59 protein-coding genes (1 of these 59 cut by a window edge) are annotated in these 55968 nt (G+C 68.9%); 20 read left to right on the forward strand and 39 right to left on the reverse strand.

The window, feature by feature from the left end:
* Positions 1–66 precede the first annotated feature (66 nt).
* Together ABT061_RS12325 and thpR are read left to right on the forward strand one after the other, a co-directional pair.
* Positions 67–1371: an MFS transporter gene (locus ABT061_RS12325; RefSeq protein ID WP_350915650.1), complete on the forward strand. Its 1305-nt coding sequence runs from the start codon at positions 67–69 to the stop codon at positions 1369–1371.
* The gene (gene thpR / locus ABT061_RS12330) at positions 1328–1900 is read left to right on the forward strand and encodes an RNA 2',3'-cyclic phosphodiesterase (protein WP_350915652.1); all 573 of its coding nucleotides are present in this window, start codon (positions 1328–1330) and stop codon (positions 1898–1900) included. The genes ABT061_RS12325 and thpR overlap by 44 nt, the downstream gene beginning before the upstream one ends.
* A gap of 258 nt (positions 1901–2158) precedes the next feature.
* Here the strand turns inward: thpR and ABT061_RS12335 are convergent, their stop codons facing one another.
* Entirely contained in the window at positions 2159–3127 is a 969-nt protein-coding gene (locus ABT061_RS12335; RefSeq protein WP_350915654.1) for an aldo/keto reductase, read from the reverse strand.
* 120 nt (positions 3128–3247) lie between these two features.
* On the opposite strand from ABT061_RS12335, the gene ABT061_RS12340 reads away from it, so the two are divergent.
* A complete protein-coding gene (locus ABT061_RS12340; RefSeq protein WP_350915656.1) occupies positions 3248–4381 on the forward strand; it encodes a hypothetical protein in 1134 nt (377 codons plus the stop codon).
* A gap of 119 nt (positions 4382–4500) precedes the next feature.
* Here ABT061_RS12340 and ABT061_RS12345 read toward each other — a convergent pair whose 3' ends face one another.
* Positions 4501–4878, reverse strand: a complete 378-nt coding sequence (locus tag ABT061_RS12345) for an STAS domain-containing protein (protein ID WP_350915658.1) — start codon at positions 4876–4878, stop codon at positions 4501–4503.
* 327 nt (positions 4879–5205) lie between these two features.
* Here ABT061_RS12345 and ABT061_RS12350 point away from each other — a divergent pair, with 327 nt between their 5' ends.
* The 4 genes from ABT061_RS12350 (at position 5206) to ABT061_RS12365 (ending at position 9773) form a co-directional block, all read left to right on the forward strand.
* Positions 5206–6231: an NAD-dependent epimerase/dehydratase family protein gene (locus tag ABT061_RS12350; RefSeq protein WP_350915660.1), complete on the forward strand. Its 1026-nt coding sequence runs from the start codon at positions 5206–5208 to the stop codon at positions 6229–6231.
* A gap of 227 nt (positions 6232–6458) precedes the next feature.
* Positions 6459–7649 (forward strand): L-2-hydroxyglutarate dehydrogenase, encoded by a 1191-nt coding sequence (gene lhgD / locus ABT061_RS12355; protein ID WP_350915662.1) that lies wholly within the window; start codon positions 6459–6461, stop codon positions 7647–7649.
* Positions 7650–7659: 10 nt separating this feature from the next.
* On the forward strand, positions 7660–8391 hold the full coding sequence (locus ABT061_RS12360; protein ID WP_350915664.1) for a response regulator transcription factor: 732 nt from the start codon (positions 7660–7662) through the stop codon (positions 8389–8391).
* Entirely contained in the window at positions 8391–9773 is a 1383-nt protein-coding gene (locus ABT061_RS12365; protein WP_350916149.1) for a sensor histidine kinase, read from the forward strand. The genes ABT061_RS12360 and ABT061_RS12365 overlap by 1 nt, the downstream gene beginning before the upstream one ends.
* A 91-nt stretch (positions 9774–9864) precedes the next feature.
* Here ABT061_RS12365 and ABT061_RS12370 read toward each other — a convergent pair whose 3' ends face one another.
* Positions 9865–11751: an efflux RND transporter periplasmic adaptor subunit gene (locus ABT061_RS12370; RefSeq protein WP_350915665.1), complete on the reverse strand. Its 1887-nt coding sequence runs from the start codon at positions 11749–11751 to the stop codon at positions 9865–9867.
* A gap of 148 nt (positions 11752–11899) precedes the next feature.
* On the opposite strand from ABT061_RS12370, the gene ABT061_RS12375 reads away from it, so the two are divergent.
* The 7 genes from ABT061_RS12375 to ABT061_RS12405 all read left to right on the forward strand — a co-directional run bounded on the left by ABT061_RS12375 (position 11900) and on the right by ABT061_RS12405 (position 20627).
* A complete protein-coding gene (locus tag ABT061_RS12375; RefSeq protein WP_350915667.1) occupies positions 11900–13072 on the forward strand; it encodes an efflux RND transporter periplasmic adaptor subunit in 1173 nt (390 codons plus the stop codon).
* A complete protein-coding gene (locus ABT061_RS12380) occupies positions 13069–13800 on the forward strand; it encodes an ABC transporter ATP-binding protein (protein WP_350915669.1) in 732 nt (243 codons plus the stop codon). Before ABT061_RS12375 ends, ABT061_RS12380 begins: the two co-directional genes overlap by 4 nt.
* On the forward strand, positions 13797–15068 hold the full coding sequence (locus ABT061_RS12385) for an ABC transporter permease (protein ID WP_350915671.1): 1272 nt from the start codon (positions 13797–13799) through the stop codon (positions 15066–15068). Before ABT061_RS12380 ends, ABT061_RS12385 begins: the two co-directional genes overlap by 4 nt.
* 28 nt (positions 15069–15096) lie before the next feature.
* Positions 15097–15651, forward strand: coding sequence for a hypothetical protein (locus ABT061_RS12390; RefSeq protein ID WP_350915673.1), 555 nt, complete (start codon positions 15097–15099; stop codon positions 15649–15651).
* Between the two features lie 49 nt (positions 15652–15700).
* Positions 15701–16417: a response regulator transcription factor gene (locus ABT061_RS12395; protein WP_350915675.1), complete on the forward strand. Its 717-nt coding sequence runs from the start codon at positions 15701–15703 to the stop codon at positions 16415–16417.
* A gap of 326 nt (positions 16418–16743) precedes the next feature.
* Complete coding sequence (locus ABT061_RS12400; protein ID WP_350915677.1) at positions 16744–18804, forward strand: ABC transporter; 2061 nt, start codon at positions 16744–16746, stop codon at positions 18802–18804.
* Positions 18801–20627, forward strand: coding sequence for a GTPase (locus ABT061_RS12405; protein ID WP_350915679.1), 1827 nt, complete (start codon positions 18801–18803; stop codon positions 20625–20627). Before ABT061_RS12400 ends, ABT061_RS12405 begins: the two co-directional genes overlap by 4 nt.
* A gap of 180 nt (positions 20628–20807) precedes the next feature.
* Here ABT061_RS12405 and ABT061_RS12410 read toward each other — a convergent pair whose 3' ends face one another.
* The 3 genes from ABT061_RS12410 to ABT061_RS12420 form a co-directional block, all read right to left on the reverse strand.
* On the reverse strand, positions 20808–21152 hold the full coding sequence (locus ABT061_RS12410) for a DUF1036 domain-containing protein (RefSeq protein ID WP_343974979.1): 345 nt from the start codon (positions 21150–21152) through the stop codon (positions 20808–20810).
* Positions 21153–21154: 2 nt separating this feature from the next.
* Positions 21155–21364 carry a hypothetical protein gene (locus tag ABT061_RS12415; protein WP_343974976.1) on the reverse strand — a complete coding sequence of 70 codons (210 nt, stop codon included), beginning with the start codon at positions 21362–21364 and terminating at the stop codon, positions 21155–21157.
* Between the two features lie 260 nt (positions 21365–21624).
* Entirely contained in the window at positions 21625–22554 is a 930-nt protein-coding gene (locus tag ABT061_RS12420; protein ID WP_350915681.1) for a zinc-binding dehydrogenase, read from the reverse strand.
* Positions 22555–22652: 98 nt separating this feature from the next.
* On the opposite strand from ABT061_RS12420, the gene ABT061_RS12425 reads away from it, so the two are divergent.
* Positions 22653–23330: a TetR family transcriptional regulator gene (locus tag ABT061_RS12425; protein WP_350915683.1), complete on the forward strand. Its 678-nt coding sequence runs from the start codon at positions 22653–22655 to the stop codon at positions 23328–23330.
* 700 nt (positions 23331–24030) lie between these two features.
* Here ABT061_RS12425 and ABT061_RS12430 read toward each other — a convergent pair.
* The 3 genes from ABT061_RS12430 to ABT061_RS12440 all read right to left on the reverse strand — a co-directional run bounded on the left by ABT061_RS12430 (position 24031) and on the right by ABT061_RS12440 (position 26429).
* Entirely contained in the window at positions 24031–24837 is an 807-nt protein-coding gene (locus ABT061_RS12430; RefSeq protein WP_350915685.1) for an MBL fold metallo-hydrolase, read from the reverse strand.
* A gap of 539 nt (positions 24838–25376) precedes the next feature.
* Positions 25377–25559 (reverse strand): hypothetical protein, encoded by a 183-nt coding sequence (locus tag ABT061_RS12435; protein WP_350915687.1) that lies wholly within the window; start codon positions 25557–25559, stop codon positions 25377–25379.
* A 219-nt stretch (positions 25560–25778) separates the two neighbouring features.
* The gene (locus ABT061_RS12440; protein ID WP_350915689.1) at positions 25779–26429 is read right to left on the reverse strand and encodes a maleylpyruvate isomerase N-terminal domain-containing protein; all 651 of its coding nucleotides are present in this window, start codon (positions 26427–26429) and stop codon (positions 25779–25781) included.
* 101 nt (positions 26430–26530) lie between these two features.
* Between ABT061_RS12440 and ABT061_RS12445 the strand changes: the two genes are divergently transcribed.
* The gene (locus ABT061_RS12445; RefSeq protein WP_350915691.1) at positions 26531–27385 is read left to right on the forward strand and encodes a MerR family DNA-binding transcriptional regulator; all 855 of its coding nucleotides are present in this window, start codon (positions 26531–26533) and stop codon (positions 27383–27385) included.
* 28 nt (positions 27386–27413) lie between these two features.
* Here ABT061_RS12445 and ABT061_RS12450 read toward each other — a convergent pair whose 3' ends face one another.
* Positions 27414–28172 (reverse strand): hypothetical protein, encoded by a 759-nt coding sequence (locus tag ABT061_RS12450; protein ID WP_350915693.1) that lies wholly within the window; start codon positions 28170–28172, stop codon positions 27414–27416.
* A 273-nt stretch (positions 28173–28445) separates the two neighbouring features.
* Here ABT061_RS12450 and ABT061_RS12455 point away from each other — a divergent pair, with 273 nt between their 5' ends.
* Positions 28446–28976, forward strand: a complete 531-nt coding sequence (locus ABT061_RS12455) for a pyridoxamine 5'-phosphate oxidase family protein (protein WP_350915695.1) — start codon at positions 28446–28448, stop codon at positions 28974–28976.
* A gap of 89 nt (positions 28977–29065) precedes the next feature.
* Here the strand turns inward: ABT061_RS12455 and ABT061_RS12460 are convergent, their stop codons facing one another.
* Positions 29066–29215, reverse strand: a complete 150-nt coding sequence (locus ABT061_RS12460) for a DUF397 domain-containing protein (protein ID WP_350915697.1) — start codon at positions 29213–29215, stop codon at positions 29066–29068.
* A 90-nt stretch (positions 29216–29305) separates the two neighbouring features.
* Positions 29306–30409, reverse strand: coding sequence for a GDSL-type esterase/lipase family protein (locus ABT061_RS12465; RefSeq protein ID WP_350915698.1), 1104 nt, complete (start codon positions 30407–30409; stop codon positions 29306–29308).
* Between the two features lie 153 nt (positions 30410–30562).
* Here ABT061_RS12465 and ABT061_RS12470 point away from each other — a divergent pair, with 153 nt between their 5' ends.
* Positions 30563–31006 (forward strand): winged helix-turn-helix transcriptional regulator, encoded by a 444-nt coding sequence (locus ABT061_RS12470; RefSeq protein ID WP_350915700.1) that lies wholly within the window; start codon positions 30563–30565, stop codon positions 31004–31006.
* A 232-nt stretch (positions 31007–31238) separates the two neighbouring features.
* On the opposite strand, the gene ABT061_RS12475 is transcribed toward ABT061_RS12470, so the two are convergent.
* Positions 31239–31451 (reverse strand): DUF397 domain-containing protein, encoded by a 213-nt coding sequence (locus tag ABT061_RS12475; RefSeq protein ID WP_350915702.1) that lies wholly within the window; start codon positions 31449–31451, stop codon positions 31239–31241.
* A complete protein-coding gene (locus tag ABT061_RS12480; protein ID WP_350915704.1) occupies positions 31439–32311 on the reverse strand; it encodes a helix-turn-helix domain-containing protein in 873 nt (290 codons plus the stop codon). Before ABT061_RS12480 ends, ABT061_RS12475 begins: the two co-directional genes overlap by 13 nt.
* Positions 32312–32565: 254 nt before the next feature.
* Here ABT061_RS12480 and ABT061_RS12485 point away from each other — a divergent pair, with 254 nt between their 5' ends.
* Positions 32566–33090, forward strand: coding sequence for an ATP-binding protein (locus tag ABT061_RS12485; protein WP_350915706.1), 525 nt, complete (start codon positions 32566–32568; stop codon positions 33088–33090).
* Positions 33091–33286: 196 nt separating this feature from the next.
* On the opposite strand, the gene ABT061_RS12490 is transcribed toward ABT061_RS12485, so the two are convergent.
* From ABT061_RS12490 to ABT061_RS12585, 20 genes are all read right to left on the reverse strand, one after another.
* Positions 33287–33448, reverse strand: a complete 162-nt coding sequence (locus tag ABT061_RS12490) for a helix-turn-helix domain-containing protein (protein WP_350915708.1) — start codon at positions 33446–33448, stop codon at positions 33287–33289.
* Between the two features lie 136 nt (positions 33449–33584).
* Positions 33585–34169 (reverse strand): GNAT family N-acetyltransferase, encoded by a 585-nt coding sequence (locus tag ABT061_RS12495; protein WP_350915710.1) that lies wholly within the window; start codon positions 34167–34169, stop codon positions 33585–33587.
* A gap of 262 nt (positions 34170–34431) precedes the next feature.
* Positions 34432–34578 carry a hypothetical protein gene (locus ABT061_RS12500; protein WP_350915712.1) on the reverse strand — a complete coding sequence of 49 codons (147 nt, stop codon included), beginning with the start codon at positions 34576–34578 and terminating at the stop codon, positions 34432–34434.
* A 49-nt stretch (positions 34579–34627) separates the two neighbouring features.
* A complete protein-coding gene (locus tag ABT061_RS12505) occupies positions 34628–35446 on the reverse strand; it encodes a carbon-nitrogen hydrolase family protein (protein WP_350915714.1) in 819 nt (272 codons plus the stop codon).
* The gene (gene npdG / locus ABT061_RS12510) at positions 35443–36147 is read right to left on the reverse strand and encodes an NADPH-dependent F420 reductase (RefSeq protein ID WP_350915716.1); all 705 of its coding nucleotides are present in this window, start codon (positions 36145–36147) and stop codon (positions 35443–35445) included. Before npdG ends, ABT061_RS12505 begins: the two co-directional genes overlap by 4 nt.
* A 3-nt stretch (positions 36148–36150) precedes the next feature.
* Positions 36151–37158, reverse strand: a complete 1008-nt coding sequence (locus tag ABT061_RS12515) for an LLM class flavin-dependent oxidoreductase (protein ID WP_350915718.1) — start codon at positions 37156–37158, stop codon at positions 36151–36153.
* 27 nt (positions 37159–37185) lie between these two features.
* On the reverse strand, positions 37186–38601 hold the full coding sequence (gene hydA / locus ABT061_RS12520; protein ID WP_350915720.1) for a dihydropyrimidinase: 1416 nt from the start codon (positions 38599–38601) through the stop codon (positions 37186–37188).
* A gap of 49 nt (positions 38602–38650) precedes the next feature.
* On the reverse strand, positions 38651–40006 hold the full coding sequence (locus tag ABT061_RS12525; protein WP_350915722.1) for an aminotransferase class III-fold pyridoxal phosphate-dependent enzyme: 1356 nt from the start codon (positions 40004–40006) through the stop codon (positions 38651–38653).
* Between the two features lie 28 nt (positions 40007–40034).
* Positions 40035–40598 (reverse strand): amino acid synthesis family protein, encoded by a 564-nt coding sequence (locus tag ABT061_RS12530; RefSeq protein WP_350915724.1) that lies wholly within the window; start codon positions 40596–40598, stop codon positions 40035–40037.
* Between the two features lie 122 nt (positions 40599–40720).
* On the reverse strand, positions 40721–41584 hold the full coding sequence (locus ABT061_RS12535) for a nitrilase family protein (protein WP_350915726.1): 864 nt from the start codon (positions 41582–41584) through the stop codon (positions 40721–40723).
* A complete protein-coding gene (locus ABT061_RS12540) occupies positions 41581–43065 on the reverse strand; it encodes an NAD-dependent succinate-semialdehyde dehydrogenase (protein WP_350915728.1) in 1485 nt (494 codons plus the stop codon). The genes ABT061_RS12535 and ABT061_RS12540 overlap by 4 nt, the downstream gene beginning before the upstream one ends.
* Positions 43066–43111: 46 nt before the next feature.
* Entirely contained in the window at positions 43112–43948 is an 837-nt protein-coding gene (locus ABT061_RS12545; protein ID WP_350915730.1) for an IclR family transcriptional regulator, read from the reverse strand.
* Positions 43949–44019: 71 nt separating this feature from the next.
* Positions 44020–45189: an ABC transporter substrate-binding protein gene (locus ABT061_RS12550; RefSeq protein ID WP_350915732.1), complete on the reverse strand. Its 1170-nt coding sequence runs from the start codon at positions 45187–45189 to the stop codon at positions 44020–44022.
* 45 nt (positions 45190–45234) lie between these two features.
* Positions 45235–46062: an ABC transporter permease gene (locus ABT061_RS12555; RefSeq protein ID WP_350915734.1), complete on the reverse strand. Its 828-nt coding sequence runs from the start codon at positions 46060–46062 to the stop codon at positions 45235–45237.
* Positions 46059–46892: an ABC transporter ATP-binding protein gene (locus ABT061_RS12560; RefSeq protein WP_350915736.1), complete on the reverse strand. Its 834-nt coding sequence runs from the start codon at positions 46890–46892 to the stop codon at positions 46059–46061. The genes ABT061_RS12555 and ABT061_RS12560 overlap by 4 nt, the downstream gene beginning before the upstream one ends.
* On the reverse strand, positions 46889–47734 hold the full coding sequence (locus tag ABT061_RS12565) for an ABC transporter permease (protein ID WP_350915738.1): 846 nt from the start codon (positions 47732–47734) through the stop codon (positions 46889–46891). The genes ABT061_RS12560 and ABT061_RS12565 overlap by 4 nt, the downstream gene beginning before the upstream one ends.
* Before the next feature lie 670 nt (positions 47735–48404).
* Positions 48405–48779 carry a nuclear transport factor 2 family protein gene (locus ABT061_RS12570; protein ID WP_350915740.1) on the reverse strand — a complete coding sequence of 125 codons (375 nt, stop codon included), beginning with the start codon at positions 48777–48779 and terminating at the stop codon, positions 48405–48407.
* Between the two features lie 112 nt (positions 48780–48891).
* Complete coding sequence (locus tag ABT061_RS12575) at positions 48892–49347, reverse strand: hypothetical protein (RefSeq protein ID WP_350915742.1); 456 nt, start codon at positions 49345–49347, stop codon at positions 48892–48894.
* 17 nt (positions 49348–49364) lie between these two features.
* Positions 49365–49952 carry a helix-turn-helix domain-containing protein gene (locus ABT061_RS12580; protein ID WP_350915744.1) on the reverse strand — a complete coding sequence of 196 codons (588 nt, stop codon included), beginning with the start codon at positions 49950–49952 and terminating at the stop codon, positions 49365–49367.
* Positions 49953–50398: 446 nt separating this feature from the next.
* Complete coding sequence (locus ABT061_RS12585) at positions 50399–51313, reverse strand: LysR family transcriptional regulator (RefSeq protein WP_350915746.1); 915 nt, start codon at positions 51311–51313, stop codon at positions 50399–50401.
* Between the two features lie 244 nt (positions 51314–51557).
* Here ABT061_RS12585 and ABT061_RS12590 point away from each other — a divergent pair, with 244 nt between their 5' ends.
* Positions 51558–51953 carry a VOC family protein gene (locus ABT061_RS12590; RefSeq protein ID WP_350915748.1) on the forward strand — a complete coding sequence of 132 codons (396 nt, stop codon included), beginning with the start codon at positions 51558–51560 and terminating at the stop codon, positions 51951–51953.
* Between the two features lie 23 nt (positions 51954–51976).
* On the opposite strand, the gene ABT061_RS12595 is transcribed toward ABT061_RS12590, so the two are convergent.
* The 5 genes from ABT061_RS12595 to ABT061_RS12615 form a co-directional block, all read right to left on the reverse strand.
* The gene (locus tag ABT061_RS12595) at positions 51977–52141 is read right to left on the reverse strand and encodes a response regulator transcription factor (protein WP_502991439.1); all 165 of its coding nucleotides are present in this window, start codon (positions 52139–52141) and stop codon (positions 51977–51979) included.
* A 57-nt stretch (positions 52142–52198) separates the two neighbouring features.
* On the reverse strand, positions 52199–53371 hold the full coding sequence (locus tag ABT061_RS12600) for a glycine C-acetyltransferase (protein ID WP_350915750.1): 1173 nt from the start codon (positions 53369–53371) through the stop codon (positions 52199–52201).
* Positions 53372–53447: 76 nt separating this feature from the next.
* Positions 53448–54476, reverse strand: coding sequence for an L-threonine 3-dehydrogenase (tdh, locus tag ABT061_RS12605; protein ID WP_350915752.1), 1029 nt, complete (start codon positions 54474–54476; stop codon positions 53448–53450).
* A 290-nt stretch (positions 54477–54766) separates the two neighbouring features.
* The gene (locus ABT061_RS12610; RefSeq protein ID WP_350915754.1) at positions 54767–55843 is read right to left on the reverse strand and encodes an SPFH domain-containing protein; all 1077 of its coding nucleotides are present in this window, start codon (positions 55841–55843) and stop codon (positions 54767–54769) included.
* Between the two features lie 3 nt (positions 55844–55846).
* A protein-coding gene (locus ABT061_RS12615; protein WP_350915756.1) for an NfeD family protein crosses the window boundary here: on the reverse strand, positions 55847–55968 show its end. 316 nt of this gene lie beyond the right edge of the window; 122 of the gene's 438 nt are visible here — the last part of the coding sequence; the start codon falls outside the window, past its right edge; the stop codon is at positions 55847–55849.

The raw sequence follows: 55968 nt of genomic DNA on the forward strand, positions 1-55968 counted from the left end.
GGAAAGTCCAGGAGAAGGCTCGGACTGCGGGCGCGGATGCGGCGGCGGGCCGCGAGGGCCGCCACCGTGAACGAGCTCCAGGCCACCGAGAGCGGATCGGCCCAGGCCGTGCCCGAGACGCGGGACGGGATGTTCCGGTCGCTCCGCGTCTACAACTACCGGCTGTTCGCGGCCGGAGGCGTGGTCTCCAACGTCGGCACCTGGATGCAGCGCACTGCGCAGGACTGGCTGGTGCTCGACCTGACGAAGGGCAGCGCCGCCGCGCTGGGCCTGACCGTCGCGCTGCAGTTCCTGCCGCTGCTGCTGTTCGGCCTCTGGGGCGGCATGCTCGCCGACCGCTACCCCAAACGGTCGCTGCTGATCGTCTGCCAGTCGCTGATGGGCCTGCTCGCGCTCACCATGGGTGTGCTCACCGTGACCGGCTCGGCCCAGGTCTGGCAGGTGTACGTGATGGCCTTCATGCTCGGCCTCATCGCCTGTGTCGAGATACCGACCCGGCAGGCGTTCGTCGTCGAGATGGTCGGCCGCAAGGACCTGTCCAACGCGATCGCGCTGAACGCGTCGAGCTTCAACCTGGCCCGCGTGGTCGGCCCGGCCGTCGCCGGTGTCCTGATCCACGCGCTGGGGGGCACCGGCCCGATCTTTCTGATCAATTTCGTGTCGTTCGCCGCGGTGCTCAGCGGGCTGCTGCTGATGCGCACCTCCCAGCTGACCACCCCGGAACCGGTTCCCAGGGGGAAGGGCCAGCTCCGCGAGGGGCTGCGCTACGTGATGGAGCGCTCCGAGCTGCTCATGCCGATACTGCTGATCGCCTTCGTCTCGATGTTCACGCAGTCGTTCTCGATGTCGATAGCGCTGATGGCGCGCGAGGTCTTCGGGGCCGGGGCCTCCTCGTTCGGGCTCGCCTCCAGCATGTTCGCGGTCGGAGCGCTGGCGGGTGCCCTCGTGGCGGCGCGGCGGGTCAAGCCGAGCAGGCGCCTGCTGGTCGGCGGCGCCGTCGCGTTCGGCCTGTTCCAGATCGCCAGCGGCCTGGCACCCTGGTATCCGCTCTACCTGATCCTGCTCGTGCCCACCGGCGTCGCGCTGATCTCGATAAACACCGCGGCCAACGCCAGCGTGCAGCTGGCCACCTCGCCGGAGATGCGCGGCCGGGTGATGGGGATCTACGTGCTCGTGTTCACCGGGGGAGCCCCCCTCGGCGCGCCGCTGCTCGGCTGGATCTCCGAGCTGGGCGGGGTGCGTACCGGAGTCGTGATCGGCGGGGTGCTCACCCTGATCGGCGCCGCTGCGGCGACAATGCTGACAAGGCTGATCAGCAGGAGGTCGCATGCGGCTGTTCGTGGGATTACCGCCGCCGGCGCCGGCGCGTGATGAGCTCGTCCGCGCCCTCGAACCTCACCTGGTGCGATGGCCGGGGCTGCGCTGGCTGGACGCGGAGAACTGGCACGTGACGCTGGCGTTCCTGGGGGAGGTGCCCGACCGGGTGCTGCCCGAGCTGCGGACGCGCCTCGCCAGGGCGGCCGCGCGGCACGCTCCGATGACGCTGTCCTTCGCCGGCGCCGGCGCGTTTCCCTCGGCGGGCAGGGCCCGGGTCTTCTGGACCGGGCTGTGCGGTGACCTCCCCCGGCTGGGCCGCCTGGCCGACTCCGTGGCGGCCGGGGCGCGCCGCGCCGGAGCCGGACAGGCGGAGCACCGGAGGTTCACACCGCATCTGAGTCTGGCCAGATGCCGCCCCGAGACGGACATCGGTCCCCTGGTCGAGGCGTTCGGGCCGTTCTCCGGCACCGAGTGGGAACTGGAGACGGTGCACCTGATACGGAGCAACCTCGGAGCCAGGGTTCGCTACGAAACGGTTGAGGAATGGGACCTGGCGGCACGGGCACCTCGTGGGCAGGGCTAGGCTCCAGGGCGTGGATCGTCCCCGTCGCTGGCTGCTGCCCACGGTGCTCGTGCTTCTCGTGCTCCTCGTGGTGATCGGCGCACTCGTGTCCTAGGCCCCGTGTCCCTTGGATCTGCAGGCGGGGCCTCGTCGGTCACCGCGCCTCACGAGAGGCCCGCTGACCGAGCCTGGCCACGGCGAGATCCGCGGGACAGGGGCTCTGGCCGCCCACCGGCGGCTTGCCCGGCGATCTCGCGGGGGTCACCGTTCGGGCACCGCCTACCAGGCGTACTCCTCCGGCGCCGTCTTGAAGCCGGGGAAGATCTCGTCCAGGCGGGTCAGGGCCTTCTCGTCCAGCGCGATCTCCAGCGCCTTGGTGGTGCCGTCGAGCTGGTCGAGCGTGCGCGGCCCGATGATCGGCGCGGTGACGACCTGCTGGTGGAGCAGCCAGGCCAGCGCGAGGTTGGCCGGGTCCACACCGAGCTCGTCCGCGAACGCCTCGTAGCGCTCGATCTTGTCGCGGTGCTTCTCCAACTGGGCGGTGATCTGCTCCGAGGCCGACCGGCCCTTGTCGATCTTCTTGAGGATGCCGCCGAGCAGGCCGCCCGCGAGCGGGCTCCACGGGATCAGACCCAGGCCGTAGTCCTCGGCCGCCGGGATGACCTCAAGCTCGGGGGCGCGGACGATCAGGTTGTAGTGGGACTGCTCGGAGACCAGGCCGAGAGTGTTGCGCCGCCGCGCGCTCTCCTGGGCCTTGGCGATGTGCCAGCCCGCGAAGTTGGACGACCCCACGTACAGGATCTTGCCCTGCTGCTTGAGGATGTCCATGGCCTCCCAGAACTCCTCGAACGGGGTGTTCCGGTCGATGTGGTGTGCCTGGTAGAGATCGATGTAGTCGGTCTGCATCCGCTTCAGCGACGCGTCGGCGGCGCGCCGGATGTTGAGCGCGGACAGGCGACCCTCATTGGGCCAGTCGCCCATGTCACCGTAGAGCTTCGTGGCGATCACCGTCTTCTCGCGGCGCTCGCCTCCCTTGGCGAACCATCGGCCGATGATCTTCTCGGTGATGCCCTCGCCCTTCTTCCAGCCGTACACGTTGGCCGTGTCGAAGAAGTTGATCCCCAGCTCATGGGCGTGGTCCATGATCGCGAAGGAGTCTTCCTCCGAGGTCAAGGGGCCGAAGTTCATCGTGCCCAGGCAGAGGCGGCTGACCTTCAGGCCGGTACGGCCAAGCTGCGTGTATTCCATGCGCCCCACACTAAATACCTGGAGTGCACTCCAGGCGAGAGGAATCAGCGGGGAAATCCGTGTCGGCCGGCCCCGTCGCGTCTGTGCTGCCCGCCGGTCCCGCCGGGGCATGATGGCTGGATGCTGAGTAAGCCGGGGGAAGTCTTGGTTCGCGCGTTCGCGGTGGTCGGCCTGACCGCGGCCATGGCCTTCACGGGGCAGAGCGCATCGGTGGGCGACGGGCGGGCGGCATGGGCCGACGCGGGTCAGGGCGCGGGGCAGGGGGTGCGGGCGGACGGTGAGGAGCGGATGCTCTTTCGCTTCAAGGACAGCCGGATCAGCGAGTCGAGCGGGCTGGCGGTCTCGCCGACCCACGAGGACGTCTACTACACGCACAACGACAGCGGCGCCGGGCCGGTCTTCTACGCGGTCGGTCCCAACGGTCAGACCCGCGCGACCTTCACCCTGCGGGGGGCGGAGGCCCGCGACTGGGAGGGCATGGCCGCCTCCATCGACCAGAAGACCGGCCGGGGGGTGCTCTGGTTCGCGGACATCGGCGACAACTTCGACGGGGCCTGGCCCGATATCTCGGTATACAAGGTCGCGGAGCCCACGGTGCTGAGCGACGCCGTCGTCCCCGCCGTGCGCTACCGCTTCCGCTACGAGGACGGCGGGCACAACGCGGAGGGCGTCATGGTGAACCCCCGCACCGGGCGCCTCTACATCGTGACCAAGCAGTTCGCCGGCGCCGTCTACGAGGCACCGAAACGGCTGCGCACCGACAGGGTCAACGTGCTCCGCAAGGTCGGCCCGGCGCCCATCATGGCCACCGACGCCGCCTACGCTCCCGACGGGTCGAGCTTCGTGATCCGGACCTACTTCTCCGCCACGGTCTACCGTGCTCCCGGCGAACAGATCACCCGGGTGACGATGCCGCAGCTGGAGCAGGCCGAGTCGATCACCTACACGCGTGACGGCAGGTACCTGCTGACCGGTAGCGAGGGGAAGCGTAGCCCGGTCTACCAGGTGCCGCTGCCCGAGGAGGTTCTCCGTGAGGCGGCTCCGGAACCCACGACCGCCCTGCGGCGGGCGGCTCCCGCACCGGCTCCCACGCCGGATCCCGAACTGGCCTCCACGCCGGTCGCCGGGGCGAAGGCCGAACAGGGCGACACCGGCGAGGACGCGGGGGTGCCGACCTCGGCCGTGCTTCTCTGGCTGGCCATCGCCGCGGGCGCGACGGGCACCATCACCTTGATCGCCCGTAACACCCGCTGAGAGACGATCGGGCCGTCTCGGCTGGTTCAGTCGGGAAGTTGTGGGTGGTGGGGGGAGGTGTGGGCCAGTTTGATCGTCCGCAACGTCTGCTGAGAGGTGATCGGGCCGTCTTGGCTGGTTCAGTCGGGAAGTTGTGGGTGGTGGGGGGAGGTGTGGGACAGGGAGGCCGCCACGTCGGCGTCGATGGGAAACCAGGCGTACAGCCCGGTTATCTGCAGAAGACGTTCCAGGACGTCCGACACCTCCGCCAGCCGCAACCAGCCGCCCGCCTCCGAGGTCATGCGCACGCCGCTGAGAAGCACCCGCAGCCCGGTGGAGTCGCAGAAAGTGATCTTCTGGGCGTCGACGACGATACGGGGGTGGTATTCGGAGACCAGCCGCTCGATGGTCTCCCTGAGTAGCTCGCTGGAGTTACGGTCGATATCGCCCGCGACGCTGATCACGGTGCAGCCGGCACGCTCGTGGTGGTCGACGCCGATGGAGAGTTCTCTGCTCATCGCCTCGCATTTCCACCCGGTGAAGCTGTCGGTTTCGGCTGTCGTCCGACCTGATCAAGGTATACCCCGCCGGACCGCCGGGGTGGGCGACGGGCGGGAGACATGTGCGTAACGGCTACGAGGACCATCGCTCGTCTCCCGTGCCGCCGACCGGTCCGGAACGTGACCCCATGCCGAAGATGAATGACCGCATCCAGATTTATTGCCCTGACATATTCGGGTATTCCTCAACCGTCCCGGATGGATTTCCGGCAATAGGCAATGATGGTTAAGAACCAGAGGGGTTATCCCTTCTCTTCCAGTGAGGATTGCCGATAACTTTCGAAGATGCGCGTTCTGGTAACCGGGGCATCAGGTTTCGTCGGCTCGCATGCGGTCGCCGCGCTTCTCGCCGACGGGCACGAGCCGCTTCTTCTCATACGCAATCCAGAGAGAACGCGCGAAGTGCTGGCCGGTGTCGGGGTGACGGATCCGGTTCCCCTGCACAGGGCCGATATCCGCGACACTGCGGCCGTGCGGGACGGGCTCGAACAGTGTGACGCGGTCATTCACGCCGCCGCGGAAATCGGGGTCATCGGCCGTGTCGGTGACCTGGCCGGTACGAATGTGACCGGAGCGAAGAACGTCCTCGGGCAGGCCGTCGAACTCGGTCTCGACCCGGTCGTGCACATCTCGAGCATCGGTGTCTTCGTGCCCCCGACCGGCCCGGTGATCACGACCGAGAGTCCGCTTTCCACGCCGAGGAACGAGTACGGCAGAAGCAAGATCTCCGCCGAGCACTACGCCAGGCGGCTTCAGGAACAGGGGATGCCGGTCACGATCGTCTACCCGGCGGCGGTCGCCGGACCGTGCCAGCCCGCGCTGGACGCGCTGATGGACGGGCTGCGCGCGGGGCTGGAACAGGGATGGCCGATCACCGCCGGTGGCGTCGGCGTCGTCGACGTACGGGATCTGGCTCTCATACTCGCCCGCTGCCTCGAACCGGGGCGGGGACCTCGCCGGTTCATGCTGGGCGGGCACTACCTCACCTGGGCGCAGCTCGCCGACGTCTGCGACGAGGTGACCGGGAACCGCTGCCGGAGGTTCCGGGTCCACCGCTCGGTGCTGCGCGGCGCGGCGGCCGTGGTCGACGCGATGAAACTGATCAAGGAGATCGACTACCCGCTGACCAGGGACGCCGTCGAGATGATGGTCACGATGGTCCGCGCGTACGACACCCCGACCCTTGAGGCGCTCGGCGTGGGGCTGCGGCCGGTCCAGGAGACCGTCACCGACTCGCTGCGCTGGCTGGCGCAGGAAGGGCATCTCGGTCTGGACAAGGTCGGCAGGCTGGCGGGTAGTGTCACGCGGTAACGCGATCCCTCCAGCGCGACAGGGGTGGCGGCGGTGACCACCTCACAGTCAGGAGTCGACGATGGACGTCGGGTTGGCCGTGGCCGGTTCGCGGGTGGGCGTCGGCGATGGGTGCCGGGGTCGAGGTGTGGGCGGGGGACGGCGATGAACGTCGGTCTGGCCGTGGCCGGTTTGTGGGTGGGTGTCGGCGATGGGTGCCGGGGTCGAGGTGTGGGTGGGGGGTGGCGATGAACGTCGGGGTCGTCGGTGCGGGGATCGTCGGTCTGGCCGTGGCCAGGGAGGTGGCGCTGACCCGCGGGGCCAGAGTGACGGTGCTGGACAAGGAGGACCGCGTCGGAGCCCACCAGACCGGGCACAACAGCGGCGTCGTCCACGCCGGGATCTACTACCGGCCCGGCTCGCTCAAGGCCACGCTCTGCCGTGAGGGCGTGGCACTGCTGCGGCAGTACTGCGCCGAGCACCGTATCCCCTACGACGAGGTCGGCAAGCTCGTCGTCGCCTCGACCTCGGCCGAGCGGCCCGAGCTGCGGCGGATCGCCGAGCGGGCCCGTGCGAACGGGGTTCCCGGCATCGCCGAGCTGGACGCGCTGGCCCTGCGGGAGGTCGAGCCGCACACCGTCGGCACGGGTGCCGTGCACTCCCCGCGCACCGCGATCGCCGACTTCCCCGCCGTCGCCAGGCGTCTGGCCGCGGATGTGGAGGAGAACGGCGGATCGGTGCTGCTCTCACACCCGGTGCGCGCGGTACGGGAGACCGCGAGCGGGGTGAAGGTCCTGGCGGGGGAGCGGACGCTGAGCTTCGACCGGCTGATCGTCTGTGCCGGGCTCGGTACCGACACCGTCGCACGGATGGTCAAGGCCGCCGGGGACGTGCGGATCGTCCCTTTCCGCGGTGAGTACTACGCGCTGGCCGGCGCGGCGAAGGACCTGGTCCGAGGGCTCGTCTACCCGGTTCCCGACCCCCGCTACCCGTTCCTCGGCGTGCACCTGACCCGCAGGATCGACGGTGAGGTGCTGGTCGGCCCCAACGCGGTCATGGCGTTGGCGCTGGAGGGCTACTCCTGGCGGGACGTCGACCTGGTGGAGCTGGGCCGGATTCTGGCCTGGCGTGGCACCCGGCGGCTGGCCGCCCGGCACTGGCGGACCGGGATCAGGGAGGTGACCGGTTCGATGGGCAGGAGGTCGTTCCTGAAGGCCGCGCGCCGCTACGTCCCGGCCCTGACCGCCGCCGACCTGGTCAGGACCACCGGCGGCGTTCGCGCACAGGCCGTGGACGCCTCCGGCGGCATGCTGGACGACTTCGCGATCGACGTGCACGGCCGCGTCGCCCTCGTGCGCAACGCCCCCTCACCGGCGGCAACCTCCAGCCTGGCCATTGCCAGACATATTGTGGGGTTAGCCTCTGTGTTGACCAGTTAACTGCTTTCTCATGTGGGCCGGTGAAAATAGACCAGTGACCGACTCACCCGAGGCACGTCTGCTGATCGTCGAGGACGAGCCGAACATCCTTGAGCTTCTGGCCGCGAGCCTGAGGTTCGCCGGGTTCGGCGTCAACACGGCGGGCAACGGCACGGACGCCGTCGCCGCCGTCCAGCGGCACCGGCCCGATCTCATCGTGCTTGACGTGATGCTCCCGGACATGGACGGCTTCGACGTCGTACGGCGTCTGCGCGGTGGTGGCAGCGACACCCCCGTGGTCTTCCTCACCGCGCGCGACGCCACCGAGGACAAGATCCGGGGGCTGACCCTGGGCGGGGACGACTACGTGACCAAGCCGTTCAGCCTGGAGGAGGTCGTGGCCCGGATCAGGGCGGTGCTGCGCCGTACCGGCTCCGGCGACCTCGCCCCCCGCCAGCCCCGGCTCAACTTCGCGGACGTCGAGCTCGACGAGGAGAGCCACGAGGTGTGGCGCAAGGGCAAGGCGGTGGCACTGTCCCCCACGGAGTTCAAACTGCTCCGCTACTTCATGGCGAACGCGGGGCGGGTGCTGTCCAAGGCCCAGATTCTCGACCACGTGTGGGACTACGACTTCCGGGGCGATGTCGGGATCGTGGAGTCCTACGTCTCCGTGCTCCGTCGCAAGATCGACAACACGGACCCGCGGCTGATCCACACGCTGCGTGGCGTCGGATACGTGTTGCGCCTGCCGCCGACGCCGTGATGCTCAACGCGACCCCGCTGCGGGTGAAGCTGATCGCCGTCATCCTGGCCCTGCTGACGATCGCGCTCACCCTCATCGGGATCGGCAGTGTCTCGATCATGCGTGGTTACCTGATCGACCGCGTCGACACCCAGATCGACATGATGGTCGACACCGCGCTGCGCCGGATGAACCGGGGAGTCATACCGATCGGCAAGCCGCTGTCGCCCGACGCGAGGTTGGAGCTCCGCGGCTCCAGCGGCAGGACCTTCGACGTCTACAGCGGCGCCGACGTGGAGGGCAAGCCGGGGCCGTCGGTGCCTCAGGGCCAGGACAACCGGCCGTTCGACAGCGGCGACTGGCGAGCTCGCGCGGTCCCGTTGAACGGCGGTGGAAATCTCGTCGCCGCCGTGGACATGGCCGAGGTCCGGCAGATCGTCGGCCAGCTGGCGCTGGTGGAACTTCTCGGCGGTGGCGGTCTGATGCTGATGCTCGCCGGGGCCGGGATTTTGATCATCCGCAGGAGCCTGCGCCCGCTGGAGGAGATCGAGCGCACCGCCGAGGCCATCGCCGCCGGAGACCTGAGCCGCCGGGTCCCCGATGCCGACCCGCGCACCGAGGTGGGCCGCCTCGGCCGGTCGCTCAACGGCATGCTCGCCCAGATCGAGACCGCCTTTCGGGCCCGTTCGGAGTCGGAGTCCTCGGCTCGCAGGTCGGAGGAGCGCATGCGAAGGTTCGTGGCGGACGCCTCGCACGAGCTCCGCACGCCGCTGACCTCGATCCGGGGGTTCGCCGAGTTCTACCGGCAGGGGCCGGGAATCGACGCCGCGCCGCTGATGCGCCGGGTCGAGTCCGAGGCGGTCAGGATGGGCCTGCTCGTCGACGACCTGTTGATGCTCGCCCGAATGGACCAGCAACGGCCGCTGGTCATGCGCCCGGTCGACCTGCTCGCCATCGCCGCCGACGCCGTCCACGACGCCCGCATCCTCGCCCCCGAGCGCGAGGTCACGCTCTCGGTGGACGGTTCCGCGCTCATCGTCTCCGGCGACGAGGTACGGCTCCGCCAGGTCGTGGGCAACCTCATGACCAACGCGCTCACCCACACTCCCGAGCGGACCCCCGTGCGGGTGGCGCTCTCCGCCGATGACGGGATGGCCGTCATCGAGGTCGCGGACGAGGGGCCCGGCCTCACCTCCGAGCAGCGCGAACGCGTTTTCGAGCGGTTCTACCGGGTCGACTCCGCCCGGGGGCGCCGCGCCCCCGAGGACGGCGGGAGCGGGCTCGGCCTGGCCATCGTGGCCGCGATGGTCGAGGCCCACGGCGGCAGCGTCGCCGTGGACTCGGAACTCGGCAAGGGCGCGACGTTCCGGGTGCTTCTTCCCCTCGCCCCCGAGTCCGACTGACCTCCCGTCCGGTACGACGCAGTCTGTTCGGGGTGGGGCCGGGGTGTGGCGGCCCCACCCCGGCTCTCGTGCCGGCGGTGGTCGTCCGGGCTCAGCGGGCGCCGGTGCCGGCCTCCGGCCAGCTGCTGTCGGGGAACTCCCCGCCGGCCGCGCCGCCGGGCAGTACCACCCGGTCGTTCTCGGCCAGCCCTGAGGTGATCTCGACGTACTGGTCGCCCCGGACGCCCGTCTCCACGACCCGCTCGACGCCGCCCTGCACGGTGACCCGGGAGACCCCCGCACTGGTCCTCACCGCCTGGGCCGGGACGTAGAGAGCCTCCGCCGACTTGGCGACGGTCACGGTGACCGAGGCGGTCTGGCCCACCATGAGGTCCGCCGGGGGCTCGTCGAACGCGATCGTGACGCCGTACCTCACCAGGCGGTCCGTGGTGGTCGCGGTGGGGGCGATGCCGGTCACGGTGCCCGTGTACCGCTTCCCCTGCCGGGTGGCCAGGGTGATCGCCGCCTGCTGGCCCAGCTCCAGGCTGCCGATGTCCGACTCGGTGAACAGCGCCTCCACCTGAAGCTCGTCCAGGTCCCCCAGGGTGAGGAACGTCCCGGTGCCCGCGCTGTCGCCGACCGCGCCGGCCACGGACATGACGGTGCCGTCGGCGGGAGCGACGATCCGCACGCCCGCCAGTTCCTCCTTGGCGTCGGTCAGCTCCGCCTGGGCCTGCTTCACGCGGGCCTCGGCCTGCTCCACGCTGAGCGTCCCCCGCCCGGCCCCGCCGCTCTGTCCGGTGTTCGGGACGGTGTTCGGGGCGGTGCCCTGCTTGGCGGCCTGCCCGGAGTTCCGGCCCGCACCCGCGCCTGCGTTCGCACCTGCGCCGGTGTTCGCACCCGCGCCGGTGTTCGCGCCCGGCTTCGGGGTGGAGCATCCGGTGGGTCCGGGGGTCGGCGTCCTGACGGTGGTGGGCCTGGCGGTCGCCGTCGGCTTGGCCACGCCGGTGGGGGCGGCTGTCGGGCCGGGGTGGGCCGTCGGTCCTGCGGGCCCACCCGGGCCGGTCGTCGGACCGGAGGGCTGGGCCGTGGGCACCGGCTCCGTGGTCGCGGGCGGCCCGCCACCGTCCGGCCTCGCGGTCACGGTGACCGTCGCGGTGGCCGTCACCGTCACCGTCGGAGCGGCCGTCACGGTGACGGTGACCGTCGGGGCGGGCTGGGGAGAGTCGTCCCCCGGCTGTCCCGCCGCTGACGGGGTGGGAGTGGGCGTCGCGGGCGAGGTCCGGGTGAGCGCGGCGGCCGTAGTGGAGGAGCGCGCCGGGTCAGGTACGGGCGTCGGGGTGACCGGTGCCGTCATGAGGCGGTATCCGGCGGGTGCGATACCAGCGGCCGGGACGACCCGTACCTCCCGCTCCGCTCCGGTCGGCTCGGGCGCCGGGGCCGGGGCGCTCGTCCCGGTCGGTGCGGGGGTGGCGCCCGCCCCCGGAGGCCGCGTCGCGGTGGGCTCGCATCCGGTCTGCCCGGCGGGATCGGACCGGCCGGTCCCGGTCTGGCCCGGTGTCGACTGCTGCTGCTGCTGCTGGGGAGCTCCGCCTGCCGCGTCCCCCGCTGTGTTTCCGGTCGTGCTTCCGGCCTCCTCCAGCGCCTCCTCGGCCGCCGCGAGCTGCGCCTTCGCGGCGGTGTAACGCTCGCGTGCGGGTGCGGAGCCGATCCTGGCGAGCACATCCCCCTTGCTGACCTTGTCCCCGGCCTTGACATAGACCTTCGTGACCGTTCCCGATCCGCCGAAGGCCAGGTCCCGGGTGCCGTCGTCCACGGTGTTGCCCGCGGCCGACACCGCGGCGGTCACCGTCCCGCGCCTGGCGGAGGCCAACTCCACCCGGGGAGCCTGGTCGGAGCCGCCGTCGAGCACGACGATCGCGCCCGCGCCCACCAGGACGAGGGCGGCGAGGGCAAGCCCTCCCACGCGCAGGTTCTTCGACAGATGGGTCGGTCTCATGGCGGACAATCCTGGACCGTCTGATTCACAGCATGCTCACAGGTGCCTGAAGGTTTGCTGTGCATCCTGAGCGGTACGACACGGTCTACAGGAAATCTTCAGCCTTTGTCGGGGTAGGCCCAAGCCTGGTACGCCAGGGTCGAGCGCTGTGAAGCTGTCGACCAAGCGCGGAGCGCTGATCGTGAACGGGACCCTCGGGGTCCTGTTGCTGGGCGGAGCGGTGATCGCCTACTCCTCCCTCGGCGGCGAGGCCTCATCCGCCGACGCCGCGGTGCGGACCGTGCAGGTGACCCGGGCCTCCGTCTCCGCCTCCGTCTCCGCCTCGGGGACCGTGGCCAGCGCCCGCGCGCGGGCGCTGGATTTCGCATCGAGCGGTACCGTCGAGAAGATCTACGTCAAGGTGGGGGACAAGGTCACCAAGGGCCAGATCCTCGCCAGACTGGACGACGACTCGGCGCAGGAGAGCCTGGACGCGGCCGCCGCCGCCCTCGACACCGCGGACGACGACACCTCGACCGCCGCGGCCTACGCCCAGTACATCACGGCCAGGAACACCTACCGGGCCGCGAAGCGCGCTGTGGACGGCACGGTCATCAAGGCGCCGTTCTCCGGTACGGTCACCGCGGTCAACGGCACGGTCGGGGGCTCCTCGGGCGCCTCCGCCAAGGCCACCGGAAACACCGGAAACACCGGCGGCGCGGGCAACTCGGGCAACGCGGCCGGTGCGGGTTCCTCCGGCGGTGCGGCGAGCGGCTCGGGCGGTTTCATCGACATCGCGGACACCGGCAGGCTCCAACTCGTCGGCACCTTCACGGAGTCCGACGTCACCCGGCTCAAGGTCGGCCAGGCGGCCTCCATCGGGTTCGACGCGCTCAACGGCGTCACCGCGGCCGGGAAGGTCACCCAGATCCAGCCGACCGCCACCACCAGCAACAACGTGGTCCAGTACCCGGTGACGATCTCCTTCACCGAGGTGCCGGACGAGGTCAGGCTGGGCCAGACCGCCACGGTCGGGGTCGTCGTCGAGAGCGTGGAGAACGTGCTCGCGCTCTCCTCCACGGTGATCTCCACCACGGGCTCCCGCAGCACGGTGATGGTCCTGCGCGACGGGCAGCAGGTGCCCGTCCAGGTGGAGGTCGGGGTCAAGGGCGACACGCTCACCGAGATCAAATCCGGGCTGAACGAGGGCGACCAGGTGGTCCGCCCGGCGGCCACCGGGACCACCCAGCAGGGCGGCTTCCCCGGCTTCGGGGGCGGGGGCGGCGGTCGCGGTATCGGCGGCGGTGGCGGCTTCGGCGGCGGGGGAGGGGCCGGCAGATGACCGTCCCCGTCCTCTCCCTGAAGGACATCACCAAGGTGTACGGCCGAGGAGACGCCGAGGTCCGGGCGTTGCGCGGTGTCTCGCTCAGCGTCGAACGGGGCGACTACGTCGCCATCATGGGCGCCTCCGGGTCCGGCAAGTCCACGCTCATGAACATCCTGGGTTGCCTGGACGTGCCCACTTCGGGCGATTACCGCATCGATGGCACCGATGTCGGCTCGCTGGACGAGCGCCGGCTCGCCGTGCTCCGCAACCGGAAGATCGGCTTCGTCTTCCAGTCGTTCAACCTCATCCCCCGGATGAGCGCGCTCGCCAACGTCGAGCTGCCCATGGCGTACGGCGGGGTCGGCGCCGCGGACCGGCGGGCCCGCGCCCTGGCGGCCCTGGAGCAGGTCGGTCTCTCCGACCGGGTCCGCCACGAGCCGAACGAGCTCTCCGGTGGCCAGCAGCAGCGGGTGGCCGTGGCCAGGGCGCTGGTCACCGCGCCCGCCCTCCTCCTCGCCGACGAGCCGACCGGCAACCTCGACACCGCCTCCACCGAGGACGTGCTGGGCATCCTCGACGGGCTCAGCGTCTCAGGCAGGACGATCGTGATCATCACCCATGAGGATGACGTGGCCGCTCACGCCAAGCGGGTCATCCGTCTGGTGGACGGCCGGATCATCGAGGACCGCCGCCAGGCCCCCGTCGACGGGCTCCCGCCCCGCATGCCGGAGGTCATCGCGTGAGCCAACTGGAGATCCTGCGGTTCGCACTCCGCGGGCTGGCCGCGAACAAGCTGCGCAGCTTCCTGACCACGCTCGGCATCCTGATCGGGGTGGCGGCCGTGATCCTGCTGGTCGCCTTCGGCGAGGGAGCCTCACAGAGCATCCAGCAGTCCATCCAGCGGCTCGGCGCCAACACCCTCACCATCTCGGCGTCCTTCGCCGGGGGCGGTGGAGGCGGTGGCGGTTTCGGCGGCGCCGGGGGAGGCCGGGTGAGCGCGGGACAGAACGCCGGCCCGCGTACCCAGGCCAGGCCGCTCACCCTGGAGGACGCCAGAGCGCTGACCGACCACGAGCAGGTGCCCTCGGTACGGAGCGTGTCGCCCGTGGTGACCGCGAACTCGGCCGCCGCGGTCCACGAGGGCGCCAGCCATACGATCGCGCAGCTCGTGGGCACCTACCCCAGCTACTTCGAGGCGACGAACAAGCCCGTGGAGAGCGGTACCTACTTCGTCAACGACGACGTGATCACCGCCAGGAAGGTCATGGTGATCGGGCGGACCGTGGCCGAGGGGCTGTTCGGCACCGCCGATCCGGTCGGCAAGCCGGTCAGCGTCTCAGGCGTGCCGTTCACCGTGATCGGGGTGCTCAAGGAGTCGGGCTCCACGGGCATGCAGGACGCCGATGACGTGGCCATCGTGCCGTTGCCCGCCGTGCAGCAGAGCCTGACCGGGTTCGGCGCGCTCGGTTCCATCATCGTGCAGGCGACCGGTGCGGACGCCACCGACTCGGCGCAGGCCGAGGTCACCGCCGTACTCAACCAGCGGCACGGCATCACCCCGACGGGCACCGCGGACTACCGGATCCTGAACCAGGCCACCCTGCAGGAGACGGTCAGCTCGACCATCGGGATCTTCACCGCCCTGCTCGGTGCGGTCGCCGCCATCTCCCTGCTGGTCGGCGGCATCGGCATCACCAACATCATGCTGGTCACCGTCACCGAGCGGACCAGGGAGATCGGCATCAGAAAGGCCATCGGCGCGCCCAGGAGCGCCATTCTCGGCCAGTTCCTGCTGGAGGCGACGGTGCTGAGCCTGGTGGGCGGCCTGCTGGGCGTCGCGATCGCGTTCGCCGGCACCCGCTTCACGATCGCCGGGATCTCACCGGTGCTCGTACCGTCCTCGATCGCACTGGCCCTCGGCGTCTCGGTGGGCATCGGGCTGTTCTTCGGCGGCTACCCGGCCAACCGGGCGGCCAAGCTCCGGCCCATCGAGGCCCTGCGCCACGAGTGACCCGTACGGCTTAGGCAAGGAGAGAGACATGGGCGGCAACGCCGACGAGACGGTCCCGGCGGGGAGATCCCTGGAGGGCTCCCCGTTCCGGGGGGACCTGGACAGCGAGCTGGCGGCCCGGCCGCCGCGCCGGCTGTCCACGCTCACCCTCGTGCTGGGCGCCGGGGTGATGCTCGTGGCAGGGGTGATCGTGGGCATCCAGGTGCAGAAGGCGACGGGTGGCACGTCCGGTCCCACCGGTGTCCCGGGAGCCGCGATGCGGCAGGGTGTGGGTCCCGGCGGCTTTGGAAACGGGCAGCAGGGTGGCCAGGGGCCGGGGTCGGGGCCGGGGCAGGGCGGTGGCGGCCGGGGCGGCATGACCGTCGGCACCGTGCAGCGGGTGGAGGGCGAGAAGGTCTACCTCCAGACGGCCGACGGATCCGTCGTGACGGTGAACACCACGGACGAGACGTCCGTGCGCCTCACCAAGGAGGGCAGGGTCGCGGACCTCAAGCCCGGTGGCACGGTGGTCGTACAGGGAGCCAGGGCCGAGGACGGCTCGGTCAGCGCGACCGCGATCAACGAGGGGGGCGGCCGACGGTGAGCCGGTTCCCAGGAAACGTTCAGCTTCGGCTGAGCTTCGTTCCAGAGAGGTGAGCGAGCCTCAGGGGGTGCTGGACAGAGTGGAAGCCCGATTGCTGGTCGTGGACGACGAACCGAATATCAGGGAGCTGCTCTCGGCCAGCCTGCGACTGTCCGGGTTCGAGGTGGTGACCGCGGTGGACGGTCGGGAGGCTGTGCAGTTCGCCGAGCGCATCCGCCCCGACCTCGTCGTGCTGGACGTGATGCTGCCCGACATGGATGGCTTCGCCGTGGCCGGGCGGCTGCGGGAGATGAGCGGGCAGCTGCCGGTGCTCTTCCTCACCGCGCGGGACGGTACCGACGACAAGGTCGCCGGGCTGCGCGTGGCCGACGACTACGTGACCAAGCCGTTCAGCCTGGAGGAGGTGCTCGCCCGCATCCGGGCCGTGCTCCGGCGTACCAGGGGAGACCTCGACCTGCCGGCCCGCCTCCAGGTCGGTGACCTGGAGCTGGACGAGGAGGCGCACCAGGTCTGGCGGTCCGGCGTTCCGGTGCGGCTGTCGCCCACCGAGTTCAAGCTCCTGCACTACTTCATGGTCAACAGCGGCAGGGTGCTGTCCAAGGCACAGATCCTCGACCACGTCTGGAACTACGACTTCGGCGGCGACGCCGGAGTGGTCGAGTCCTACGTCTCCTACCTGCGCCGGAAGGTCGACACGGCCGAGCCGAGGCTCATCCACACCCTCCGCGGGGTGGGGTACGTGCTGCGCCCCCCGCACAGTGATTGAATTTTCAGCCGATATTCAGCGCTACCTGACCTGATTCTGAGTTTTGTGTGTTCAAATAGACACTGCACGACCCCCGATCGCCTCGGAGCCATCCGATGGACTCGGGCTCGCCTCCAGCTGCGGGGGAGACGAGTCCGGCACGGTCCGCGGCTGGGATCCGAGGGCTGGGCCCCACCGCTTTACCGAGTTCGCCCCCGTAACCCGGTCAGGCGGTGGGGCCAATTTCGTCGGAGGGGGTCCCGTCGGCAGGGTTCGCCGCCATGACCCGGGCGAGCGGTGGTGCCGATCGCGTCTAGAGGGGCATCCTGTCGGGCAGGATCGACCGTATGGGCGACAACGACGGTCTGCTGGAGACGTTGCGAGAGTTGCGGCGACATCTCGACCGTGACCTGTTCCCCCTCGCGATCGGCGACGTGACGGCTGACCGCCGGGCACTGCGCGAGCTGACCGGCCAGCTCGACGACTACCTCATCCCCAGGCTGAGCGCCATCGACGCCCCGCTGCTCGCCGTCGTCGGCGGCTCCACCGGGGCCGGCAAGTCCACGCTGGTGAACTCCCTGGTCGGTGCGGACGTCTCCGAGCCCGGCGTGCTGCGGCCCACGACGATGGCCCCCACCCTGGTCACCAGTCCCGCCGACCGCGACTGGTTCACCGCCCAGAACATCCTGCCCGGCCTGCCCCGCGTCACCGGGAACCGCAGGGGCGAGCCCGGCTCGCTCAGGGTCGTCACCACCGAGGCGCTCCCGCCGGGACTGGCCCTGCTGGACGCCCCCGACATCGACTCGGTCGTCACCGCCAACCGCGAGCTGGCCGCCCAGCTGCTCGCCGCCGCCGACCTGTGGCTGTTCACCACCACCGCCGCCCGGTACGCCGACGAGGTCCCCTGGAGTTTCCTGCGCTCGGCCAGTGAGCGGAGCACGGCCTTGGCCGTCATCCTCTCCCGGGTGCCGCCGGAGGCGCTGGGCGTGGTGCGCAAGGACCTGGCCCGGCTGCTGGAGGCCAACGGTCTGGGCGGAACTCAGCTTTTCGAGGTGCCCGAGCTGGTGCTGCCCGAGGAGAACGCCCGGCTGCCGCGCCAGGCGGTCCAGCCGATCGCCGACTGGCTCACCGTCATCGCCGCCGACTCCCGTTCCCGCGCCGACGTGGTGCGCCACACCCTGTCCGGTGCGCTGGAGAGCCTCTCCACCCGCGTTCCCGCGCTCGCCGGAGCGGTCGAGCGCCAGCACGCCGGGGCCGCCGAACTGCGCTCGATGGCGGACGCCGCCTACGCCGTGGGCCTCGCCTCCTTCGACGAGGGCATGCGAGACGGGTCGCTGCTGAGGGGGGAGGTCCTGGCCCGCTGGCAGGACTTCATCGGGACCGGTGACCTGATGCGCTCCCTGGAGAGCCGGGTCGGCCGGCTCAGGGACCGGGTCGTGGCGTTCGTCACCGGGCGGCCCGCGCCGGAGAGCGAGCTGCGGGTCGCGCTGGAGAGCGGGGTGGAGGCACTGATCAGGGCCTCGGCCGACGGTGCCGCCGAGCGCCTGATGGAGTCGTGGTCGTCGCACCCGGCGGGGCGCGCCCTGCTGGAGCGCGAGGGGGTCGCCACCGCGGGGCGTCTCGGCCGGGCCTCCGCCGACCTGCCCGCCAGGGCGCAGGAGGCGGTCAGGGGCTGGCAGTCGTACGTGCTCGACCTGGTCAGAAAGGAGGGGGCGGACAAGCGGACCACCGCCCGCATCACCTCGTTCGGACTCAACGGCGCCGGGCTGCTGCTGATGCTCGCGGTGTTCGCCTCGACCGGTGGCCTGACCGGCATCGAGGTCGGCATCGCCGGAGGCACCAGCGTGCTCAGCCAGAAGGTCCTGGAGGCTGTCTTCGGCGACCAGGCCGTCCGCACCCTCACCGTCAAGGCCCGCTCCGACCTGCGCGCCCGGGTGGCGATCCTGCTCGGTGAGGACGCCGACCGGTTCATCGCCCTCCTGGACGCCGTCCAGCCCCCCGAGAGCACCGCCCCCGCCCTCCGCGCCACCGCGGACGCGGTACGCGAGCACCTGCGCGAACTGCCCGTCGCGAACCGCCGGGCAGCTCTTTCGCCGGGCGCGGTCCCAGAGGGCGCGGGTTCCGCCGCTTCCGCCACGACGGCGCCTGAAGAAGGCTCGGAGACCGTATGCGATTCCCGGCGACGGTCCGACGGCGTCCAGCATCCGGCAGAAAGGCCGGATTTCCCGCACGCGGCCGGTGGACCCGGTCATTCGCGCTCGCCGGGCGGATCCGACGATGTTCCACGGGCGGACGGTGAACCTGATTCTCCGCGCGCGACAGGCGGGTCCGGCTCTCCGCGTCCGCCGGGCGGACCTGATGACGGGGGCCGGCGGGCTCCCGGCGAGGGAGAGGCGGGCGAGGAGTGAAGCTGCTGCGACGGGAGAAGGCGGTCTCGCTGGACGACCGGCTGGCGGCGCTGGCGCGGGCCGCCGACCTGGCCGACGGGCGGCTGGACGCCGAGGCGGTCGCCGCGGCGCGTTCGGTGGTCTCCCGCGCCGGGGTACGGGCAAGCCTGTCGGTCGACCACACCGCGGTCGCGCTGGCCGGAGCCACCGGCAGCGGTAAGTCCTCGCTGTTCAACCTGCTGTCCGGCACCTCGCTCGCCACGGTCGGGGTCACCCGGCCGACCACCTCGACCGCCCAGGCCGCCCTCTGGGAGGGCGGCGGGGCGGGACCGCTGCTCGACTGGCTGGGTGTCCCCCGCCGCCACGAGCTTCTCGACACCTCAGGCTCGGCCGGTGTCACCCCCGAGAGAGATCGCGAGATCCGCTCCGCTGACGTCGCCCAGGAGGAGTTCGGCTCCGGGGAGCAGGAGCTTCTCGACGTTCCCGGCTCCGGCGTTTCCGAGGGCGGTCGCGAGATCCGTTCCGCCGTCCCCGATGCTCCCGTGCCCGTCGGTCAGCCGTCCGGGATGGGCGGGGAGGCCGTGGGGCTGATCCTGCTCGACCTGCCCGACCACGACTCGATCGAGTCTTCGCACCGGCTGGAGGTCGACCGGCTCGTCGAGCTGGTGGACCTGCTGGTCTGGGTGCTCGATCCGCAGAAGTACGCCGACGCGGCGGTCCACGACCGCTACCTCAGGCCGCTGGCCCGGCACCGGGAGGTCATGGTCGTCGTCCTCAACCAGATCGACCGGCTCTCCCCGGCCGCCGCCGAGCGGTGCCTGAAAGACCTCCGGCGGCTCCTCGACACCGACGGGCTGGCCGGGGTGCCGGTGATCGGGGTCTCCGCCCGCACCGGCGCGGGCATCCCCGAGCTGCGCTCCCTGCTCGCCTCCCGGGTCGCCGACCGGCGGTCCTGGGCCGCACGTCTCGCCGCCGACACCGGCATGGCCGCCGACGCGCTTGGAGAGGCGTCCAGCGTCACCACTCCGGGGGAGACCCCCTCGATGGACAATCTGGTGAAGCCGCTGAGGGACGCGCTGTCGGAGGCCGCCGGGGTGCCGGCCGTCGTCGAGGCCGTGGCCAGGTCCTACCGGCACCGCTCGGTCGCCGCCACGGGATGGCCGCCCACCCGGTGGATCCGCCGCCTGCGGCCCGACCCGCTCCGCCGCCTCCGCCTGGACGCCACCAGCCGTGTCTCCGGGGAGCCGGGGGACATCGTCGGGAGGACCTCGATCCCGGTGGCGACGGTCGTCCAGCGCTCCCGGATGGACAACGCGATCAGGGAGGCCGCGAGAAACGCCTCGGCCGGGCTGCCCGCGCCGTGGACGACGGCCGTGCGGCAGGCGGCGAGGTCACACGGGGACGAGCTGGAGGACGGCCTGGACCGAGCGGTCGCCACCACCTCTCTCGGTGCCGCCCGGCGGCCCCTGTGGTGGCGGCTGGCCGGGCTGGCGCAGTGGCTGGCGCTGGCGACGGTGCTCGCCGGAGGGGCCTGGCTGCTCGCCCTGGTCGCCATCGACTACCTACGACTTCCGCAGCTCTACCTGCCGACCGCGGGAGAGCTGCCCTGGCCGACCACGCTGCTGATCGGGGGTGTCCTGCTCGGCCTGCTGATCGCGCTGCTCTCCCGGGTGGCCTCCTGGCTCGGCGGCCGGCGCCGCGCCCGCAGGGCGGCGAGGGCGTTGCGGGCGAGTGTCGACCGGGTCGCCCGCGAGCTGGTGCTCGACCCCATGGAGGAGGAGCTGTCCCGATATCACCGCTTCGCCGAGGCGGTCACGCTGGCCCGGAACGGGACCCACAGGTGAGGTGATCTCTCAGGAGAGAAGGTGCGCTCTGGGGGCGAGCGCCTCCCGGTAGAAGGGGACGGACCCGGAGAAGGGAGATCGGTGTCCGTCACGCAGGAGGCGCTCAGTTGGGTCCTCACCACAGGGCCGGGCCGGTCAGTGCCGGTCGGTGCCGGTCGGGGGCGTCAGGTGAGGGGTGGATCAGGCGACGAGGTTGACGTAGTACGTGGAGTAGCCGTTCATGTCGATCAGACGGGTGCCCACGCGCCTGGCCGCGGTGCTGCCGATGTTGATGCAGGAGTCGAAGGCGTTCTGATAGACGTACATCGGGCCGTAGGCGCCGGTCCAGACGGCCCCGTTGGCGGCCTCGGCGTAGTAGGCGGCGTAGCGGTTGTTGGTGTTGAGGACGAACGCCTCGCCGCCCGGGTCGATGGCCCACCAGCCCCGGGTGCCCCACTGACCGTAGTCGCGGCAGCCGTCGGGGCTGTAGAACATGATCGCGACCCACACCTTGGAGCCGTAGCGGTTACGGAAACGCAGCTGCATGTCTACTCCTCCGCTTCCGTGAACCGCAGGGCGAGGGGCCTGTCGTCAAGCGCCTCGCCGGCCACCGGGGGAAGGTGGTCGTCGCTCTTCGCGACGACCGCGACGCGGTCGGCCGCTCCCGGCCGCTCGCTCGTCTCTCCCGTGCTGGCCGCCGTGGCGTCCGCGAACGCCACCCGGGGGTCCGGGGGATGTTCGGTGCCGTTGTCCGGCATGGTTGCTCACCTACATTCGTTTGAGTGCGTAGGGTGATCGGGCAACAACATACAGTCATAATCAAGGTCATGTAAAGAATCGTTTTCATTTCCGCGGTGAGCGCGTCGGCGGATCTCGGAGCGGGGCCGGGAGGGCGCTGTCGGCTCTTCCTTGATCCGGGTGTTTCCGCACGCCCCGGTGTGCGGAAACACCCGGATCATCAAGGAAGGAGCGTCTGGTCGCCTGCCCGCCGTTCGCGAATCAGGGAAACGCGACCGGCTCAGCCGATGTCGAGAACCGCCTTGCCGTGCAGCCTGCGGTCGCGGAGAGCCTCGACCGCCTCGGCGGCCTTGTCCCAGCCGCCCCGCCAGGAGATCTGCGGGTCCAGGCGGCCGGCCGCGACCTGCCCGGCCAGCCAGGTCAGGTCCGGTGCCAGGCCCGAGCAGGCGAGCAGGAAGAAGGTGACGATCGAGCGGTCGTGGCGGCCCTGGTCGCCGAACAGCGCCCCGAACGGGAAGTGCTCGCCCTCGCTGGTCGCGTGCCCGACGGACACGAGTGTGCCGCCCTCGGCAAGCTTGTCGAAGCCGTCCACGAGCTGGCGTCCGCCGACCAGTTCGACGATGCCGTTCACCGGGGCATCGACCTCGGATGGGCCGGCCACCACCTCGTGCGCGCCCAGTGCCCGCAGGCTGTTCTCGTGCGCTCCCGGGTCGCCGGTGGACGCCACCACGTGCGCGCCGTCGAGCCGGGCGAGCTGCACGGCGTACCGTCCGACCCCGCCGGTGGCGCCGGTGATCAGCACCCGCTTTCCGGCGATCGGGCCAAGCCGGCGCAGGGCGCGCAGTGCGCTGGCGCCCGCCACCGGGACGGTGCCGACCGCGCCGAGGTCGGCACCTTGCGGCACCGTGCCGATCAGCTCCGTGTCGACGGCGCGCAACTCGGCCCACGCGCCGTCGGCGGCGAGCGTCACCACCGGGGTGCCCGCGGCCGGGCCGGAGCCGTCGGCGGCGGCTCGCTCCACCACCCCGGCCGCGTCCCAGCCCGGCACGCTGCCCTCGGGCGCGTTGTCCAGGCCGAACTTGACCTCGCCGTAGTTGAGGGAGGTCGCTGTCACCCTGATCAGCGCCTGGCCGGGGGAGGGGGCGGGGTCGGGGGCCTCGCCGGATCGCAGCCCGCCGGGCAGGGAACGGTCGACAAGCAGAGCGCGCATGGGTCGTGAACCTTTCGCGAGGACGTTGACGATCACCATAATGCCACTGAGTGGCATAAGCCTATAAGTGGCATTCGTATCTCGCTAGACTGGCCGCGATGACCACCTCGCCCTCACCGACCACCCCGGCCGACCGGCTGCCGCTGCGCGAGCGCAAGAAGCTCCGCACCCGCCAGGCGCTGATCGACACCGCTCTGGAACTGTTCACCGAGCGGGGTTTCGACGGCACGACACTCGACGAGCTCTGCGCGGCGGTCGAGATCTCCAAGCGCACCTTCTTCCGTACCTTCAGCAGTAAGGAAGACGTGGCGATGGCGCCCGTCCACGACCTGTGGACCGCCTTCCTCGACGACCTCGAATCCCGTGAACCCGGTGGCCGCCCCGTCCTGGAGATGCTTCAGGACGCCCTGCTCGCCGCCCTCGACCGGATGACCGCCGAGGGCTGGGAGAACCGTGTTCGGCTCAGTCGCCGACTCGCGGAGAAAACCCCCTCGATGGACGCGCACGGCCTGCACTTCTGCGACCGCACCAGCCGCGCCGCACTCGCGATCCTGCACCGCAGGTTCAACCTGGCCGACCCGTACGACCTGCGCCCCAGGCTCGCCCTCGACATGCTCGTCGCCGCGTTCCACTGCGCCCTGGAGACATGGATATCCCGGCCCGGTGCCCCCACCCGCGCCGAACTGGCCGCCCACACCCGCGACGCCTTCGCCGCGATCCCGGGCAGCCTCACGCTGACCCTCGGCCTACGGGAGGAAGCTCAGACACCCTCGTAGAGACGGGTCAGGTCAACGAGGCGAGCCCAGGCTGTTGGGGGGTCTGGGAGGTTGTGCACCCTTGGGTTCGCCGGAACCCAAGGCCGTCTGCGGTCAGCCGTTCCCGGAGCAGCACCGGGCGACGCCCAGGACCCGGCGACGCGAGGCCACCCCGGCCCAGCGAGCAGTTGAGGCGCCTGAGCTGGCGTACGGAGCCAACCCCCGCGTGAGCAGGCGTCCTCTGCCAGGGCGGCCGTCGACGCGCGCCAGGCACACGTCGGTCTCGCTCCACTCCCGCCCGATGGGGACGTCTTCCTCGGCGGGGACGTCCTGCCTGTCTGCGTGGACGTCTTGCCGGACGTCCGGGACGTCTTGGCCTGCCAGTAGGAGTGGAACGGCGAACCGGGTTTGGTGTCACATCTGTTGACGCTGTGCGGGATGATGATCGACGGCGGCCCCGTCGTGATCCCTGGCGGGAGTCACTGACCAGCCGATCTCTATAGGAGAGGCGCCTGATGGCCCTGCCGGTGATGACGGTGGAGCAGCGTGCGAAGGCTGTCATCAAGTACAGACGAGCGTGTTGTGCCTGGTCGGTGAGGTCTTCGTCACCGCTAAAAGGAGTCGGCCAGAGCACGGCTGAGCTGCTGAAACATCAGGGCGTCCGGTCTTGTCGCCACAATCCGCACCCATCCTTTTCGATGGCCGGCGGCCACGCGAACCGTTAGCCGCGCAGTGCCGACCAGGATCCGTGGTCGGCCAGGCGCAGCAGGGCTGACAGGCCGGCCTCGTCGAAGGCCGTCTCCACCTCCGCGCGTCCTTCGGAGAAGTGCGTCCATCCGTCGTAGTGGGCCGGGATCACGACCGTGACGCCCAGCACCGCGGCGGCGGCCGCGGCCCGGTGGCCGTCCAGCGACACCGGACGTCGCCGGAACTTGCCCGGTACGCGGGCCGCCCCGGCGTTCAGCACCGCCGCGTCGATGTCCGGCACGCGTCGGGCGATCGCGGCCACGGCGCGCATGGAGGCGTTGTCGCCGCTGACGTAGACGGTGGGCAGGTCCGCGCCCGACAACACGAAGCCGGTGACCTCGCAGTTGATGTTGCCCTGCGGGTCCCGCTCGCCGTCCTCGGGGCCGTGCACGGCGGGGACGGCCAGGACGGTCAGGTCGCCGCCGCCGTCCGGGCGGGGCAGGGTGAAGGTCGTCCAGGGGGCCAGGCCCACCGCCGACGCGCCGAGCCGGTCGGCCGCGCCGGGCACAGTGAGCGTCAGCGGGGCCGCCATGGCGAAGGCGCGGCCCCGGTCGTCGAGGTTGTCCGGATGGGCGTCGTGGCTGACCAGCACCAGGTCGACGGCCCCCAGCCGGTCCTCGGTCACCGCCGGGCCGAGCGTCTTGGTCAGGTAGCCGTGCGGGCCGGGGCCGTCGAAGGTCGGGTCCACGACGACACGCAGGCCACCGGCGTCGATGACGGTCGTGGGACCGCCCAGCACCGTCGCGGCGCAGTCCTGCCGGGGCAGCTTCTGATCACTCACGGGTCCATGCTGCAACGCCCGTGAGGCGTTTCCATGGACGACACACCAACGTGTGCGTCACGGCCATCCGGCTCTCCCGCAAGCCGCGGCCGCCCTTCCACCGACCGCCCTACGAATCCGGATCAATACTGACTGCACAAGATCCAGCCCGTCACCCGGTCCGCGAAAGATCCCCGGATACCCGTCCGGCCTGGTCTAACTCAAACGCTTGTACCTGGCTGCACGAGTCTTACCGACACCCCGACTCGGAGGCCCAGAAGAAGAGCGGTTTTCGGGGTTGAGGAACAGCGGGACAGTCATTGGCGGTAAACCGCTGCGTCGCAGGTCGCGGAAGACTGTGCAGGGCGTCGGGGCGGTGTCTTCCGGAGCCGCGCCCTCACTTCAGCGGGCTCTGACCGCCTGGCCCTTTCGCATTCGACCAGCTCACCGCCACAACGAGAAACAAGATCTTTCTCACCGCCAACGACTGCCCCGCTGTTCCTCGACCCCGGATCTGCCCCCGTTGGGAAGCATGGACAACCGTGCGCTCGGGTCGCCTTCTATCGGTAGACCACCGGCTTCTTCTGCTCGCCGGGGAACACCACGATCAGAAGCTCCACGGCGCCGTCAGGCGGGTCCGGCACCTGGTAGACGAGCTTGCGCCCGCGCAGGTGCACCCGCACCCGGTACGCCCCGGGCCCCGCGGTCGTCGCGATGGATGAGCAGTTCACGGAGGCGCTCAAGGCGCTCAAGGTGAGCGCGGCCGATGACGTCGCCGTACTTCACCTCATCAATCAATGATGAGGACGTTTCTTATAAGTCAACTCATCATCGGTTCTCAGGGGTGGGGCAGGGATGAGAGAGCGAGTGGGGTGCCGGGCAGGGGAGGTCTCGCCGCCGCGCACGCCGTCGGTGTCGAAGGCCCTGCCGGGAGCCGTCACCATCGGCGGGCCCTCGGAGATCTACGCTCGGGGTGCCCCGTACCAGCGCCAGGTGGTCAGACGTGGGCGCCCGGGGAGTTCGGCGCGTCCGGTGGCCCACAGCAGGGTGGGCCAGGGGTCCGTGCTCGCCGGGACGTCCGGGAAGAGCCGGGCGAGCACCCGCGAGCACAGGTCGGCGGGCGGGGTCCAGACGAGCCCCAGCCCCTCGGCCAGATCGTGGGTGTGCACCAGGGTTTCCACGATCCCCATCGCGGCGAAGCCCTCCGGGTCCGACGTCCCGTGCACGTGGTGGGCGCGGACCTCCGGCGGTGTCGTACGCACCATGGCGACCAGCAGTGCGCCGCTCGCCTCCAGCACCTGCAACAGCCCGGTCGGCCCCGCCGCGCGGTCCGCGTGGATGGCGTTCGCCGGGCCTTGGGGTCTTTTGCGCTCCCACGCGAAGGGCACGACGCCGTCCAGGGGCGGTGTCCTGGGGCCCAGCTGGGCGGCGTACGAGAAGAGGTCGTCGCTGAGGTGCTCGACGGTCTCCCAGCAGTCCCACTCCAGCGAGCCGGCCTTGCCCTCCCAGGCCGCCGGAGGCGCCTCCCGAAGGACGCCGACGGCAAGCTGAACGGCCAGGTCAAGGTCGTCCGCCGTCACGGGGGAGGATCCGGCTTCGGTTGATCGGTGCATGGCGGGAACAATATCGCCGGCGTCGGGAGTCGGGCTCCGCCGGAGAGCCTCCGGTGAAAGGAGTGGAACCTCCCCCTGAGGGAGGTCGCACACTGAATCTCATGATGAGCATCGGCGAATTCGCGGAGTTGACCGGACTGAGCCTGAAGGCGCTACGTCTCTACGACGAGCAGGGCCTGCTGAAGCCGACCTCGGTAGACCCGTGGTCGCGGCACCGGCGCTACCGCGCCTCCCAGTTCGCGGTGGCGACCCGGCTGAAGGTGTTGCGCGCGGCCGATATCCCACTGGCCGACGCCCCGCGACTCCTGGCCGATCCTGATACGGCCGCCGCGACGCTCGCCGAGCATCGCAGCAGGGTGGTCGCGGAGCGGGAACGCCAGGATGAGGCGTTCGAAGTCCTCGGCCGGTTGCTGGGCGGTGAGGATCGCCACGATTGGCAGGTGGCGGAACGCCGGGCGCAGCGGCAGCACTGGGCGGGCGTCGTGCTGCGGATGCCGAGGGGTGACGATCTCACAGCAGACGAGGTGGAACGCGCGAACGAGGAGGTCAACGAGGGGTTCGCCGCGCTGTGGCGGGCCCTGGCGGAGATTGGCAACGCGCCGACCGGCCCGTTCTGGTCGACGTTCCGGGCCACACCCGGCAGTGACACGGCGATCGAGATGATGTGTTGCTGGCCTGTTGCCCAGCCGCTGCCCGCCGGATTCTCGGTGCCGGAACGGACAGTCGAGACCGGCACCGTCGAGGCGGCGCTCGAACTGGTGGTGCGCTGGCGATTCGAGGAGCCAGTGATGATGATCGACGGCGCCGCGCACCCGGCCGTGCTCGCACTGCTCGCCGTGGCGGAGGAGCGCGGACTGGACGTGGACCTGTCCCGCCTACGTCAGATCGGGCTGATGGAGCAGGGGGAGAGCGTGGGGATCGAGGTTGTGATCACGGTGGACCCGGAAGTCAGGTGAGTGGTCCTGGGCCGGTCGGGGCCGTCTCCTACCGGCTCTGGTCGGCAGGAGGCGGGTTGAGGGAGTCGCCGTCCCAGGCGAGTCGGTGGTCGGCGCCGACCTCCATGGCCTCCAGTTCCTCGTCGGCGACCAGTGTCGCGACGCACTCATGGGTGCCGCCGACGTAGGTGGACATCAGGTCGACATCGGTGGCGACACACCAGGCGCGGTCGCGCGGCCACCACAGGCTGGCCCGCTGGTCGAGCCACGACGGCTCGCTGAGCGAGGCGGTCGCGGCGGACAGCGGCCCCGACAGCAGCAGCATCGGCCGGGCGGGCATCTCCACCCTCGGGATCTCCTCATCCTCCACGGGAAGGCCGAGGCCACCGAAGCCCTCCCAGACGGCGAACCAGCACTGCTCGGGGGTCGCGGTGTACACGGAGAGGATCCGGGCCAGTCGTGCCGCCTGCCGTATCGGGAGGGACCCCTCCTCCGGAAGTCTGTCCCAGAGTCCCGGCTGGTCGTCGGAGGAGACGAACCGCCATGAGCCGGTGATGGAGGGCCACTGCATCGCCGGATGCGCCAGGCGCCCGTTGGCCTCGGCCACCTCCGCCCAGGACACCTCCTCGGTCCGCTCGCCGTCCTCCCGGAGTGCCGGATGGAACACCCGTGCGTAGGCCGCGAAGACCGGTGGGACCAGACATCCCACGACGTTGTCGCTGAAGTTCCGGGCCGCGGCCACCGCCCAGTCGGCGGGGCGCACATCGGTCCGCAGGGTCAGGCCGCCGATGGTGAAAGGTCTGTCCACCCCGCGATTATGTCGGCCCCGCCATGGTCTGACCGTGCCGGTACGCGGGACCACACCGTCCACCTCGGGTAGCGGGCCACGGTGAGCGGGTCGGTACGGGCGAGGGGGTACGCGAAGACGCCGGGCGTGGCGTCCGGCTGGGCGGCCCGCCGCGGTCCGCGAGACGGATGAAGAAATACGACACAAGGTGTCGGGTTTTTGGTCGAGCATGGTTTCATCGGTCGGCGTCGATGGCGGGCGTGGACCGGGCCCTACGGATAGACAAGGACTTCAATGCGCGAAACGCCAGAAGAGCTCAAAGAGCTCCAGGCCCTCCTCGATGCCTCCCTCTCCCGCTCCAACTCGCACCTCCGCTCGATCATCAACGGCGAGCGCACCCTGACCGCAGAGCAGCTCACCGGGGTCCTCACCGGCATGTGCACCCTCGCCCTGTCCACCGTGACGGCGAAGGGCGAGCCGCGGATCAGCGGTGTGGACGGGCACTTCCTGCACGGAAAGTGGCACTTCGGCACGGCGCGCAACGCCGCCAAGGCCCGACATCTCGCGGCCCGGCCCGCCGTCAGCGCCGCGCACATGCGCGGTGAGGAGCTGGGCGTGTTCACGCACGGCACGGTGGAGATCCTCAACCCCCAGGACGGCGAGCCGGCCGCGGACTGGCCGGACCTGCTCGCGTACTTCAAGGACTTCTACGGCGACAACGCCTTCGACTGGGACAAGGACGTGGTCTACTACCGGCTGCATCCGCACTGGACGACCGTCTACGCCTCCGATGTCGCGAGGCTCACCGCGGCGTCCCAGTCCTGATCCCAGCACAGCCCCGGTGGAGGACTGACGAGCCCTCCGGCCAGGTGGCCGAAGGGCATGATTGAGGGAGCGTACGGCTGAACGTCGGGTCAGTCGAAGGCGCCGTTCTTGATGCTGTCGGCGAAGGTGGCCCATGCCGCGGGGGTGAGGATGAGGGCGGGGCCGGTGGGGTTGACGAGCAGTGGGCGCTGGTCGAGTCGTTTGTCCTCGGCGGGGTGGTAGGCGTTTGACGAGGGCATCGAGTTCGTGCGGGCCCGCTCGGGGTTCACTCGGGCCGTCGGCGGGGTGGACACTCGGAGGCCGGCCGTTCGGGCCCGTCACAGAGGCGGCTAGAGGGCGAGGGTTTCCAGGTTTACGGCGTTGGCCATGGCCTGGGCGCCTTTGTCGTTGAGGTGCATGCCGTCGCCGCTGTCCAGGGCGGGGTGGATGTAGTCGGGGGCTTCGGGGTCCTCGACAGCTCGGGCCACATCAAAGACAGCGTCGAAAGTGTCGGTGGTACGGATCCAGTCGTTCACCTCGCGTCGGGCGGCGAGGCCCTCGGGGGTACTGATCCCGGGGTAGACGGCGCCCGCGAAGGGGCCGATGGTGGCGGCGAGGATCTTCAGGTCGGCCTGGTGGGCGCGGTGGGCCAGGGCCTTGAAGCCCTCGACGAGGGCGTCGGAGGTGGCGGGAGGCTCGCCGTACATGCCGGGGAGGCCGAGGTCGTTTATGCCGAAGTGCACCAGGACGTGGGTCAGGCCGGGAATCGGGAGGACGTCGTGGTCGAAGCGCGCCAGCGCGTGTTCGCCGACCTCGTCCCGCAGTAGGCGGTTTCCGGCGATGCCCTGGTTGACGACCCATCCTCGCTTGAGGCGCCGGTTGAGGAAGTCCACGAAGCGGTTGTTCGCGCCGGTCGTGGAGCCGACCCCTTCGAACCAGGAGTCGCCGAACGCCACGGCGAGCGCGGTGTCGTCCGGGGTGAGCACGTCGACGCCCGAGACGTAGAACCTGGCTTCCACCTGCTCGGCATCAGGGAGCGCGGGAGAGGCGACGTGGTTCCCGCCGACGATGTGAGCGGTCTCCGCGGGCCTGTGGGAATAGGTGGCCAGGCCTGTCTCCTCAGGGAGGTAGAGGCTGAGGAACAGGTCGGCGCCGGGGGCGACGGGGAGATCCATCAGATCGCCGGTGACCTCTTCTCCCGGCGGGATGGTGAGCTTCTCGGCGCCGTTGAAGGTGAGGGCGGCTTGCCCGTGCTCGGTGGCGGCCGTCGCGGCGGCGATAGTCAAGGGGGTGCGGCCGTAGCGGTTCGTCAGGCGTACGCGGAGGCGTTCTCCGCCACCGGCCATGTGGAGCACCTGACGCACTGTCTGGTCGGCGAAGCCGCGCGGTTCGGTGAGCTGGATCTGCTCGTAGGGACTGATCACTGCGGTGCGGAAGCCGGCTGTCCAGATCATGCTCGCTCCATGCGTTGCTGTAGGGATGTGTTGGCGAATTCCGAGTGGCTTGTGTTCGACGGTTGACCTGCATCACTATGGGCAGGTAGCTCTCCAGCGGGAAGTACGCACTTCGAAGTGCGTAGGTCACCCCCCGGTAGGAAGGAGCGGCCGATGCCAACGAGGACGGCGGCCCAGAAGCGGACACAGGCGAAGGGGGACTACGACGCGTTCCTGGCGAGGTGCCCAAGCCGCCAGTTGCTCGACCGGATCTCCGACAAGTGGGTCGCGCTGATCCTGGCCGCGCTCGGCAGCGACGGCCCGCAGCAGCCCGGAGGCGACTGCGCCGGTGAGCCGCGGTCGATGCGCTACTCCGAGCTGTCCCGCAGGCTGGCCGGGGTCAGCCAGAAGATGCTCACCCAGACGCTGCGCTCCCTTGAGCGTGACGGGCTGGTCACCCGCACCGTGACGCCGACGGTGCCGGTCACGGTCACGTACGAGCTGACCGACCTCGGTCTCTCGCTCCACCACGTGATACGCGGCATGAAGGTGTGGGCCGAGGCGCACATGGACGAGGTATTCGCCAATCGCGAGGAGTACGACACCCACATCGCCTGAACGCTCACCAGCAGCGCGGCAGAGCGTCGGCGTGACCTTCATCAACGGCCGACTCGTCGAACACCCCGCCGACCCCACGGCGGTATGACAACCACCCGATCCACAGGTCTTGCCGATTTCTCACTCGGCTGCGGAGCGAGGTATCAGGCCGACGGTTTTACTCCTGTGAAGTACTGACAAGCCCTCCGGTCGTGGGCCAGAGGGCTTGTTGCGGGTACGGCTGAACGTCGGGTCAGTCGAAGGCGCCGTTCTTGATGCTGTCGGCGAAGACGGCCCATGCTGCGGGGGTGAGGATGAGGGCGGGGGCGGTGGGGTTTTTGCTGTCGCGGATGCCTCGGTGGTTGTTGGAGAGGTTGGCGATTTCGACGCAGTTGCTTCCATCTCCGCCGGAGAGGGTGGATTTGCGCCAATGGGCGCTGGGGAGCTCCTGGGTCAGGTCGTCCATCTCTGGATCGCCTCCTTGATCATGCTGAGTGAATCGCGCCGGGACAGGGCGTCGGCTCGGATCTCGTTGTGCCTGAATGCTAGCTCTTTCACCTCATCGGCCCGCTCGGTTACTCGATCTCCCATGCTCTGGGAATCGATGTAGGCCACGGAAGGCTGCCCTTCGGGCATGTCCGCGATGACGAAGCTTCCAAGTAGGCCCACAGTGCTGTAAGCCGTGTACGGAAGCAGGTGAAGTGACGTGGAGGAACTTTCTCCGAGTTCCAGGAGATGCTGAAGCTGGCACTTCATCACTTCCGGACTGCCTACGGGTCTGTGCAGGATGCTTTCGTCCAGCACCGCCCAGATCTTGGGAGGCTTGGGCCTCCTGAGGATTTCCTGTCGCTCCAGACGAGCCGCTACACGCTTGTCCGTCTGTTCTGGCGTGACGTCCGGTTCGTTACCGATCAGAGCTCGCGCGTATCCCTCCACCTGCATGAGTCCGGGAATCATCGATAGTTCCCACATGTGAAACGCCTCTGCTCCGGGCTCGAACTCCAGCCAGGAGCGGAACCAGCGGGGGACCTGTGTGGCGATGCGGTCCAGGCGGTCCAGTAGGTCGACGAGCGTTGTGCCCAGGTCGAGGGCCTCGTCCAGCTGGTGGGCCAGTTTCCTGGTAGGAGCCCGGTGACCGTTCTCCAACATGCTCAGATGGCTTATGGCGATGGGGACCGCGATGCAGAGTTGCCTCTGGGTAAGTCCGGATAAAATCCGGTATTTCCGTAGCTCTCTGCCGAATTGAACGCGCGTGGATTCGTATGAGTGCGTATCAAACTCTAGATCCGAGTCTGGCTCTGGCTCCGGCTCCGGGACGATGCTCATTTCGGTCTCCTCTCGTTGCCTCTTTAGGAGTCTCCTTCATTTTCATTGCCGAGGGAATGGATACGAAGTTTTCGTGGGTTCACAGTGTTGCGAACTTACTTCGCAAACTGTGAACCCGTGGTAAGCGCGGTTTGGCTTCCGCTGTGCCTCGGTGTTTGGGACCGTGTGCCTGTCGAGCTATAGCTGTCACGGGATGTCAGTTAATGGCTCCGGTGACGGCAGGTCGGCTTAATTCGGTCGGAAGGGGCAATTCCATGAAACCGGAGACGTTCAGCGAGATATTTCTGACCAGTGGTCCCGAGGCCGCATCGAGCGCGCGGGAGGAGGTTCGTAAATGGCTGGGGGAGAGTCATCCGGCCTATGAGAACGCGCGGCTGGCCGTGTCCGAGTTGGTGACCAACGCCGTCCAGCACGCCCGGCACGGGGTCACCGGGCAGGCCGGGGCCGCCAATAACGATCCGCTGGTCCTGCGGCTGCTGGCGTACGGCGGGCTGCTGCGCATCGAGGTCGTGGACGCGGGCCTGGGCGCCGAGGAACCCCGCCTCCGGGCGGACCCGGCATGCCTCCTGATGGAGAACGGCCGAGGGCTGGCCATCGTCGGCATGCTCTCCGGCGGAAACTGGGGCTACCGCTCCCACGGCCGCGAACCCGGCCGGACCGTCTGGTGCGAGCTTCCCGCGGATCCGCCGCGCTCTGACGAGGGTCTCGCCGAGAGATCAGCCCCGTCGTCTCCGGATGATCTCCTCACCGGAGCGCCGACCTCCGCTCAGCCGGGGTGACGCGCCGCTCCCAGCACCCGCTGGGAGCCGACGAACCACCCCCGGCGGGTGGCGGCACACGGATTCGTCCCCCACGAAAGAACCTGCGTGCCGCTCCGGCTCCACCTCCCCCGTTGGAGCACCCCGCCGGGGGTCTCTTATTGGGGTGCCACCGGGAATACGGCAGAAACGGGCCGCGGGGTGAGATAGCTGCTAGTCAGCGTTGTGTGAGGGCTGAGTAGGCGGTGGAACGGCCGATTTCGAGGGTGCGCGCGGCCTCGGTGACCGAGACGCCGTCGTCGACCAAGCGGCGCAGCGTCGCCAGCTGGGCAGGGCCGATGACACGAGGTCGGCCGGTCTTCTTCTTGCCGGGCAGCATGGCACCAGTGGCCTCGCGGCGCTTGGCGGCGGCAGTCCTTCGCTCGCAAGGGGCCGCGTCACAGCGAAGGCGCCAGGCCATGGTGGGCGTGATTCGATGGCCCAGGCCAACTTCGCCGGGTAACGGGCTCGAGGCCCTACCAGAGTTTGTCGATCAGGCCTGGATAGAGCTTGATTCGAGCGTGGTGGAACGACGGCCGGTGTTGCCGGCTCGTAGCGGAGAAGAAGTCGGCCATCGTGACTTTGTCGAAGCCGGGTTGATCGCTGGGGAAGGGCTCTTCAGGGGTTCCTCCGATCAAGACTGTGCCAGGCAGTAACTGCCATCCGCCGCTTTCGTAGAAGGCCTGAAGAGGGCGATCGCAGGTGAACAGGCCGATGTCGAAGCCGGCGTCCGCCATCGCTGTGCGGGCGGCGGTGATCAACATGCGGCCGTGTCCCCGGCCGCGTGCTGCCTTCCGGGTCACCACGGTGCTCAACCCCGCAGCGCGATAACGCTGGCCATGGTGCATGATCTCTTTGGAGAGGATGTCCAAGGCGGCCACGACGATGTCGTCGTCGACCAGCAGCAGCATGGACAGCGGGGCCAGGGCGGGGTCGTGGTTCGGCTCACCACTGCCGGGCGCTGGGAAAGTGTAGGACGGCCAGGCTTCCCGCTGCAGCTCCCGGACCTGGAACAACAGCTCGGTGGGAGTGGCCAACTCAGGGAAGGACACGATATGCATGGACCCGAGTGTGCTGACCAGATGCGATCCCTAGCAAGCAAGTTTTGCGTTCGCTAGCTGCAGGTGTGTCCAGTTAACGGCTCTGCCTCTTTCGAATCTGCGACAGAGCCGAAAACTGTACAGTCGCGCTCAACCTCGCCGCCTGGGAACGGCGGGTGCGATGCCTCGTACGGGTCGTTCGGCCGCACCGAATATCAACCTTGCGGAGACGGGGCCTAGCGCGGTGTGCTGAAGCGCGTCCAGCACTCGGGCGAATCGGAAATCACTCCGGGGAGTCGGCGAAGATCACTATTTCGTCGATGTCGCCCTCGACGGTGACGTGCACCACGTCCATCCCGGTCAGCAGGCTCCGGCCGGAGGAGTCCTCATAGCGCCACCCGAAACGCGCCCACTCCCCGGGCGCGTCCACTGCGCTCGGGTCTGTACTTGCCTGAGTCGGATCGAGCCCGTCGTCGCTGTCACATCGCCGTCAACCGGTCGTACAGTTCCGGGCGCCGGTCACGGAGGAACGGGCGGCGCCGGCGCGAGCTCGCGATCAGTTCGAGGTCGACTTCGGCGACCGCGACGTCATCGGTGTTGTCACTCGCCTGAGCGAGGACGTCGCCGTTGGGGCCGTAGACGGCGCTCATCCCGAAGTAGTCCTTGACGCCTTCCCTGCCCACCCGGTTGGCGCAGATCACGAAGAGCCCGTTGAACACGGCGTGTGCCTTCAGTTCGAGCTGGAAGACCTCACGCATGGGCGCGCTCGCGGACGCGACCGGCACGCACAGCACCGAACCGCCCTGAAGAGCGACGATCCTGCTCAACTCCGGGAAGTGCCTCTCATAACAGATGATCGTGCCAACCCCGGTCTCACCCGTATGTACGACTTCAGGCTCGGTGCCCCCCGGCCGGAAATAGAACTTCTCCGGGAATCCATTGGAGAACGGCAGGTGGGACTTTCGATAGACCGACTTCAGCTCGCCCGCGACGTACGTGCAGGCGGTGTTGAAATACACGCCGGGCACGTCACCGGCTTCGAATACCGAAGAGACCACCGTGATCCCGTGTCGACGGGATCGGTCAGCCGCCATCGTGTTCGACGGGCCGTCGAGACGCTCCGCCAGCTCGAAGTAATCCGGATCCGGGTCAGGTTGCACGAACGGGACAGCGAACAGCTCAGGAAGAAGAACGATGCCGGCGCCCTGACCGGCGGCGGCATCCACGAGATCGCCGGCCCTGCCGATGGTTTCGGTCCGGTCGTCCGTGGCACGGAGCTGAACTGCGGCGAGCTTCATGCGATCACCTTTTCGGGAGTAGGCTGCGGCATTCCGGTCAGCGCGACGCCAGACCGCGTGCGGTAACGCTTGTTCACGGAGATGAGCACGGCGGTGAGCGGCTCCAGTTGGCGTGCCATTCGCAGACGACCGGCATCGACTCCTCGGCCGCCGGTCACATCGGCGGCCAGTGCCATCACGCGCGTTTTGGCCTCCGTGTCGTCACCGCATACCAGCACGTCCTCGTGGGACAGGTCCGCGCCGGGATCGAGGAGGAGTGGTGCCGCGAGATGATGGAACGCGCCAACGACCGTGGCGCCGGATACGATCCGCACCGCCTCCTCCGCGGCGCTGCCATCCGGCACGTCCAGTCCGTACGGGCCGTGCCGGTCGAAGCCGAGGGGATTCACACAACTGACCAACAGCTTGCCGTCGAGGTCGGCGGCCAGGCTGCCGACCAGGTCCGCGTGCCCCTCGTACGGCACGGCCAGGATGACGATCTCCGCGTTGGCGACCGCCAACGTATTGGTGTCTCCGCGGACGGTCGTTTCCACGGCGGGAAGCTTCGAGAGGTCGACGGCCGCCTGCGCGGCCCGGTCTCCGTCACGTGATCCCAGAATGACCTCGTGTCCGGCACGCGCCAGCCGGTAGCCGAGGCCGCCGCCTTGCGGCCCGGTCCCGCCCACGATGGCGATGGTCGTTCGGGGAAAGTGGTGATCCATCGTTCAGTCCTTCGCGGCCAGGGCGAGGCGGGTGAGCGTCTGCTCCTTGTCACCGAGCGTGGAGATGATCGGGCATCTGACGCCGGCCTCGTGGTATTCCATGAGCTTGTCGAAGGCCTGTGAGGTGGACCCACACGCGGTGACGTTCTGCACCAGCGAGTTCGGAACGAGAGGCATCGCGCGCTTGATGTCCTCAGGAGTCGCGGGCCATTTCGCCACCTCCTGCAGCCGGTCGACCAGTTCGCGCTCCACGCCACAGTGCTCGGCGATGTGCGGCTGCTGCATGAGGTAGAGGGTCAGGAACGCCTTGCACGCGTCGATGGCTTCCTGCGGGTCGTCGTCGTTGACGCTGCATGCCACGATCTGGGTCAGGTCGATCCCCGTGCGACCGTCGGTGCGCTTGGCGACGCCCCGGCCGATCGCCTCTCTGGCGCCGGTCAGATAGGACGGCGGCAGGAGGAAGTCCATGTGGACGCCATCGCTGATCTCTCCGGCGAGTTCGAGCATCTTCGGCCCGACCGCGCCGATGTAGATCGGGATGTCGACCGGCTTGTTCTCGCGGTACATGCTGTCGAATCGCACGTCGCGCATCTGCACGAACTCCCCTTCGAAGGAGACGAGTTCATTGCGGAAGAACGCCTGGCAGACGGTGATGTACTCGCGCATCGAGGCGATCGGCTTCACGAGCGGCTGACCGACCTTCGTGGCGAGCGGCTCCCACCAGGCGCCGATGCCGAGGATCGCGCGACCCGGAGCCACCTCGTCCAGGGTCTTGAAGGTCACCGCCATCAGTGCCGCGTTGCGGCTCTTGTTGTTGACGACGCCCGTGCCGATCTTCAGGTTGGAGGTCTTGCTCGCGATGATGGCCGCGGGCACGATTCCGTCCCTGGCCAAGCGGCCCTCGGCCACCCAGACCGACTCGAATCCGTTCCGATCCGCGAACTCTGCCTGCCAGTAGGTCTGCTCGAGGCTCAGCCTCTCGCCAACGTGGATGCCGAGGGGAAGTTTCATATCCGGAGAACTCCGATCAGTCAGGGGTCAGAAGAGGTGGGGCTTGCCTCGGGTAAGGAAGGATCCGCGACCGGGCTTCCCGTCGAAGGCTCCGTCGTTGACGAGGTGATGGCCGCGGGAGAACACGTGGACCGGTCGTCCGGTCACCCGCATGCCGTCGTAGAGGTTGTAGTCCGTGCGCATGTGCGAACCCGCCGTGGTGATGACGTGGTCCGCCGCGGGGTCCCACACGAGGAGGTCGGCGTCCGCACCCACGGCTACCAGACCCTTGTGTGGGAAGAGTCCGAACAACTTGGCCGGACGCGTCGCCACAAGGTCGACGAACCTGCACATGTCAATCCGGCCCGTCTTGACTCCTGTCTCCCAGAGAACCATGAGCCGGTCCTCGACTCCCGGAACCCCGTTGGGAACCTTCGGGAAGTACCCGGGGCTGCGCAGTTTCTGCGGGGGGAGATCGTCGGGTTGCTCCAGGCAGAAACCCGCGTGGTCGGTGGCCACCGTCGACAGCGCCCCCACGGTGAGCGCCTGCCACAAGCCCTCCTGGTTGCCGCGCTCCCGGATCGGCGGCGAGCAGAGGTAAGCGGCGGCTTTCTCGCCCAGTTCGGCGTAGTCCTCGTACGCGACCGCGAGATACTGCGGGCACGTCTCCCCCCACACCAGCGAGCCCCGCCCCCGCGCCTGGCCGATCTCCGCCGCGGCCGTCGCGCTGGAGACATGCACCACGTAGAGGGGACTGCCAACGGAGTCCGCCAGGACGATCGCCCGATGCACCGCCTCGGCTTCGGACTCGTGGTCGTGCGCCGCGGCGTGGTAATTCTCCGCGGTACGTCCACTCTCGATCAGCAAGCGAGTCTCTCGGGCCACCATGTGGCCGTTCTCGGCATGCACCATCGGCAGCACGCCGTACTCGACCGCGAGTTCGAAGCCTTCGAGCAGTTGGCCGTCGTCGACCATCTGCGTGCCGGGGTAGGCCATGAAGAACTTCCAGCTCGACGCGCCTTCTCCGGCCAGGCGGCGCAAGTCGTCCAGCACGTTCTCCTGCTGGTCGCGTGGCGGCACTATGGCGTGCAACCCGAAGTCGACGACGGCCTTCTCGGCGGCCACGTCCCGGCGACGCATATACGAGTCGAGGAGGGACTGGTCGGGCTCCTTCTTCACGAAGTCGACGACCGTCGTCGTCCCGCCGTGTGCGGCCGCGATCGTGCCGTTGTGGAAGTCATCCGCCGTTCGGGTCGTGAAGCCGTCGATCGGGTATTCCAGATGCGTGTGCACATCGATCCCGCCGGGGAGGACGAGTTTCCCGGTCGCGTCGATGACCTCGTCGGCCGACCAGCCGTCGCCGAACCCGAGTGCGACAACGAGACCGTCGCGCACCAGAACATCGGCCCGGACGGCGGCGTCGGCGTTGACGACGGTACCGCCTTTGATGAGTGTCGATCCCATCGTTCTCCTTCTTGAACGGCCGGCCACACCAGCTAGGTGGTCAGTTTGATCAACCGGTGTAGTGCTCGTCGGCCAGCGTGAGCACCTCGTCCAGCACATCGAGAGCCAGGTCGATCTCCGAGTCGCGGATGATCAGGGGCGGGGTCAGGCGCAGCACGTTGAAGTTCGCTGTGAGGTACAGGCCACGCTCCATCGCCGCCTTGAGCAGGCGACTCACCGGTGCGGCCGCGGGGCCCTTGGCGTTGAACGGCACGAGCGGTTCGCGTGTCGCCCGGTCCCTGACGAGCTCGACTCCGTAGAAGAGGCCACGGCCACGAATGTCACCGATGCTCGGGTGCCTGTCCGCCAGGGACGCCAGCCCTTCGCCAAGCCGCCGGCCCATGAGCCGGGCGTTCTCGACGACACCCTCGTCCTGCATGATGCGCAGAGAGGCGACACCGGAGGCACAGGCGAGCGGGTGTCCCGCGTAGGTGAGACCGCCCCAGAACATGTTGTCGCGCAACCAGTCGGAGATCTTCTCTGACACGGTCATCGCACCCAGCGGGACGTAACCGGAGTTGAGCCCCTTCGCGGTGGTGAGGATGTCCGGGGCGACGGCCCAGTGGTCGCAGGCGAACCATTCGCCCGTCCGGCCGAATCCCGACATGACCTCGTCGAAGATGAGCAGGATGCCGTACCGGTCGCAGACCTCCCGAAGGGAGCGGAGGTATCCGTCAGGCGGGTACAGAAGTCCGTTCGTTCCGGTCACCGGCTCGACGATCACGGCGGCCACGGTGTTGGGGTTCTCGTATTGGAGGATCTCCTCCAGATGCGGTCCCCCTGAGCAGACAGGGCACGGGTCGGGGTGGCCCGCGGGACAGCGGTACGTGTACGGATCGAGCATCCGCACCACGCCGGTCATGCCCGGCTCCGCCGCCCAGCGACGCGGGTCCCCGGTCAGCGCGATGGCCCCCGCGGTCGCCCCGTGATAGGAGCGGTAGCGAGCCACGATCTTCTGGCGGCCGGTCACGTGACGGGCGAGGCGCACGGCGTTCTCGTTGGCTGCCGCACCACCGGTGGTGAAGAAGCTCATCTTCAGGTCACCGGGCGTCAGCCCGGCCAGCATCTCGGCCAGCTCCGCCCGGGACCGCTCGGCGAAACCGGGGCCGATGTAGCACAGCTGCTCGGCCTGGCTGCGAATGGCCTCGACCAGCCTCGGGTGCTGGTGTCCGAGGTTGAGATTGACCAGCTGCGATTGGAAGTCGAGGTACTTGCGGCCTTCGTAGTCCCAGAACCAGGAGCCCGAGCCTCCGGCAACCGGAATGGGGTTGAGCGCGCCCTGGACCGACCAGGAGTGAATGACGTACTCCTTGTCGGCCTCCTGCACGCGCTGGCCGGTCCACGTCTGCGCGTCGATGACGGTCATCGGATCGCCTTCTCTCGTCCCGTAGGTGTCACTGGGTCTTCGTCTCGGCGCCGAACACGGCCAGGCGGGCCAGGGGACGACCGGCGTTGGCGGCCGCGCAGATCACGAGGATCTCGCGGGGGCGAGGGACGTCGGACGCCTGGAAGGTCACCGTCTGATGGTGCGATCGGGTCTTCGAGTCGAGCTTGTGCTTGAGCGGGATGTCGATGGGGCTGCCTGGGAGACCGACCTTCTCGGCGGCGGGCAGAAGTTCGGTGCCGCCGGCCGCCTTGCGGAAGACGTTGCCGAACCGGAGGTTGTGGATCAGGGCCGAGCCGTGCTCGACCTCACCGTCGATGCCGACGAGTGCCGCCTTGCCGAACGCCTCCACCTCGTCACCGAGCAGGTCCACGCAGGCCGGGCCGACAAGTTGCCCGATCTCCTCGCCCAGCTCGTCAGCGAGCGTCACCAGGTCCTCGACGTACTCGCTCGGGTATGGGTTGGCGATCACCGCACCGACGAACGCGACCCGATGCAGGCGCTCGACCGGGCGCCCGTTCTCGAGCATGGTCTCCTCGAGATGCTTGATGATCTTGCGGACCTGGATGCTCACTTTGCCTCCCTGAGTGGTTCATCTGGTGAACCATTGGTTCAAATTCTGATGACGGGTGGGGATTGTGTCAAGGGATTTCGCAGATGGAAAGCAGTCTCCCGTTTGTGGCCGCGGCGGCGGGATCAGTCCCGTCGACCGTTCTGGGCACACCGCGCGTCGCGGGTCACGTAGAGATCAGGGCGGCGGTCCGCCAGCGGCTGGTTGAACGGGTTGCCGTGCCGGGCTTCTCGCGACCCGATGAGGTCGATCTCGGCGAGCAACAGCTCTTCGCCGTCGTTGCTCGCGGGACCCGCGAGGATCCAGCCGTCAGGGCCGACGATCACCGATCTCCCGACGAACTCCTGGCCACGCTCGACACCCACCCGGCTCACGCCCGCGACATAGGACTGGTTGCTGTGCGCGCCGGTCATGCACATGAGGTTGGCCATGGCCGGCACATCGGCCGGCTGGCCCGGCACGGGGACCCAATTAGAGGGAAGAACAATCAGGTCGGCGCCTTGGAGAGCCGCGCTGCGGAAGGTCTCGGGGAACCACGCGTCGTAGCAGATCCCTACCCCGATCCGCCCCAGCGGCGTGTCGAAAACCGGAAACCCCGCCTCGTTGCGGCCGTAGATGGCCTTCTCGTCGTTCCAGAGATGGGCCTTGCGGAACGTCCCGACGTGCCCGTCCGGGCCTATCAGCACGGCCGAGTTGTACGGCTGGCCGCCCTCCCGTTCGGTGACGCCGGCGACGATCCAGAGATGATGCTTCTGGGCGAGTGCGGCCCAGGCCGAGCAGGCCGGTCCGCCGGGTATGTCCTCGGCGTACCGGAGGGCCTCGGCACGGTCCGCGAAGACGTACCCGGCGGAGGACGCCTCGGGAAGGACGACGAGCCGCGCACCGGCCTCGGCTGCTTTCGTGATCCACTTCGACGATCGCTCGATGTTGCCGGCGATGTCACCGATGCGCGGGCGCAACTGCACGCCCGCGAGAATGAACTCGGTCACCACGGCGCCCTGATGGACATGTACTTGACCTCGAGGTACTCGTCTATCCCGACCCGGCCGCCCTCACGCCCCAGACCGGATTGCTTGACCCCGCCGAAGGGAGCCGCCGGGTTGGAGATCACGCCCTGGTTGAGGCCGACCATGCCGCTCTCAAGGCGCTCGCAGACGCGCAGCCCTCGATCGAGGCGTTCCGTGAAGACGTACGCCGCGAGACCGTACTCCGTGTCGTTGGCCATGGCGACCGCGTCGTCCTCCTCGTCGAAGACGATGACCGGCGCGACCGGGCCGAAGATCTCCTCGCGAACGGTCCGGACGCCGTGGGGCACCCCGGTGAGGACGGTCGGCCGGTAGAAGTTGCCGCCGCCGGCCAGCGCCTCACCGCCGGTCAGCACTTCGGCTCCGGCGGCTCGTGCCTCGTCGACCAGCTCGGCCACGCCGGCGAGGGCGCCCTGGTCGATCAGGGGGCCCACCTGCGTCGACGGGTCGAGCCCATGGCCCACGGTCAACGAGCCCAGCCGTTCGGCGAGCGCCTCGCTGAAGTCCTGGGCGACTCCCCGCTGGACGTAGAACCTGTTCGCGGCCGTGCATGCCTCCCCGATGTTGCGCATCTTGGCCTGAACCGCACCCTCGACCGCCAGATCGAGGTCGGCGTCGTCGAAGACGATGAACGGCGCGTTCCCACCGAGCTCCATCGAGGTGCGCAGCACCTTGTCCGAGCACTGCGCGAGCAGAGTGCGGCCGACCTCCGTTGAACCGGTGAACGAAAGCTTGCGCAGTCGCGAATCGCGCAGCAGCGCCGACGTCACCTCTCCCGACCTCGATGTGGTGAAGACGTTGACCACCCCGGACGGCAGGCCGGCCTCCTGGAGGATCCCCACCAGCGCGAGCATCGACAGCGGTGTCTGTCGTGCCGGCTTGACCACCACCGTGCAACCGGCCGCGAGTGCGGGCCCGATCTTGCGAGTGCCCATCGCCATGGGAAAGTTCCACGGGGTCACCAGCAGGCTGGGGCCGACCGGCTGCCGGGTCACGACCACGCGCGACCCGCCGCCGGGGGCGACCAGGTAGCCGCCGTCGATGCGGACGGCCTCCTCCGAGAACCACCGGAAGAACTCGGCCGCGTACGCGACCTCGGCTTGCGATTCGGCCAGCGGCTTACCCATCTCCAGCGTCATGAGCCGCGCGAGATCGTCCCTGCGGGCGAGGATCTGCTCGAACGCCCGTCGCAGGATCTCCCCTCGTTCACGAGGTGGCGTGGCAGCCCAGGACGCCTGCGCGTCGACAGCGGCCGAGAGAGCCGCCAGACCATCCTCGACCCCGGCGTCGGCGACCTCGGCGATCGTCCGGCCGGTGCCGGGGTCGTCGACGGCAAGCACGGCGCCGGAGCCGGACCCACGCCACTCGCCGCCGACGAACACGCCTTTCGGCACACTGTCGGCAATGCTTTCGGCCGCGGCGATCGTGTCGGTAAGAGATGTCATGGGCGAACTCCTTTGTCGCGCCCCTTGGCGCCGATCAGTTGGTGGCCTAGCGCCCGGTCAGGGCACTCGGCAGGATGATGTCTGTGACGCTCAGCAGTTCACTCAGCCCTCGAGCGGCCTTGATCACCGACTCCGCCACCGAATCGATACGGTCACGCGTGATGCGATAGGTGGGGCCGCCGATCCACACCGCGTAGGGCGTCGAGTCCCGGACCCGTACCGGCGCGGCCACGGATGCCGCGCCGACTTCGAGCTCGTCGTAGGCGAGGGCGAAGCCGTTGCGGCGCACCGAGTCCAGTGACTCGATGAACGAGTCCAGACCTCCCAGCTCCGCGGGCGCCTTCTCCGAGAACTCGGCTGCGAACTCCGTCCGCACCGCCTCCGGATCGAGGGCGGCGAGCAGCACCTTGCCGGTCGAGGTCGCCCACACGGGCTGGGTCCGCGGGACAGGTTTGAGCGTCTGCCCGATCAGCGAGGGCCCCGCAACCTGTGCGACGACCATGACGTTGGGCGGCAGGAGCACGTCGAAACCGGAGGTCTCCTTGGTCTCCTCGGCGAGCTGCCGCAGGACGCCGCGCATGTGGCCGTAAGCGCCGTCGCTGTCCAGCAGTCCCCCGACGATCGAGAGAAGGCCGAGTGAGACCCGATAACGCCGAGTGTCCGGATCAAGTGTCAGCCAGCTCTCCCGTTCGAGGACGGTGAGCACGCGGTAGCACGTCGCCTTGGGGATGCCGGCCTCCCTGGCGACCTCGCTGAGCCCGACGCCCTCTGGGTGGGCGGCCACGGCACGAAGCAGCCAGATAGTCCGACGGACAAGTCCCGCTTCACTTGGTGCCATTGTCTTCTCCATTGAGGTGATGTGATCGACAGTTGCGGCCATCATCGTGGCAGGCTCGCCGACTGTTGTCCGTGCCTTACGCGGACTTATGCCGCGTAACGCACGGACATCGCCTGCTACTTGCCTCCGGCGGTGAGCTCTACGGTCCCCGGCTTGTAGCCATCGCCGGTGACGTCGAATCCCTCCGCCTTCAGTTCCTGGTCCGCCTTCTCTGTGAGGTCCCCGCGGAAGGCGCCCTCACCAGGGTCGGCCTTGAGCACCTTGGCGTCGACCGCGATCTTGATGGTCTGGTCCCATGCCTTCTGGTCGATGGTCCCGATACCGGCAGGTGAAGGCCACACGAGCTTGTTGACCTCGTTCAGCATCCACGTCTGGTGGCCCTTGCCGAGCGCGCTGCCGTTGTTGAGGACGACCTCGACACAGCCGTCCAGGTCGTCCCGGCAGAAGCCCCAGCCCTTGTACGTCGCCTTGAGGAACTTCACGGCGATGTCCTTGTTGGCATCCTTGGCCAGCCAGTCGCCACGCGCGTAGATGCCGTCCTCAAGGCTCGTGTATCCCGAGTCCTGAAGGCTGATGGCCGAGAAGTCCTCCGGCTTGTACAGCTCACCGGTCTTGGGGTTGATGGTCTCCAGCAGCTGGGCGTACTCGTTGTAGGTCTTGGCCTGGGCCGCGTCGACCTCACGCTTCAGCAGCAGCGACATGTCGAACGGCTGCTGCACGACGGTGACGTCCTTGGCCGGGTCGACGCCGGCGCCCCTCATCGCCGCGAACAGCACCAGCTCGTTGCCGAACCCCCAGCTGCCCACCTTCTTGCCCTTGAGGTCCGCGAGCTGCTTGATGCCCGAGTCCGCCCAGGCGACCTGCAGGTAAGCGCCGCGCTGGAACACCTGGCCGATGTTGACGAGGTCGGCCCCCTGCTCCCGAGTGACCATCGTCTTGGTGACGTGGCTGACCGCGAACTCCGCGTTGCCCGCTGACAACACCTGCTGCGGCACGATGTTGACGCCACCCTCCTGGATGGTCACATCGAGACACTCGTCGGCGTAGTAGCCCTTCTCCTTGGCGGCGTAGTAGCCGGCGAACTGCGACTGCGCCACCCACTGGAGGACGAGCCTGACCGGGGTTCGCGTCTGGCACGACGCGGTGTTCTCCGCGCCGGACCCGGACGCCGTGGTCTCCTCCGACATGCCACAGGCGGACAGGGAGAGCGTGGCGGCGGCCACCAAGGCGCCGGCGATGAGGCGATTGACTCGTGGGCGCGCGAGGCGCCGAAGGGAGCGGGGCATTGTGACTCCTTCAAGGAGATAATCGTGGGGGGAACGACGGGGAGATCACGCCTCGTCGCTGTGAATCGACTCGTGCCAGGGCATCAAAAGACGCTCAAGCAGCGACATCAGTCCGAACATCGCGAGCCCGAGCAGGCTGGCTACGAAGATCCCTGCCCATGCTTCGGCGAAGCGCGGCAAGGCCGCCTGATAGGCGATGTACACCCCGAGCGCATTGCTTGGACCCCCGAAGTACTCGGTCACGATGACGCCGATGACGGCCAGGGTGGACCCGAGCTTGAGCGCGTTGAAGAGATAGGGCAACGCGTTGGGGAGTCGCAACATCAGGGAGATCTGTCGCGGTTGTGCCGCCAGCGACTCCATGAGCTCCAGGTGCAGCGGTGAAATCTGGAGCAGACCCCTGGCCGTGTTGACCAGGACGGGAAAGAACACCATGACCGATGCGACGCCGGCCTTGGAGACGATACTGGTCACGCCGAACCAGTTGTTGAAGATCGGCGCCAGCGCGACGATGGGAGCGCAGTTGACGATCACGGCCATCGCCAGAACCGGGCCCGCCACCTTGTGGAAGCGGCTGACCACCAGCGCGACGAGGATGCCGGCGACGGACCCGAGAACGAGGCCGAGCAGGACCGCCTTAACGGTGATCTCCGAGGCCGAGAGGATCGTCGGGAGCTGCGATGCCAGCGCTGAGGCGATTTCACTCGGCGCGGGCAGGATGAACGACGGGACCTGGAACAGCCGCACCACAAGCTGCCAGGCGCCCAGGATGACGACCGCGGTGACCAGGACCGGCAGTCCTCGCCTGGTGGTCGCCGCGGCCCGCCCAGCGGTGATCGGCATCAAATGCCTGCTTCCCGTACGGGCGGTCATGGCGCGTCCTGGGCGACTGGCATGCCATGCAGAGCGGACCTGACCTCAGTGATCTTTTTGAAGTACTCGGGTGTCGTGCGGGTGGCGGCGGAACGCGGGTAGGGCAGATCGACGTCGATGCTGGCGGCGATCCGCCCAGGACGAGGGGACATCACCACGATCCGCGACGACAGGAACACGGCCTCTGAGATGCTGTGCGTCACGAAGACGACGGTCGTCCCCGTGTCGGACCAGATCCGGAGGAGCTCACCCTGGAGGCGTTCCCGGTTCATCTCGTCAAGTGCGCCAAGTGGTTCGTCCATGAAAAGGATCTTCGGATCCGCGGACAGTGCCCGGGCGATTGCCACTCGCTGCTGCATGCCGCCGGAAAGCTGCCACGGGAAGTGGTGAGCGAACTCGGACAGGCGGACGAGTTCGAGCATGGACGTGGCCTTGGCCCGCCGAGTCTGCTTGGCCACGCCGGCGACCTGAAGCGGTAACTCCACGTTGCGCTGGACGTTTCGCCAGTCGAACAGGCCGGCCTGCTGGAAGACCATCCCGTAGTCACGGTCTCGCCGTGCGGTGTCGGGTGCTTTGCCGTTCAAACTCACGGAACCGCTGGTGGGTTGGGTGAGGTCCGCCATGATCCGCAGGAGCGTGCTCTTCCCGCAGCCGCTCGGACCCAGCAGCGACACGAACTCGCCTTCGGCGATGGACAGGTCAATGTCCGCCAGCGCCGTTACGGAACGGTCTGTCCCGCTGTTGAACTGCTTCGTGACGCCGCTGACACTGATGATTGCGGATTCAGGCATCGTGGGCTCTCCAGGGATCGGAAGAGAGATGGCGGTCATCGGGTGTGCCGGTTACGGAGGGCGAATCGCTCGATCCAGCTGAGGAGCTGGACGAACACGATCCCCGTGACGGCCGCGACAAGGACGGCGGCGTACAGCTTCTCGGGGCCGTTCGAGTAGTAGTAGGCGAAGGTGAGGATGGCTCGGCCGATTCCTCGTCCCGTGCCGGCCGACAACTCGCCCACGATGGCGCCGACGACACTGGCCGTGGCGGCGAGTCGTAGCCCCGCGAAGACGTACGGCAGCGCCGCGGGCAGGCGGAGCCAGAACAGGAACTGGAGCCTCCCGGCGCCCACGCTGCGCATGAACTCCGTCTGCACCTTCGGCGGTGACTTGAGTCCTCGCAACGCGTTGATCGTCACGGGAAAGAACGCCAGGTACGCCGCGATGCCGGTGACCGCGACCCACGGTGGCAGTCCCGCCTTGCCGCCCCAGATGACGATCATCGGGGCGATGGCGACCAGCGGAATGGTCTGCGAGGCGATCAGCCACGGCATGAGGCCACGCGAGATCGGAGGGATGTGGAGGAAGACGATGGCGAGCGCCAGCCCGAGGAGCGATCCGGCCACCAGGCCGTAGGCGGCTTCACGCAGCGTCACAGACGCTTCCCCGAGCAGGTACACGCCCAGGCTGGTCGGGTTCCCGCGCCGGGCGGGTTCCACCAGTGCGCCTAGGATCGTGCCGACGTGTGGCATGGACAGATCGTCGGTCGCGACTGGGAATGGTATTCCGAGCAGCCGATCGCCTGTCGCCTGGCCCAGCGCCTTGTAGCCCTCCCAGAGAGCGGCCAGGAAGGCCACAACAGCAAGGCCGACCACCCCGCTTGTGAGTCGGGATCTCAAGGCCGCTGAGGCTGTGTCCGTGATTGGGGCCTCCCGCTTTGGAGGGGGGGCCGGGGCGATGGATGCTATGGGGGGGCTCTTCATGGCCGTCATGCCGGTTCACTCTCCGGGTCGTGGGGAGAGACATGTCACGGTGCAGGCGTTCATCGCTTGCAGTGAACCATCGGATCACTCAGCGATCCGATGGTTCAATGTAGGTGTGGCGTTCATCCGCCGTCAATGGTTCGCGTGAAACTTCATGTGTCACCGGTCGCGCCTCGGCACCCCGTCCGAAACCCGTAGGTTGGCGGAAAGTGGTGATCTCTGGTGACCTGCGCATACTCCTGGATCGGCAGGTCCGCTCAGCCGAGGTGACGCGCCGCTCCTGGCACCCGCTGGGAGCTTTAGCCACCTCCGGCGGGTAGCGGCACGCGGGTCGTCCCTCACGAAGAACCTGCGGCATGTGCCGTTCCAGCTCCGCTTCCCCCGTTGGAGCACCCCGCCGGGGGTCTCATCCCGGTGCCGGAACCTGGCTCACGGGCGCCGCCATGTGGGAGCGATGGGCGCCACGACGCTTCGCGTAGGCCGAATACATCTTCGGTCATACCGAATATCAACCTCGCGGAGACGGGCCCGGCGCGGTGTCGTCGCGATGTGCTGGAGCGGGTTCAGCACTCGGGTGAATCGGAAATCATTCCGGGGCGTCGGCGAAGATCACTATTTCGTCGATGTCGCCCTCGACGGTGACGTGCACCACGTCCATCCCGGTCAGCAGGCTCCGGCCGGAGGAGTCCTCGTAGCGCCACCCGAAACGCGCCCACTCTCCCGGCGCGTCCACCCGGGTCGTGCGGACCATCCGGGTAGGGCCCGCCGGGTGCCCCTGCACCACCTCGGTGATGAAGTCCTCGACCGCCTTGCGCCCGACACCTCGGCCCAATGGCCCCCAGAAGACGACGTCGCCGGTAAGGGCACGGCTCAGCAGCGTGGCCCGCCGCGCCGGGTCATCGGCATTGGTCGCCGCGATGAAGGCGTCAATGGCGTGGTCATGGAGGGCGTCATCCGTCACGTCGTGATACTAGCCAGCGGATCTGCGTCGCGAAGATGCGAAGTCACCCAGATCACGGAAGTCACCGTTGCCGACTTCGTTTGACTGCTGACGCCTTTGCATCTTGGCACTTTCAGAACAGGCCGAGGTGGTCGAGGAGCTTGCCGGTGGCGTCGATCAGCGCGCGTGCGGCCGCTATCGCGCGGTCTGCTTCCGCTGTTTCCACTACCTCGTCGGGGAACTCCGGATATTCGAGTTCGTTGCGCCTGCGGCGCATGGTGCCGTACGGCTCGAACGTGGGGCCGAACTGCCGGATCACGGTTTGCTGGACGGCATAGTGGCCGCCGGAGGTTGTGGCTCGTAACCCTTGTTGTGCCAGTAGACCGGCACAAGCGAAGCGCGCCGCGTCGTAGGCGAGTGTGTAGGCGGAGTTCGGATCGGTTGTTCTGAGCCCTTCGGCGCTGGCGAGGGTGGTGGTTGCCTTCTCCAACCATCCGCTGCCGTCGGCGGCCTCGCCTCGGACGCGCTGGAGTTCGCCGGAGGCCAACATCCGCTCGACGTCGGCCTCGCCACGTGTCCACCGTGTCATGGGGCGGGTTTCTCCGATCAGGTGTGGATTTCGGCGGTCAGATCGATCACGGGGGCTGACTTGATCTGCCTGATGAGGGCGTCGGCCTCCGCGTTCCAGCGGTGGGTGGAGGCGAGGACGGGATTGACCGGCATGCCGATGCGCTCCTGAGCGCGGTCGGCGGCGGCATAGAGGGCAGCCCGATCGACCTCACCGACGACGAGTATGTCAATGTCGTGGGGGACGGGTCCTGGATTTCCAGCATGACGGGCGGCCCACGAGCCGAAGATGAGCAGGCGCTCGGTGCCGGGGATACCGGCGAACTCCTCGCTGATGATCGTGTGAGGGCCGTACATGTAGTTCAGGATCTCGGTCACGGGCCGGAACAGCGGGTGGTCGGGATTGGCATGCAGGACCTGGGAGCGTCCGATCTCGACCGTAGTGATCAGCTGTGCGTCGACGAGGCGATGTACCTCGGCATGCAGGGTGGAAGGTGCCATGCCCAACTCTCGGGCGAGAGAGGCAAGGGTCCAGTTCCGCCGAGGCCGCAGATAGACGGCGGCCAGGATCTCCGCCTGCGTTCGGGTTTTGAAGATGGGAACGATGGGCGCCGCAACGCTTCGCATAGACCGAATATATCTTCGGTTATACCGAATACCAATCCAGCGAAGACAGGGGCGGGGTCGTGTCGTTCTCCGGGTGGGCTCGGCAGGACTCCTTGTGGGGAACGGGCTCGGGCGGAACCCGGTGTGGCCGGCTGGTGTGGGCTTCTCGGAGTTCTACGCCCCCGAACGGATACCTCGCCTGAGTGGAGATCGTCGAGGCTTTCCGCTCCAGCGGCCGGGCCCGGTCAGGTAAAGCTTTCTCGGCAAAACGCCCGCTCACGCGTCTGTCGGCCCTCCGGTTGTCGAAGAAGTCGCCAAATGGAACTTTTCGGGCAGGCGACAGGTATGGATCTTGTGCTTCATGCGGTGATCATAGGGATAGCCGCCACGGTCGCCCTGATGGCGACGGTCGGGGGCCGTTACTGGCATCGTCGGCGACGCCGTCGGTTCCGGCAGGGAAGAGCCCGCTAGGGTGACGAGGTCCGGTCCAGGGCCGTCGCGGTGTGCCGGAGGGCGTCCAGCAGGGGGATGAGCAGGGGGTGTCGTTCCGCGCCCCGGCGTACGGCGGTGAAGACCCGGCGTTCCGGACCCGCGACCCGGCGGATCTCGACGCCGGACAGGTCGGTGCCGCGCAGGGCCAGGCGGGGCACCATCGCCACCCCGGCCCCGGCGGCGGCCAGCGCGACCACCGCGCTGAAGTCGTCCGAGGAGTGGGCGAACTCGGGGGTGAAGCCCGCGTGCTCGCAGGCCAGTGCGATCACGTCGTGGCAGGGGTTGCCCGGATAGGGGCCGATCCAGGTCTCCCCGGCCAGATCCGCGACCGTCACCTCGCGCTCCGCGAGGGCGTGGTCCCGGGGGAGCACCACGTCGAACGGTTCGGAGTAGAGCGGGATGCGAGACAGGCGCCGGTCGTCCTCGGCGGGGGCTCCGCGATACTCCACGGCCACGGCCGCGTCCACCGCGCCGTCCAGGACCATGGTGAGGCTCTGGTCGCCCTCGGCGTCCAGGACCCGTACCCGGATGCCGGGCGCCTTGCCGTGGAGTACGCCGACGGCCGGGGCCACCAGGAGCCCGATCGCGGTGGCGAACGAGGCCACCTTCACCTCACCCGCCGTACCGGTGGTGTAGGCGGCGATGTCGGCCTCGGCCCGCTCAAGCTGGGCGAGGATCTCGTTGGTGTGGCCCAGCAGGATGCGGCCGACGGCGGTCAGCCGTACGCCCCGGCCGTCGCGGTCGAGCAGCCGGTGGCCCACCTCGTGTTCCAGGGCGGCGAGCTGCTGGGAGACCGCCGAGGGGGTCAGGTGCAGCGCGGCGGCGGCCGCGGTGACCGTGCGGTGGTCGGCCACCGCCCGCAGGGTCCTGAGCCGCCGTGTCTCTATCACTTCCCTATTCTCGCCGAGGCCGTTCGTACGCGGTGCCTCCGGGGTCGCGCTCCCATCGGCACGACCCCGGCCGAACCGTCCGGCGCGAGCCTCCGTCCCCCGACCGCGTCCGTTTCCTACAAGACCGCGGCGGGGAGGCAGGGCTAGGTTGAGCAGCCGTACCGGGGGTCACGCGTGTCTCGCCGAGCTGAGGGCGGTCCGCGATCTACATCCCACCGCGAACCCACGATCGGAGACATTCGATATGAAAGCCCAACTGGACGTCATCGGCATGGTCGTCGAGGACATGGGCCGCTCGCTGGCCTTCTACCGGCTGCTCGGCCTGGAGGTGCCGCCGGAGGCCGACGGGCTGCCGCACGTCGAGGCGGTCCTGCCCGGCGGCCTGCGCCTCGCCTGGGACACGGTCGAGACGATCCGCTCGTTCTACCCCGACTGGCGGCCCGGGAACGGGCAGGGGGTCTCGCTGGCGTTCCGGTTCGACACCCCGGCCGAGGTGGACGAGGCGTACGAGCAGCTGGTCCTTCTCGGGTACGAAGGGATCAAGGAGCCGTGGGACGCGTTCTGGGGGCAGCGGTACGCGGTGATCCACGACCCGGACGGCAACAGCGTCGACCTGTTCGCTCCGAACGCGGAGAGCTGACCGGAGGGCGGACGGCGCGCGGGTCAGTCCCGCGCGTCGTGGGCGAGCACGGCCAGCTGGATCCGGTTGTTCAGCCCGAGCTTGGTCGGCGCGCCGGAGATGTGCGCCTTCACCGCGCCCACCGACATGTACAGGCGTTCGGCTATCTCGGCGTTCGAGAGTCCCTTCGCCCTGCACCTGTCGCGGATCGCGGGCCGCTCCGAGTCTCGGCGATCTCGTCACGGCGACGGGGCCGTGACGAGTGCTCAGCCGCGGGCGGTGGCGAACGCGGCCAGGGCTCGGTCCACGTCCTCGGTGGAGTGGGCCGCCGAGAGCTGGACCCGGATGCGGGCCTGGCCGTGCGGGACGACGGGGTAGGAGAAGCCGATCACGTAGACGCCCAGTTCCAGCAGGCGTTCGGCCATCGCGGCGGCCTCGGCGGCGTCGCCGATCATCACCGGGACGATGGGGTGGTCGCCGGGCAGGATGTCGAACCCGGCCGCGATCATCCCGGAGCGGAACCGCTCGGTGTTGGCGCGCAGCCGCCGGCGGGCCTCGTCCGAGCCGCTGATCAGGTCGAGGACGCGCAGCGACGCGGCGGCGATCACCGGGGCCAGGGAGTTGGAGAACAGGTAGGGGCGCGAGCGCTGGCGGAGCAGCTCGCAGATCTCCTTGCGGGCCGCGACGTAGCCGCCGCTGGCCCCGCCGAGCGCCTTGCCGAGCGTGCCGGTGAGGATGTCGACCCGATCCCGCACCCCGTGCAGCTCGGGGGTGCCTCCGCCGTGTTCGCCGACGAAGCCGACGGCGTGCGAGTCGTCGACCATCACCATGGCCCCGTACCGTTCCGCCAGGTCGCAGATCTCCCTCAGCGGCGCGACGTAGCCGTCCATGGAGAAGACGCCGTCGGTGACGATCAGCCTGCGCCGGGCGTCGGCGGACTCCTTGAGCCGTGCCTCCAGCTCGGCCAGGTCACGGTTGGCGTAGCGCAGGCGCCGGGCCTTGGACAGGCGGATGCCGTCGATGACGCTCGCGTGGTTGAGCGCGTCGGAGATCACCGCGTCCCGGTCGTCGAGCAGGGTCTCGAAGACGCCGCCGTTGGCGTCGAAGCACGAGCTGTAGAGAACGGTGTCCTCCTGGCCGAGGAAGGCCGACAGCCGCGCCTCCAGCTCCTTGTGCACCTCCTGGGTGCCGCAGATGAAGCGGACCGAGGCCATCCCGAAGCCCCAGCGGTCGAGGGCCTCCTTGGCGGCGGCGATCACCTCGGGGTGGTCGGCCAGGCCCAGGTAGTTGTTGGCGCAGAAGTTCAGCACCTCACCGCCGCCGGCCACGGCGATGTCGGCGCGCTGCGGGGTGGTGATGACCCGCTCCGGCTTGAGCAGCCCGGCGGACGCGATCTCGTTCAGGGTGGTACGGAAGTCGTCGCGGACGTTGTCGAACATCAGGCGGTCCAATCCAAGGTGATCTTGCCGATTCCGCCGTCGTCGGCGGTGTCGAAGTCGCGGTGGGAGCCGGACATCAGGCGGTCCAGTCCAGGATGACCTTGCCGGTCCTGCCGCCGGCGGCGGTGTCGAAGGCCGCGTCGAAGTCGCGGTAGGAGAAGCGGTCGGTGATCACGGGGGAGAGGTCGAGGCCCTTCTCCAGGAGTACGGACATGGCGTACCAGGTCTCGTACATCTCCCGGCCGTAGATGCCCTTGATGGTGATCATCGAGGTCACGATGGTCGCGAAGTCGACGGCGAACTCCTCGGCGGGCAGCCCGAGCATGGCGATCTTCCCGCCGTGCGACATGTTGGCGATCATGTCGCGGAGCGCCTGCGGGTTCCCGGACATCTCAAGTCCCACGTCGAAGCCCTCCCGCATGCCGAGTTCGCGCAGGCCGTCGGCGACGGACTTCTCGGCGACGTTCAGCGCCAGGGTGACGCCCAGCTTGTTCGCGATGGCCAGCCGTTCGTGGCTGACGTCGGTGATGACCACGTTGCGGGCGCCCACGTGGGTGGCCACCGCGGCGGCCATCAGCCCGATCGGCCCGGCCCCGGTGATCAGCACGTCCTCGCCGACCATCGGGAAGGTCAGGGCGGTGTGCACCGCGTTGCCGAACGGGTCGAAGATCGCCGCCACGTCGAGGTCCACCGGGACCCGGTGCACCCAGACGTTGGAGGCGGGGAGCGTCACGTACTCGGCGAAGGCGCCGTTCCGGTTGACCCCCAGCCCGATCGTGCTGTGGCACAGGTGCCGCCGTCCGGCCATGCAGTTGCGGCACTTGCCGCAGACCAGGTGCCCCTCGCCGCTGACCAGATCACCGGGGGCGATGTCCTCCACGCCCGGCGCCACCTCGACGACCTCGCCGCAGAACTCGTGCCCGACGACGAGCGGCGTCCGCAGGGTCTGCCGGGCCCAGGCGTCGAAGCTCCGGATGTGCAGATCCGTCCCGCAGATCCCGGTCCGCAGCACCTTGATCAGCACCTCTCCGGCGCCGACCGACGGCTCCGGTACGTCGATCAGCCACAGGCCGGGTTCGGCCCTCTCCTTGACCAGTGCTTTCATCGCGGATCCCCCCTCAACTCCGAACCCTACGCACTGTGCCCGGCCGCCTTCGGGGGTGTCCATCGCGGTTTTCTTAACCCTGCCCACAGCATTGCTTCACGCCCGATACCCGTTTTCTAGCGGGGTACCCGGACAGTCGACCGCAAATCGGTCAGATAGCCGGTTCTCACACCGAGATCGATCCCCTCGACGGGATCGGCTCTCACCGGGGACCGGCCGTCCCAACGAGGACGGCCCCTGTCACGACGACGATCGTCGTGACAGGGGCCTCGAAGCCGGGAGCGGGCAGGTCAGGGAGTGGTGCGGTGGTGCTCCTCCTGGGGAACCGAGAGGCCGTCGGTGGGCAGAGGGGGCGGGGCCGCGTTGAGCTGGCGGGGACCCAGATCGGCCTCGGCGGCCTCGGCGACCGCCTCGGCGGCGGCCTGCTCGGCCTTGGCCGTCTCCCTGGCGGTGTCCTCGCTGATCGCGGGGGCCTCGCGGGTGGCGGCCGACTGCGGCAGCGCCTCGGTGAACGCCTTGGAGACGCCCTGGATGGCCGAGGTGACCTCGCTGGGGATCACCCAGAAGGTGTTGTTCGGGCCCTTGGCCAGCTCCGGCAGCACCTGGAGATACTGGTACGCCAGCAGCTTGGGGTCGGGGTCGTTGCGGTGTACGGCCTGGAAGACCTCGTCGATGGCCTGGGACTGGCCCTGGGCCTTGAGGATCGCGGCGCTCCGGTCACCCTCGGCCCGCAGGATCGCGCTCTGCTTGTCACCCTCGGCGGTGAGGATCTGCGACTGCCGCTGGCCCTCGGCGTTGAGGATCGCCGCGCGCTTGTCGCGCTCGGCGCGCATCTGCTTCTCCATCGCCTCCTTGATGCTCTTCGGCGGGTCGATGGCCTTGATCTCCACCCGGTTGACCCGGATGCCCCACTTGCCGGTCGCCTCGTCGAGCACGCCACGGAGCTGGCTGTTGATCGTGTCACGCGAGGTCAGCGTCATCTCCAGGTCCAGCGAGCCGACGACGTTGCGCAGCGTGGTGACCGTGAGCTGCTCGACGGCCTGGATGTAGTTGGCGATCTCGTACGCCGCCGCCCGGGGGTCGGTGACCTGGAAGTACAGGACCGTGTCGATCTCGACGACCAGGTTGTCCTCGGTGATCACCGGCTGGGGCTGGAAGGAGACGACCTGCTCGCGCAGGTCGATCATCGGATAGACCCGGTCGATGTACGGGATCACGAAGTTGAGACCGGGCTTGAGCGTGCTGTGGTAGCGGCCGAGCCGCTCCACGTTGCGGGCCCGCGCCTGCGGGACGATGCGCACCGAGCGAACCACGGTGAACACCGCCAGCAGGACGATGAGAAGCCCGGCTATGAGCAGAGCGTCCATGAGTCACTCCCGGGGATACACGAGAGCGGTCGCGCCCTCGATCTCGATGACGTCGACGGTAGCCCCGGCGGGTATCACCAAGGTCTCGTCGTAGGCTCGGGCGGACCACTCTTCGCCGCCGATCC

The organism is Streptosporangium sp. NPDC002544, from assembly GCF_040295965.1.
Classification (GTDB): domain Bacteria; phylum Actinomycetota; class Actinomycetes; order Streptosporangiales; family Streptosporangiaceae; genus Streptosporangium.

Coding starts and splice junctions, on each gene's coding strand:
- ABT061_RS12365 (WP_350916149.1), top strand. CDS start 8,391: ATGCTCAACGCGACCCCGCTGCGGGTGAAGCTGATCGCCGTCATCCTG.
- ABT061_RS12490 (WP_350915708.1), bottom strand. CDS start 33,448: ATGCTGCCCGGCAAGAAGAAGACCGGCCGACCTCGTGTCATCGGCCCT.
- ABT061_RS12600 (WP_350915750.1), bottom strand. CDS start 53,371: ATGTTCGACAACGTCCGCGACGACTTCCGTACCACCCTGAACGAGATC.
- ABT061_RS12480 (WP_350915704.1), bottom strand. CDS start 32,311: ATGAGCATCGTCCCGGAGCCGGAGCCAGAGCCAGACTCGGATCTAGAG.
- ABT061_RS12610 (WP_350915754.1), bottom strand. CDS start 55,843: ATGGACGCTCTGCTCATAGCCGGGCTTCTCATCGTCCTGCTGGCGGTG.
- ABT061_RS12475 (WP_350915702.1), bottom strand. CDS start 31,451: ATGGACGACCTGACCCAGGAGCTCCCCAGCGCCCATTGGCGCAAATCC.
- ABT061_RS12495 (WP_350915710.1), bottom strand. CDS start 34,169: ATGCATATCGTGTCCTTCCCTGAGTTGGCCACTCCCACCGAGCTGTTG.
- ABT061_RS12540 (WP_350915728.1), bottom strand. CDS start 43,065: ATGACATCTCTTACCGACACGATCGCCGCGGCCGAAAGCATTGCCGAC.
- ABT061_RS12470 (WP_350915700.1), top strand. CDS start 30,563: ATGCCAACGAGGACGGCGGCCCAGAAGCGGACACAGGCGAAGGGGGAC.
- ABT061_RS12580 (WP_350915744.1), bottom strand. CDS start 49,952: ATGCGAAGCGTTGCGGCGCCCATCGTTCCCATCTTCAAAACCCGAACG.
- ABT061_RS12460 (WP_350915697.1), bottom strand. CDS start 29,215: ATGCCCTCGTCAAACGCCTACCACCCCGCCGAGGACAAACGACTCGAC.
- lhgD (WP_350915662.1), top strand. CDS start 6,459: ATGAACGTCGGGGTCGTCGGTGCGGGGATCGTCGGTCTGGCCGTGGCC.
- ABT061_RS12400 (WP_350915677.1), top strand. CDS start 16,744: ATGGGCGACAACGACGGTCTGCTGGAGACGTTGCGAGAGTTGCGGCGA.
- npdG (WP_350915716.1), bottom strand. CDS start 36,147: ATGGATCACCACTTTCCCCGAACGACCATCGCCATCGTGGGCGGGACC.
- ABT061_RS12525 (WP_350915722.1), bottom strand. CDS start 40,006: ATGACCGTCATCGACGCGCAGACGTGGACCGGCCAGCGCGTGCAGGAG.
- ABT061_RS12335 (WP_350915654.1), bottom strand. CDS start 3,127: ATGGAATACACGCAGCTTGGCCGTACCGGCCTGAAGGTCAGCCGCCTC.
- ABT061_RS12515 (WP_350915718.1), bottom strand. CDS start 37,158: ATGAAACTTCCCCTCGGCATCCACGTTGGCGAGAGGCTGAGCCTCGAG.
- ABT061_RS12465 (WP_350915698.1), bottom strand. CDS start 30,409: ATGATCTGGACAGCCGGCTTCCGCACCGCAGTGATCAGTCCCTACGAG.
- ABT061_RS12455 (WP_350915695.1), top strand. CDS start 28,446: ATGCGCGAAACGCCAGAAGAGCTCAAAGAGCTCCAGGCCCTCCTCGAT.
- hydA (WP_350915720.1), bottom strand. CDS start 38,601: ATGGGATCGACACTCATCAAAGGCGGTACCGTCGTCAACGCCGACGCC.
- tdh (WP_350915752.1), bottom strand. CDS start 54,476: ATGAAAGCACTGGTCAAGGAGAGGGCCGAACCCGGCCTGTGGCTGATC.
- ABT061_RS12575 (WP_350915742.1), bottom strand. CDS start 49,347: ATGACACGGTGGACACGTGGCGAGGCCGACGTCGAGCGGATGTTGGCC.
- ABT061_RS12485 (WP_350915706.1), top strand. CDS start 32,566: ATGAAACCGGAGACGTTCAGCGAGATATTTCTGACCAGTGGTCCCGAG.
- ABT061_RS12370 (WP_350915665.1), bottom strand. CDS start 11,751: ATGAGACCGACCCATCTGTCGAAGAACCTGCGCGTGGGAGGGCTTGCC.
- thpR (WP_350915652.1), top strand. CDS start 1,328: ATGCGGCTGTTCGTGGGATTACCGCCGCCGGCGCCGGCGCGTGATGAG.
- ABT061_RS12560 (WP_350915736.1), bottom strand. CDS start 46,892: ATGACCGCCATCTCTCTTCCGATCCCTGGAGAGCCCACGATGCCTGAA.
- ABT061_RS12345 (WP_350915658.1), bottom strand. CDS start 4,878: ATGAGCAGAGAACTCTCCATCGGCGTCGACCACCACGAGCGTGCCGGC.
- ABT061_RS12440 (WP_350915689.1), bottom strand. CDS start 26,429: ATGCACCGATCAACCGAAGCCGGATCCTCCCCCGTGACGGCGGACGAC.
- ABT061_RS12380 (WP_350915669.1), top strand. CDS start 13,069: ATGACCGTCCCCGTCCTCTCCCTGAAGGACATCACCAAGGTGTACGGC.
- ABT061_RS12420 (WP_350915681.1), bottom strand. CDS start 22,554: ATGCGCGCTCTGCTTGTCGACCGTTCCCTGCCCGGCGGGCTGCGATCC.
- ABT061_RS12340 (WP_350915656.1), top strand. CDS start 3,248: ATGCTGAGTAAGCCGGGGGAAGTCTTGGTTCGCGCGTTCGCGGTGGTC.
- ABT061_RS12410 (WP_343974979.1), bottom strand. CDS start 21,152: ATGCAGCTGCGTTTCCGTAACCGCTACGGCTCCAAGGTGTGGGTCGCG.
- ABT061_RS12415 (WP_343974976.1), bottom strand. CDS start 21,364: ATGCCGGACAACGGCACCGAACATCCCCCGGACCCCCGGGTGGCGTTC.
- ABT061_RS12555 (WP_350915734.1), bottom strand. CDS start 46,062: ATGACCGCCCGTACGGGAAGCAGGCATTTGATGCCGATCACCGCTGGG.
- ABT061_RS12505 (WP_350915714.1), bottom strand. CDS start 35,446: ATGAAGCTCGCCGCAGTTCAGCTCCGTGCCACGGACGACCGGACCGAA.
- ABT061_RS12425 (WP_350915683.1), top strand. CDS start 22,653: ATGACCACCTCGCCCTCACCGACCACCCCGGCCGACCGGCTGCCGCTG.
- ABT061_RS12590 (WP_350915748.1), top strand. CDS start 51,558: ATGAAAGCCCAACTGGACGTCATCGGCATGGTCGTCGAGGACATGGGC.
- ABT061_RS12545 (WP_350915730.1), bottom strand. CDS start 43,948: ATGATGGCCGCAACTGTCGATCACATCACCTCAATGGAGAAGACAATG.
- ABT061_RS12350 (WP_350915660.1), top strand. CDS start 5,206: ATGCGCGTTCTGGTAACCGGGGCATCAGGTTTCGTCGGCTCGCATGCG.
- ABT061_RS12390 (WP_350915673.1), top strand. CDS start 15,097: ATGGGCGGCAACGCCGACGAGACGGTCCCGGCGGGGAGATCCCTGGAG.
- ABT061_RS12445 (WP_350915691.1), top strand. CDS start 26,531: ATGATGAGCATCGGCGAATTCGCGGAGTTGACCGGACTGAGCCTGAAG.
- ABT061_RS12360 (WP_350915664.1), top strand. CDS start 7,660: ATGTGGGCCGGTGAAAATAGACCAGTGACCGACTCACCCGAGGCACGT.
- ABT061_RS12550 (WP_350915732.1), bottom strand. CDS start 45,189: ATGCCCCGCTCCCTTCGGCGCCTCGCGCGCCCACGAGTCAATCGCCTC.